This is a genomic window from Streptodolium elevatio (genome assembly GCF_053592165.1).
Genome location: NZ_JBSFVE010000005.1, coordinates 115,344 through 172,059, shown reverse-complemented (window position 1 = coordinate 172,059; position 56,716 = coordinate 115,344). Strand labels below are relative to the sequence as shown.

Genomic DNA, 56,716 nt, shown 5'->3' with positions numbered 1-56,716 from the left:
CACCCGTGCGAAGTCGTCCTCCACGGGGCGGCGGACGACGAAGCTGCCGTCGCCGATCGGTTCGGGCGACCCCGAGGGTTCGGGCGATCCCCAAAATTCGGGTGATCCCCCGGGTTCCGACGGCTCCGTGTGGTGCGCCCTGCCTGTGCTGCTCGTGGTCATGCTGTTCTCCCTTGCTTCCTGTCGCGTGCGATCCTCGCTGCCCCGGACGTCCGCGGTCTGACGCCGGGGTGTCCTGATCATTACCGCTGGGAACACGCCCGACCAGCGCATATCCGTGGACGTGTCGGGTCGGTCGGGTAGGCAGGAGACATGACGACGCCTGATAACGCCGCTCTGGCCGCGGACATCGACGCCGCCCTGGCCCGCCTTTCCGACCCCGTGCGCGCCGCGGGCGCGAAGAAGTACCTGCGCAGCGAACTCACCCACTACGGAGTCGCGGTGCCGGATGTCCGGGCGGTCGTCGGGGCGCGGCGCAAGGCGCACCCGGACCTGACGCACACCGACATCGTCGCGGTGACCCGGGACCTGTGGGCGCCGCCCGTGCACGAGTCGCGGCTCGCGGCGTGCCTGTGGCTGGAGGCGTACGCGGACCGGCTCGCCCTCGACGACACCGCGCTGCTGGCGGAACTGATCGGGGAATCGGGTACCTGGGCGCTCGTGGACGTGCTGGCGGGTTCGGTGGCCGGACGGCTGCTGCTGCGGGTTCCGCGGGCGGAGGCGGCCTACCGCGCGTGGGCGGCGCAGGACGAGATGTGGCTGCGGCGCTCCGGCGTGCTGGCGTTCCTGCTGCCGGTGCGGTCGGTCCAGGCGTACCCGCGGTGGTTCCCGGTGTTCGCCGAGGTGGCCGATCCGCTGCTGACGGACACCAGGTTCTTCGTGCGCAAGGCGATCGGGTGGGTGCTGCGGGAGGCGTCCAAGCACCATCCGGACGAGGTGGTGGCCTGGGTGGGCGCGCGGGTGGACCGGATCTCGGGGCTGACGTTGCGCGAGGGGCTGAAGCGCGTGCCGGAGGAGCAGAAGGCGGCGGTGCTGCTCGCGTACCGCGGCCCGGGTCCGCGCGACCGCGGCGATGGCGGCGATGGCGAGGGGAATGTGTCGCTGTGAAGTCCCCGATGTAGGTCCGGATGTGACGGGTCCGGACGTGAACACCCCAACACGGTGAAGAGGAGAGGAGCCCGCCATGGCGGTCGGCGTGACGGAGAAGGAACTGCGCGCGATGCTGCTCGCGCTGCCGGAGGCGGAGGAGGTCATGGTCGAGGCCTGGGGGCATCCGACGTACCGCGTGCGCGGCAAGATGTTCGCGTCGACCTCCGAGGGCTCGCCGAAGGTGTGCCTCAAGGCGACCAAGGAGACGCAGGCCGAGTTGCTCGCCGCCGATCCCGCGACGTTCACCTTCCCGGCCTACGTCGGCCGCCACGGCTGGGTCGACGTCGCCCTGGCCGGCGTCGACCGCGGCGAACTGGCCGAACTGGTCGCCGAGGCCTGGCGGTTGACCGCGCCGAAACGGCTCGTGAAGGCGTACGACGCGGAAAAGGCGTTGCCGGAGGAGTGACCCTGTCGTAGCTTCTCAAGGGCCCGAGCGTGGGCCCGAACTCGACCCCGAGTTCAAGCTTTGGTTCAAGCCCGGATTCAAGCCCGAGTTCGATCCCGAGCCCTGGCCCCACGCTCCCAGGACCTGAAGGAGAAGGCCGTTGCTCTTCTGAGGACGGAGACCCGCACCGCACCGGACACCCGTGTCGCGGTGGCGCGCGTTCTCGTCCTCGGCACGGAGCCGCCCTCCTGATCCCGGGCCTTCCTGCCTCCCCGGTCGATGTCCGCGTGCCCGCGGGTCTCCAGACGCCGCCCTGTCCGCGAGCGCCCCGGAGGCATCCACCATGTCAACCTTCACCGTGTCCATCGTCTGCACCGATCTCGGCTTCACGTGGCCGGACGGCGGCACGCTCTTCGACGACTTCCAGATGGCCGTGGGCCCGGGCCGGACCGGCCTCGTGGGCCTCAACGGCGCCGGGAAGTCCACGCTGCTGCGCCTGATGGCGGGCGACCTCGCCGCCACGCGCGGCACGATGCGCGTCACGGGCGAACTCGGCTACCTGCCGCAGAACCTCACCCTCGACGCCGACGCCCGCGTGGACGCCGTCCTCGGCATCTCCGGGCAGCGGGCCGCCCTGCACGCCATCGAGGCGGGCGACGTGGATCCCGCCCACTTCACCGCGGTCGGCGACGCCTGGGACGTGGAGGAGCGTGCGTTGGCCACACTCGACCGCCTCGGACTCGCACACCTCGACCTGGACCGTCCCACTGGGCGGCTGTCCGGCGGCGAGTCCGTGATGCTCGCTCTCGCGGGCCAGTTGATGCGCCGACCGGACGTGCTGCTGCTCGACGAGCCGACGAACAACCTCGACATCGTGGCGCGCGAGCGGCTGTACGAGGCGGTCGAGGCGTGGCCGGGCGTCCTCGTCGTGGTCAGCCACGACCGCCACCTGCTCGACCTCGTGGACCAGGTCGCCGACCTGCGCGACGGCGAAGTGCGCTGGTACGGAGGCACGTTCAGCGCGTACGAACAGGCGCTGGAGGTCGAGCAGGACGCCGCCGAGCGCATGGTGCGGGTGGCGGAGTCCGACGTACGCCGGCAGAAGCGCGAACTCGCCGAGGCGCACGACAAGCTCGCGCGCCGCAAGCGCTACGGCCAGAAGATGTGGGACAACAAGCGCGAGCCCAAGGTCATCATGGGTCAGCGCAAGCGCTCCGCCCAGGTCGCGGCCGGCAAGCACCGCACGATGCACACCGAGCGCCTGGCGGACGCCCGGGACCGGCTCACCGAGGCGGAGCGGTCGGTACGCGACGACGACGTGATCCGCGTCGACCTGCCGGCGACCGAAGTCCCGCAGGACCGCCAGGTCGTGGCCCTTCCGGGGGTCGGGCTGCGGTTCGGGGCGGGGGTCAGGGCGGGAATGGCCGGGTCGGGAGCGGCCGAGTCGGGGGCGGCCGGATCCGGGTCGGCCGGGTCGGGCGTCGGGCAACAGGCCGGGCCGCGGGTCAAGTTCGACGTACGCGGGTCCGAGCGCATCGCGCTGGTCGGCCGCAACGGCTCCGGCAAGAGCACGTTGCTGCGGACGGTGGCGGGGCTGATCGAGCCGCGTACCGGCGAGGTCCGCAGGGATGTGCCGATGCGCTACCTGCCGCAGCGCCTCGACCTGTTGTTCGACGACCTGACGGTGGCGGAGAACGTCGGCCGGTTCGCGCCGGGCTCGACCGACAACGAGATCCGGGCGCGGTTGGCGCGCTTCCTGTTCAAGGGCCGCCGGGCAGACCAGCTGGCGGGCACGCTGTCCGGCGGGGAGCGCTTCCGGGCCACGCTGGCGGCGCTGATGCTGGCGGAACCGGCCCCGCAGCTGTTGATGCTGGACGAGCCGACGAACAACCTCGACATGGCGAGCGTGCGGCAGTTGACCACGGCGCTGGAGTCGTACCGCGGGGCGCTGATCGTGGCGAGCCACGACGTGCCGTTCCTGCGCGGGCTGGGTGTGACGCGGTGGATGAACCTGGACGCGGACGGGCTGACGGAGGTGGACCCGATGTAGCGGATTGCTGCTCCGCGGGGGGCAGCGAGGGTTGGGAGGGCTACGTACGCGCGGCTGCTCAGACGTCGGACACGGCGTCGCCGCCGAACTGGCGGGCCAGGGCGGCGATGAGCAGCCACGCGTGCGTCTGCCGGTCCTCGGGGTGCCGCCGGTCCTTCAGCTCCGCCGGGGTGGTGCCGGCCAGGGTGGCATGGCTCAGCGCGAGTCCCCGCAGGGTGTGGAAGAGGAAGCCGGTGTCGGGCGGCGCGGCGCAGTCGCCGGCCACCTGTTGTTCGAGGTCGACGAAGCGCTTCCGGATGCGCTCGTCGGTCTCGACGATGGTGGCCACCGCCTCGGCGGAGACGGCCGGATCGCGGGTCAGGTTCAACGAGATCTGGAGCCGGGCCAGGTATTCGGGGCGCCCGTAGTAGGAGTCGAGCAGTTCCCAGTACCGGGTCAGCCTCTCGGTGACGTGCTCGCCGCCGACGTCGGCCTGTTCGACCAGCTGCTCCAGCAGCGCGCCGCCGTCCCGGTGCGCGGCGACCATCAGCGCTTCACGAGTGCCGAAGTGGTGCTGGATCACCCCCCAGGAGACCCCGGCCCTGCGGGCGATCTCGTTGGAGCTGGCCCGGTAGAAGCCCTTGTCGAGGATGCAGCCGAGGGTGGCCTGAATGACGCGGGCGCGGGTGGTGTCGTGGTCGTGCCCGGCGGACGGCGGCCTGCTTCGTTCCACGGTCGGCGGTGCTCCGTTCGTCGGCCTCACAGGTTCCAGATGCGGGTGGCGTTGCCCGACAGCATCAGTGCCCGCTCGTCGGCCGGCACGTCCGCGAACTGCTCCTCCACCAGCGCACGGGACCGCGGCCAACTGGACACCGGGTGAGGATAGTCGGTGGACCAGAGGATGTTCTCCACCCCGATGTCGTAGCGGAGTCTGGAGAGTGCCAGGGGCTCCTCGATGAACGTGATGTGGACCTGGCGCCGGAAGTAGAAGCTCGGCAGTTCCGGGAGGCCGAAGTCGTAGTCCTGGCGGGTGACCTGGTCGTCGACCGTGTGCAGCCACCACGGCACCCAGCCGAGCCCGGGTTCGACGAACACGAGCTTGAGGTCCGGGAAACGTGCGAGTACGCCGGTGCACACGAACATGCCGAACGCCTCGGCGGTCATCAGCGCGGTGACCGGCACCATGATTCCCTTCCCCTTGGTGGGGTCGCGGCGGGCGAGGTCGTCCAGGGCCGTGTTGAGCCCGATGTGCAGGCAGACGGGCAGCCCGAGGTCGCTGATCGCGGTCCAGAGCGGTACGTAGCGCTCGTCGTAGTAGTCGGGCAGCCCCAACTCGGAAGGATTGACCGGAAGTTGCAGGGACTTCGCACCGGCGGCGGCGACCCGCCGCACCTCCGCGACGGCGTGGTCGATGTCGTGGATCGGGATCTGGTACGACAGCACCAGGCGCGCCGGATCAGCGGCGGCGAACTCGGCCAACGCGTCGTTGAAGGCCCGGGACGCGGCCCGCCAGCCGTCCTTCATCAGATACATGTACCGGAACCCGGACACCTCGCAGTACAGGACATCGACGTCGACGCCGTCGATGTCCATGTCGGCGAGGCGGGCGTGCGGGTCGGCGTACCCGGGGCGGTTCGCCGAGGGGTACGAACGGTTCTCCAGCGACTGGGTGTTCGCCTGGCCCGCGCCCATAGAGCGGCGCATGTTCGCGGCCAGGATGCCGAGGGCCTGGTCGTACTCGTCGTGGACCGCGGCGGGCATGTGGGCTTTGATCTGCGCCTGCGACAGCCGTACGTGGGAGTCGGCGGAGATCAGCCGCTCGGGGGCGAGGGTCATGGCAGCTCCTCTTGGGTCTGCGGGTTTGGTGTGTTGGGTGGGCTAGTGCTGTGGCCGGGAAGGTCTGCCGGTTCCCGGTGTTCGGTGCCGCGCCGCCGGGCCTGGCGGCCCTCCCGAGCAAGGCGCAGGCCCGAAGCTCGTACTCGGTCGTACTCGCGAGGGTCTGCAACGCGGCGCTTGGGAGGGCCGTCAGACGCGGAGGGGTGCCGGGCGCCGGGAACCGGTGAACCTTTCCGGTCACAGCACTAGGAGTCGGCGGCCAGGATGAGGCCGCTGGCTCCGGCGGATACGAGGACGTGCTCCACCCCCGCAACCTGGTTGGCCGCGCCGCCGCGAATCTGCCGGACCGCCTCGACGATGCTGTTCATGCCGTGGATGTAGCCCTCGCCCAGCAGGCCGCCGTGCGTGTTGACCGGCAGCTTCCCGCCCGGACCGAGGTGGCCGTCGCGGACGAAGTCCGCGGACTCGCCGCGTCCGCAGAAGCCCAGCGACTCCAGGAGCATGAACACGACGGGGCTGAAGTTCTCGTACAGCATGGCCGCCTGGATGTCGCCGGGGCCGAGGCCCGCGGCGGCCCACAGGCGCCGGGCGACCGACTCGGCCTCGGGGAACGCCGCGAGGTCGTCGTGGTAGTAGTTCGTCGTCGTCACTCCGCCGAACACATCGGCCTGCGCGGCGGCGGCGATCCGGGCGACCGGGCCGTCGCGCAGGTCACGGGCGCGGTCGGCGCCGGTCACCACGAGCGCGACTCCCCCGTCGGACTCCTGGCAGCAGTCCAGGAGGCGGAGCACCGGCTCGACGATCCAGCGGGAGTTCTGGTGGTCGTCGTGGGTGATCGGACGGCCGTGGAACCAGGCGTGCGGGTTGGTCGCGGCGTACGCCCGGGCGGTGACCGTGTAGTGGCCGAGGTCGGCGTTCGACATGCCCCGCTCCAGCATCCAGCGGTGGTACCAGAGGCCGTACATCTGGGCGGGGGTGCGCAGTCCGTACGGCACGTGCCAGTTCTCGCCGCCGGAGCGCACCGGGCCGGTCTGCACGCCGAAGCGTTTGCCCGAACGCTCGTTGAACGCCCGGTAGATCAGCACGTTGCGGCACAGGCCCGCGTGGATGGCGGCGGCCGCGTGCTGGACGGTCGCGGCGGCTCCGGCGCCGCCGTTCGGGGTACGAGACATCCAGCCGACCTCGCGGATCCCGAGGCTGTTCATGACCTCGTTCTCGCTGTTGGCGTCCAGCGTGAACGTCACGGTGCCGTCGATGTCGGCCGGGGTCAGCCCGGCGTCCGCGATCGCGGCACGCGACGCCTCGCAGGCGAGCCGGAGTTCGCTGCGTCCGGAGTCCTTGGAGAACTCGGTGTGGCCGATGCCGGCGATCGCGGCTCTGGGCGCGAAGCCGGGGGGCTCGGTCATGCGGGTCGCCTTTCCGGTCGGGCCTGCGGGAGGGCGACGCCGTCGAGTGTGTCGGTGAACATCTCGACCGGCAGGTCCATGCGCAGGTCGTCCGGTCCGGCGTACCGGAGGTTGGTCACCAGGCGTGCGCCGCAAGTGAGTTCAACGAGCGCGACGACCTCCTGCTCGGGAAGGGCGGCCGGCGGGTGCCGTGGCAGGACCCAGCTGAGCAGTCGGCCGCGCGGCTCGGCGTCGAACACCTCGCGGTCGACGCCGCCGCACGACGGGCACATCGGACCGGGTGGCTGGAGTACGCGGCGGCACGTCGCGCAGCGGGCCAGGAACAGGCGGCCTTGTGCGACGCCGTCCCAGAAGAACGCGTCGTCCGGGCCGGTTTTCGGGGGCACGACCAGGGACAAGGTCCTCACCTCACGTCGTCGGTGGCCGCCCGGATATTCGGGACGGTGGTCGGGGGCGGGAGTCGGGGGCGGGAGTCAGGAGCGGAAGTTCGGCCGGGTGCCGGTTGAGATGTCGGGTCGGCTGCGGGGCAGGTGTCGGCACGGGGCAGGTGTCGGCACGGGGGCAGGTGTCGGCGCGAGAGCTGGGTCAGGTGCCTGGGAGTACTGGCGTGCCGGGTTCCCAGGCGCGGACGACACCCGCCGCGACGAGTTCGTCGACCTCGTCCGCCGCGAAGCCGTAGTCCGCCAGCACCTCCCGCGAGTGCTCGCCGACGACAGGGGTCGGCCCGCGCAGTTCGCCGGGTGTCTCGCTGAACTCGACGCCCAGCCCGGTGGTCTCCAGCCGGCCGACGTACGGGTGGTCGAAGCGCGCGACCCAGCCGCGTTCGACCATCTCCGGGTCGTCGAACACCTCGAGCGAGTAGGTCTCCGAGCTGATCTCCGCCGGTACACCGGCTTCGTCGAGGTGCCGTAGCCATGTATCGGCCGGGTCCTGGGCGAAGGTGCGCTCAAGGAAGGCGGCGAGCATCCCGTCGTCGGGGGGTGTGCGGGGGTCGTCCGCGGTGAGAGCGGCGGCTTCGGTTTCGGCGTCGGCGTCGGCGTCGGCGTCGGCGTCGGCCGGATCAATGCCGTGGGGCTGTCGTGTGAGCAGCTTGGCGAGCGCGGCGCGGTGGGCGGCGGTCACCGCGGCCAGGCACAGCCAGCGGTCGTCCGCGCAGCGGTAGAGGCGGTAGAGAGCGCCGAGTCCGTAGTGGTCGGCGTCGAGGCGCGGGCGGTCCGGTTCGGTGCCGTCGGCGCGTACGTACGCTCCGGCCGCGGCGGAGGACAGCAACTGCGCGTAGACGATGGAGGTGTCGACGCGGGCCCCCTCGCCGGTCCGGGCACGGCGCGTGAGCGCCTGCATGATGCCGATCGCCGACAGGAACCCGTTGCCGGTGTCGCCGAAGTTGGTCCGGGACCAGATCGGGCGGCCGCCGTCGTCGACGCCGCCGTCCTCCCATTCGACGCCGGCCAGTGCCGCACCGGTCTGGTCGTTGCCAGGCAGTCCGGCGCGCGGGCCGGACTCCTCGAACCCGCGGGTGTGGCAGTAGACCAGGTCCGGACGGATGGTGCGCAGTGCGTCTTCGTCGACGCCGAGGCGTACGGCCGCGTCGTAGCGCATGTTGTGTTGCACGACGTCGGCCTTCGCGACCATGCGGCGCAGGACGGCCAGCCCGCGCGGGTCCTTGAGGTTGAGTGCGAGGGACCTCTTGTTGCGGTTGGCGGTCATCGCGATGTGGTTGCACTGCCAGTAGCCGTCGTGCAGTGCGTTGATCTTGACGACGTCGGCGCCCATGTCGGCGAGCACCTGACAGCCGTACGGTCCGGCGATCGCGAGGCCGAGGTCCAGCACGCGTACGCCGGCGAGCGGCGCGGTGGGTTCGGGAGGGGGCGGGGTGGCGGTACGGGGCGGGGGTGGGGTTGCGGTATGGGACGATGATGTTGCGGTACGGGGTGGGGTTGCGGTGGCTGCGGTGTGCGTGGCTCGGGCGTGGCCGGCTTGGGCCAAGACCTGTTCGGTGTGCGTCCCGGGGCGCGGTGCGCCGATGTGCGGACGGCCTTCGCTGCCGGTCACGGTGTAGGTGCGCCCCACCATCCGGATCGGGCCTTCGTCGGGATCCTCGACCTCCGCAACGCAGCCGTCCTGGATCCACCACGGGTCGGAGAGTGCGGCATGTGGCGGGCGGACGATCTGGATCGGCGTGCCTTTGCGCGCCCCCGCCCGTTCCCATTCGGCGGCGGGGAACTTGGCGAACGCCGCGGCCATCAGCGGGTGGTAGTGGTGCAGGACGACGAGATTCTCGGGCTCGGTGCCCAGCCGGTCCGGGTCGTCCCGGTGCCGTCCGCCGCCGGCCACTTGGTCGTCGGAGGCGTCGTCCAGGGAATCGAGTTCGCCCATCGCGATGATCCATGACGGGTTCGGCACCCAGTTGTGCACCCAGGCCCCGTCCGCGCAGCGGAACACGCCCATCGGCGCGCGGCTGTCGAAGATCCAGGTCTGGAGGAACGGCCGGTCGGTGTGCTCCATACGCTGCCATCCGCCGATCACCGCGGCGAACACCCCTTGGCGCAGCGACGTTCGGACGTGTTGCCCGCGTCCGGTCCGCTCGCGGGCGTGCAGTGCGGCGTTGACGCCCACCGAGGCGAGGTAGAACGCCCCGATGCTGGGCAGCGGTACACCGGAGAACAACGGACCGTCGCGGTCCGGGCCTTCGATCACGCCGGCCGGGACCTCGATGCCCGCGAGTGGATCGGGCAGGCCTGCTTGGTGGTTGATCCCGCCGCCGGGTCGGCCGCGCTTCTCCCAGTGCAGCCCGGACCGGGCGGCGACCAGGGCGTCGTATCCGGGGCGGGCGGAGTCGCGGGTGCCCTCGCCGTACCCGGTGATCGAGCAGTGCACCAGCCGCGGGTTCAACTCCGCGAGCACGGCGTGGTCGAGGCCCAGTCGGCCGCGGGTCGCGGGTGAGTACGACTCGACGAGTACGTCGGCGTCTTGCGCGAGTGCGTACAGCGCCTCGCGGCCCGTCGCGGTTTTGAGGTCCAGCACCGCGCTGCGCTTTCCGCGGTTCCACACGCGGCGGCCGGGGAGGTCCGGCAGCGGGCCGCCGCAGGGCGCCTCGATGCGGGTGACGCTCGCGCCGTGGTCGGCGAGGAGCATCGCGGTCATGGGACCGGCCACGCCGTGGGACACGTCCAGCACCTTCAGGTCCGCGGGCACCATGCAGATCGCCTCCAGGCGGGAGTCGGTGCTTCGTCCGGCATGACGGACCATAGTGATTACTATGGGAAGAGTAAACAGGGGGTGGGAGTTGGGTGTTGGGGTGGGAGGTGGGGTGTTCGGGGTTGGTGCGGGGTTGGTCAGGTCTTGGTGGGGGTGGGCGCTTTTGTTTGAGTGCGGCCTCCGGCCGCTCTCCTCGCTGCGCTCGTCGATCACGGAGACATACCGACACCCTCCGGCGGCCTCCGGCCACGTGGGGGCGCGGCACCGACACAGACGGACCGGGCCCGTGAAGGTCTTCCGGGACGGCAACTCAACGACGCGGAACAGACCCGGGGGGAAGTCGCGCGGACCAGAACCGGCCTGGGGTAGGTGGTGCGGAGCCGTAACTCCCGGGGTGGGCGCCTGTCTCCGGGTGGGGTGGGGGCGGGGTTCCTGGGAGCGGCACGGGGCCTGGGCGTCGGTGGTGGGGAACAAAACGAGCCCGGGGGTAAGTAGGGTGGAGCGGAACGGGTCCGGGTAGGTCGCGCGGAGCGGAGCGGGCCTGGGGGTAGGTGGGGTTGGGCGGTCGCGGGGGTGGAGCCGGCCTTTGGGTGGGGTGGGCGTGGGCGGGAACTCCTGTGTTGGGGCGTGGCTTTCGGCCAGGGGGAGGTCAGGTTGTCGCTTCCGGTGCTGAACTTTGCAGCATGGTGAGGGTGTTCGCGTGGGTTCCGAGGACGTGAGTGCGGGCCAGTTCGGATGCCTTTGCTGCGTCTCGGGCGGCGATGGCGGCGTAGAGCTTTTCGTGTTCGCCGCACATTGCCGCGCCGTCCTCGGGGGTCGAGGTGAGCCGGAAGAGGCGGCGCAGGCGGCCGTCGAGCGGGGTCATCAGATCCTTGAGCAACGGGTTCCCCGACATGTCCACGATCTGCTGGTGGAAGTCGGCGTTCAGGGCCACCGCCTCGCGCAGGCGGCCGGCCTCGGCGGCGCGGCGTGAGCGGTCGAGGATGCGTTCCAGTGCACGCAGTTCGGCGTCCGTGCCGTGTTCGGCGGCGAGACCGGCGGCGAGCGCCTCGAGCGATTCGCGTACCGCGAAGAAGTGCCGGGCGTCCTCGGGGCCGAAGTCCGCGACGACGGCGCCCTTGCGCGGCTGGATGCTGATGAACCCCTCGGTCTCCAGCCGCTGCATCGCCTCGCGGACCGGGATGCGGGAGACGCCGAGCTCCTCGGCGATCTCGCGTTCGACGAGGCGGTGGCCGGCGGCGTACTGGCCCTCGATGATGCGCTCGCGCAGTTCGACGTAAGCCTGGTCCCGGAGCGACCGGTGCGCGTCGCCCATGCTCGGACGGTCGGCGGTGGCACGGGGACTCATGGGCGTACTCCAGACGTGGCTGCGGGCGCCGGCGCGGTCGGTGACCCGATCATTCCAGATCGGTTCCGGACCGGAGAATTTTCCCCCGAGGGGCGTTGCTTGGTATTCGGTATACCAGTTACGGTGGCCGCCGCCCACCTAGTTCAGGAGTGCCATGCCCCCCGCCGCCAACGCCGTGCCGTCCGTGCTCCGCCGCGCGACGCTGCCCGACGGCCGACTCGCCGACGTCCACCTGGGCGGCGGCCTGGTGACCGAGATCCGCGACCACGTCCCGGGTCCGGCCGGCCCGGGTGTCGTGGACCTGGGCGGTGCGCTGCTCATGCCGGCTTTCGTGGACGGGCATGCGCACCTGGACAAGACCTTTCTCGGCTCACCCTGGCGCCCGCACGTGCCGGCCGGTGATCTCCGGTCGCAGATCGCCGCGGAACGCGAGATCCGGCGCCGGATCGCCGTACCGGTCGAGGAGCGGGCGACCGCGCTGGCGCACCGGATGGCCGCCCTGGGCACCGGGTACGTACGCTCCCACGTCGACATCGACCCGGACATCGGACTCGACGGCCTGCACGCGCTGCTCGCGGTCCGCGAGGCGTGCCGCGACATCATCGGCATCCAGCTGGTCGCGTTCCCGCAGAGTGGCGTCGTCACCGCTCCGGGCACCGCCGACCTGCTCGACGCCGCGCTGCGCGAGGGCGCCGACCTGATCGGCGGGCTCGACCCGGTCGGCTTCGACGGCGACCTGGCCGGTCAGCTCGACGTCGTGTTCGGCCTCGCCGAGCGGCACGGCGCCGGCATCGACATCCACCTGCACGACGGCGGCATGAACGGGATCGCGCAGTTGCGCGAGATCGCCCGGCGTACCGCCGTGCTCGGACTGGGCGGGCGGGTCGCGGTCAGCCACGCGTACGCGCTCGGCCAGGTCGACGCGGGCGAGGTCGGCCGCACGGCTGAGGCGACGGCCGCGGCGGGTGTCGCCGTCATGACCAACGGCCCGGCCGGCACCACTCCCCCGGTCTCGCGGCTCCGCGACCTCGGCGTGCGGGTGTTCGCGGGATCGGACAACATCCGCGACGCGTGGTGGCCGTACGGCACCGGCGACATGCTGGAGCGCGCCACCATCGTCGGTTTGCAGTGCGATTTGATGACGGACGCCGACCTGCACCGCGCCGCCGATCTGGCCACACACGAGGCCGCCGCGGCACTCGGGCTGACCGGGTACGGCCTCACCCCCGGCGGCCGCGCCGACCTCGTCGTCGTCGACGCGGCGTCCGTCCCCGAAGCCGTCGCCGCCCACCCCGCGCGGCTGCTGGTCCTGCACGGCGGGCGGATCACCGCCGACCACCGGGACCGTTCAGGCCTTTCCGACGGCAACTGACCCCCTTTCCCTTCTGGTCCCACCCGCGCCGCAGCGCGCCCCTGCCCCCGGAGGAATCCGCTGTGACCACGCATGCCCCTGTGTCCGCGCCCGCGGACGAGCTTGCCGAAAGACCCGGCACCAAGCTCGCCGGCGGTCAGATAGGCACTTCCGACCTGGTCTTCTTCGTCGTCGCGGCGGCCGCGCCGCTGACCGTGCTGGCCGGCGTCGCCCCGTTCGCGATCGGTGTCGGCGGTCCCGGCACGCCGCTGGGCTATCTCATGTCCGGTGTGCTGCTCGCGCTGTTCGCGGCCGGGTTCACCGCGATGAGCCGGTACGTGCGCAACGCCGGCGCGTTCTACGCGTACGTCGCCCGCGGCCTCGGCCGTACGCTCGGCGTGGCCACCGCCTACGTCGCCGTCGTCGCGTACAACCTCATCACCCCCGGCGTGGCCGCCGCGTTCGGCTACTTCGGTGCCAACTACCTCAACGACCGGGCGGGCACCGACATCCCGTGGTGGGTGCTCGCCGGCATCTGCATCGCGGCCACCGGCGTCCTCGGCTGGCTGCGCGTCACGCTCAGCGCCAAGGTGCTCGGGGTCGCGCTGGTGCTGGAGGTGCTGTCGCTGCTGCTGATGGAGTTCGGCATCCTCAAGGACCGCGGCGGCGACGCGCTCGACCTGGGCTCGTTCAACCCCGAGACGCTCACCCACGGCGGTATCGCGGGCATGTTCGTGCTGGTCATCGGTGCCTTCACCGGCTTCGAGGCGACGGCCATCTACGCCGAGGAGGCGCGCGACCCGCAACGTACCGTGCCGCGCGCCACGTTCATCGCGATCGGGTTCCTCGCCGTGTTCTACGCCGCCGGGGTGTGGCTGGTCATGGGGGCGTACGGCACCGACGAGTCGGTGGCACTCGCGCAGGCCGCCAACGGCCCGGACCTGACCTTCAACGCGGCGGGTGCGCACGTCGGCACGTGGCTCGCGGACAGCATGGAAGTCCTCATCATCGTGAGCGCGTTCGCCTCCGCCCTGGCCTTCCACAACGCCGCGGCCCGCTACCTGTACGCGCTGGGCCGCGAGGGCCTGCTGCCGCGCTCGCTGGGCCGGGTATCGCAGAAGCACGGGTCGCCGAGCGGCGCCGTGGTCGCGCAGAGCGTGTTCAACGTGCTGCTCGTCGGTGTCGGCGTCGTACTCGCCGCCGATCCGTACGCCGAGGTGTTCCTGTGGAGCAACAGCGTGGGCGTGCTCGGGGTGATGGCGATGCAGGCCCTTGCCGCGCTGGCCGTCTGGGCGTTCTTCCGCCGGGACCGGCGCGGGCTGTCCGCCTTCCGGGTGGTGTGGGCGCCGCTCGTCTCGTGCGCCGGGCTGGTGGTGCTGACCGTGTTGGCGGTGGTGCACTTCGACCTGCTCACCGGGAAGACCGGCGTGGTCAACGCGGTGCTGCTGGTTCCGCTGCCGGTGATCGCGGTCGCGGGTGCGGCTGTCGCCCTGCGCATCCGGCGGCGCGACCCCGAGCGGTACGCGCGGCTCACCGAGGTCGACGTCGAGCGCGACTGACCGGCCTCGGTGGCCTCCGGCTCAGGCCGGCACACCGCCGCGGGCCACGATCCTGCCGCCGCGCACGACCATCGCGCGCGGCGGCAGGTCCACGACGACCTGCGGCACGCACTCCCCCTCGACGAGCATGAAGTCGGCCGGAGAGCCCGGGGTGAAGTCGACCGCGGGAAGGCCGAGGAGTGCCGCGCCGCCGTCCGCGGCCAGGGCGAGGCACGCGTCCAGTTCCTCGTCCAGCCGGGCGTCCACGCACCGGCCGAGCAGGTGGGCGCGGTGCAGCATGTCGGCGTCGCCGAACGGGCTCCACGCGTCGCGCACGCCGTCCGAGCCGAGCCCCACGAGCACGCCGCGCTCGCCCAGTTCGCGGAACGGCAGTACGGTCGCCTCGCCGAGTGCGGCGGTGGTCAGCGCGACGCCCGAATCCGCCAGCAGCCTTGCCACTTCGTCGAGTTCGCGCTCGGCGAGGCCGGCGAGGCAGAAGGCGTGGCTGATCGTGACGCGTCCGGCCAGGCCGAGGGCGCGGGTGCGCGCGCAGATGTCGCGCAGCGGTCCCATGCCGGTCTCGCCCGTGTCGTGCAGGTGGATGTCGACGGCGGCTCCGTAGCGTTCGGCGAGTCCGAACACCGCGTCGAGCTGGCCCTGCCGGTCGCCGTCGAAACCCGCCGGGTCCAGGCCGCCGACGACGTCGGCCACGCCCACGCGTACGGCCTCCTCCAGCAGTTCCACCACGCCGGGCAGCCGCCGCACGCCGTGCTGCGGGAACGCGACGATCTGCACGTCGAGCACGCCGAGCAGTGCCTCGCGGGCCGCCGCGACGCCGTCGAGCGGGTCGAGGCCGTATGCGGGTGCCACATCGACGTGGGCCCGCACCGCCCGCGTCCCCCGGGCGGCGGCGTGCGACAGCAGCCGGAGCGCGCGGTCGCCGACCGGGGTCGGCTGGGCCTCGTACAGTTCCACGTCGCCGCGGACGTAGTCGGCGAGCCCTGCCGCGGGGCGACGGCTATACCAGGGTTCGCCGAACGCCGTCTTGTCCGGGTGGATGTGCGCGTCGACCAGCGTGGGCAGGGCGATGCGCCCGAGGCCGTCGACCACTTCGGCGATCGCGCCGTCGGGCACGCACGCGGCGAACACCCCGTCGACGACGACCAGTTCTACCGGCCGCGCGCCCATCGGACGGACGTCGCGGTAGACGGTGACGTTGCTCGGGCGGTGCATGTCGGCCTGCTCTCGGTCTGCTCGGGGTCCTGCCTCTGGTATACCAAACGACGGCGGGTTCGCCGTCCCCGGCCCGCGGCACCGCGCGGCCCCGCTGGATGGCGTATTGGTGCTAGATGTTGCTTTGGCCCCGTTTTATTCGATCCTGTCGTAATAACCCGGTGCGGCGCGCACGATGGAAGTGACCTGAAGGAGGTGATCGAGATGCTCACCGTGCGTTCGATCAACCAGGCGGACGAAAGCCGCGACATGCCGCACGGCCACCTCGACGTGGTGAGCCTGGAGGGCATGGACTTCGGCGTCGCGCGGTTCGAGCCGGGTTGGCGCTGGTCGCAGGACGTCGGGCCCATCGCCGGCACCGCGAGCTGCCAGTTCCACCACAACGGGTACGTCGCCCAGGGGCGCCTGCACATCCGCATGGACGACGGCGAGGAGAAGGACCTGTCCGCGGGCGACGTCTTCGTCTGTGACCCGGGCCACGACGCGTGGGTGCTGGGTGACGAGACCGCCGTCGTGTTCGACTTCGGCGGCAACATGCACGAGTACGCGAAGCCCACGTAAGCGCCGCGGTCAGAACGCCGAACCGGCTCGGCGGAGAACACGTCGAGCCCGTGGCATACCCGTGCCTCCGGCACTGGGACGAGGTCCCCGTGCGGGGTCGGGTCGCCCGCCACGGGATTCGGTGGTTCGTACACCCGGTCCCTGACCTGCCCGACCGAGTGATCGGCCCACAGAGGCGCGAAATCCGCGCTGTGGTCCCGCATGTCGTCGACGTGCGCGGCCGACGCGGCATCCACCCGAGCCACCCGAGCAGGACGCGCAGGTGTGCGGCGTGCCCCCGGGCCGCCCGGGATTCGCTTCCCGGCGTCCCGCGTCGCGCAGTTGGTCGGGAGCGCGGTGCGGGCGCGGGTCGGCGCGGGTCGGCGCGGGTCGGCGCGATCTTCGACGGTGGCGTGCCCTACGGTGCTGTGGTGTCGGTGGCCGCGGCCGGATGCGGGCGCCGCGAGGGGAGGCGCTGTGACGCACGCGGTCGGAATCGACCTGGGATCGACCGAGGCGGTCCTCGCCGCGGCGAGCGGCGACCGGAGCGCCGAGCTCGTCCCGGCCGGGAAGAAGGAGCGCACGACGCCGTCCTTCGTGTCCTTCGACGGGCGCAAGGTGCTGGTCGGCACCGCCGCGCGGCGCCAGATCGGCACGAACCCGGGTGCCACGTTCCGGCTCCCGCCCGGGCTGGTGCCGGAACCGGGCACCGCGGCACTCGGCCCGTCCCCGTACGAGCTGGCCCGGCACGTGGCGGCCGGCGTCAAGGCCGCCACCGAGAAGCGGCTGCGGTCGAGGTCGCCGGTGCCCGTCGTCGTCGCGGTGCCGACTCATGCGGACGAGGCGCAGCGGGCCGTCTACCACGACGCGGTACGCGACGCGGGTTTCGACGTACGCGGCACGCTCGGTGCCGCGCAGGCCGCGGTCGCGGCGTACGGGCTGGACCAGGAGGCGCGCGCCCGGATTCTGGTCGTGGTCCTCGGCGGGCTCACGCTGGAGGTCAGCATCCTTGACCTCGTCGACGGGGAGGCCAACGTGCTCGGCGGCGGCACGCACCCGCTGGGCGGTGAGAACTGGACGCAAGCGGTCGCCGACCACGTCGGATCCTCGTTCTGGCAGGCGCACGGCGTGGACCTGCGCAACGAACCCCTGTCGTGGCAGCGGGTGTTCGAGGCCGCCGAGACCGCGAAGGTTCAACTGTCCACGCAGGACCGCGCGGCCATCGACATCCCGTACGTCGTCAACGACCGCCGCGACCCCAAGCACATCGACCTCGTGGTCACCCGCCCGCAGTTCGAGGCGATGACCGCCCACCTGGTGGACCACTGCGTCACGCAGCTGGCTCCCGCTCTGCGGCAGGCGGCGGTTGCGCCGGCTCTGCTCGACCACGTGCTCCTGGTCGGCGGCGGCAGCCAACTGCCCGCGGTGGCGTACGCCGTGCAGGCCCATCTCGGTCGGCCGGTGACACCGGGGCCGCACCCGCAAGAGGCGGTCGCGCTCGGCGCGGCGCTGCGGGCTTGGTCCTTGCACTGACCGGGCGCCTGCCGCTCCCCCGCACGCGCCGTCGGCGCGAAGCTGCCGCGTACGTTGCCGGAAACCGGCAATGACCCGGCGGGTTCCCCCTGGTCATGATGGCCGTGCCGGCACACTGCCCGTGCCTTGCGTCAGGGGGATACACGCCATGACCGACAAATTCCCGGGGTTCGACATCGTGCGCCGCGGCTACGACCGCACCCAGGTCGACCGGTTCCTGGAGGGCGGCGACGGCGGCCCGCTGGGCGACGCGCCGCAATTCACCATCACTCGGCGCGGCTACGACCGTTCCCAGGTCGAGGACTTCCTCGCCGCGCTGCGCTCGGGCGGCAAGCAGTAGGACGCCGGTCCGCGCCCCGCATCGGACTGCGGCGATACGGCGCGCGGCCCCAGCTGAACAGCACCACCCGTAGTTGGTACGGACCGTGGACCGCGCACGGCCCGGGCTGCGACGTGCCGAGCCCGAAGGGGTCGGTTCCCCCGCTCACGCCCGGGCAGCGTTCGGCCCCGGCACCCCGTTGTCCGTCGCGCCGTCGCGCCGTCGCACCTCGCGGGGATTCACCGCACCCCGAACCCGACATGCCCCTGGAGCGCCCATCCACCCCACCCCCGCTGTCCCCGGAAAGGGAGTGAACGCATGCACGGAGCCGTCTTCCTGATCGAATTCGGCGGCATCCTCTTCGCCCTCGGCCTGCTCGGCCGATTCGCGGGCCGCCTGCGCTTCTCCCCCATCCCCCTCTACCTGTTGGCCGGCCTCGCCTTCGGCGAAGGCGGACTGCTCCCGCTCGGGGCCAGCGAGGAGTTCGTCGCCGTCGGCGCCGAGATCGGCGTCGTCCTCCTGCTCCTGATGCTCGGCCTCGAATACACCGCAAGCGATCTGGTCGCCAATCTGAAGACGCAATACCCGGCCGGGGCGGTCGACTTCGCACTCAACGCGCCGCCCGGCGCGGCGATGGCGCTGCTGCTGGGCTGGGGGCCGGTCGCGGCCGTGGTCCTGGCCGGGGTCACCTGGATCTCGTCGTCCGGCGTCATCGCGAAGGTGCTCGGCGATCTCGGGCGGGTCGGCAATCGCGAGACACCGGTGATCCTCGGCATCCTGGTGCTCGAGGACCTCGCGATGGCTGTCTACCTGCCGGTCGTCACCGCGCTGCTCGCCGGTGCGGGCCTCGCGGCGGGCAGTGTCACGCTGGCCGTCTCGCTGTCGGTCGCCGGTCTGGTGCTGTTCGTCGCGGTGCGGTTCGGGCGTACGGTTTCCCGCTTCGTCTCCAGCGACGACCCCGAGAAGCTGCTGCTGGTCGTGCTCGGCCTCACGCTGCTGGTCGCCGGCATCGCGCAGCAACTGCAAGTGTCCGCCGCCGTCGGGGCGTTCCTGGTCGGCATCGCGCTGTCCGGCGAGGTCGCCGAGGGGGCGCATGCGCTGCTGAGCCCGCTGCGGGACCTGTTCGCGGCCGTGTTCTTCGTGTTCTTCGGCCTGCACACCAACCCGGCCGACATTCCCCCGGTGCTGGTACCCGCCCTGATCCTCGCGGTCGTCACCGCCGCCACGAAGATCGCCACCGGCTACTGGGCGGCTCGCCGCGCGGGGGTCTCCGCACGCGGTCGGTGGCGTACCGGCGGGGCGCTCGTGGCCCGCGGCGAGTTCTCCATCGTCATCGCCGGTCTCGCCGTCACCGCGGGCGTCCAGCCTGACCTGGGTCCGCTCGCGACCGCGTACGTCCTGATCCTGGTCGTCGTCGGGCCGCTCACCGCGCGCTTCACGGAACCGCTCGGGGTCGCGTTCGCGGCGCTGCGCGCGGGTTCACGACCGCGAAAGGCGGAGCTCGCGCGCGAGCCGTGACGGGCGCGATCGGCGCCGCCCGGCAGACCGGTCTGTGAGGTTCTGCGAACTCGGTGGTAACAAAAGCCGTTTGGCTCCTTCTATGGATCTCGGCGCACTGCTACATATGTGACGTCCGTCCCCAAAAGCGGAGGTCGCACATGCGCCCAGAATCTGCCTTACGCTCGGCACCGGCCCTTTGGTCCGCCGTCCTCGCGTTCCTCCTCGCCGTCGTCGGCGTCCTGTTCGCGGCACCGAACGCCCATGCGGCGACCGGCCGCTACGTCGCCCTCGGCGACTCCTACTCGGCCGGGCTGGGGGCCGGCAGCTATGACAGCTCCAGCGGCAACTGCAAGCGCAGCACGCGGGCCTATCCGGCGTTGTGGGCCGCCGCGAACGCCCCGTCCTCGTTCGCCTTCGTGGCCTGCTCCGGGGCCAAGACCGGCGACGTGCTCGCCAACCAGATCAACGCGGTGAACGCGTCCACCGAACTGGTGTCGATCACGATCGGCGGAAACGACGCCGGGTTCGCGGGCATCATGACCACGTGCGTCCTGCAGTCCGAGAGCGCGTGCCTCAACGCCGTCGCGCAGGCCCGCACGTTCGCCGAGAACCAGCTACCCGCCCTGCTGGACCAGGTGTACGCGGCCATCGAAGCCCGCGCGCCCAACGCACACGTCGTCGTGCTCGGGTACTCGCGCCTGTACAAGATCGGCGGCGGCTGCCTGTTCGGTATCGGCGACACCAAGCGCAGGGCGCTCAACGGCGCGGCCGACACGCTGAACACGGTCATGGCCAAGCGGGCCGCCGACGCGGGGTTCACCTTCGCGGACATCCGTCCGGCGTTCACCGGCCACGAGATCTGCTCCGGCTCGCCGTGGCTGCACAGCACGACATGGCCGATCGAGGAGTCGTACCACCCCAACGCGAACGGCCAGCGGCTGGGCTACCTGCCGGTCCTCACGGCCGCCGCATGAGCGCTTGAGCGCTGGACGTAAGCCGCACGCACGCGCGCCCCGGGACACCCCCGGGGCGCGCGTGCGTCGCGGCCCACGTTTCCCGTGCCGTCGCGGCCGCCACCCGTCCGCGAAGGCCTCGACGGCCCGTCGATAGGGTGACCCGGCACCGACGGCTGCCAGGTCGGCCGCGCTATCCGGGAAAGGCCGTGACGACCGTGTACCGCTGGCAACACCTCGAACTGATCGCCCGTCAGAAGGTCGTCGGCATCATCCGCGCGACCGGTGCCGCCGAGGCCGCGCGCATGGCCCGCGCCTGTCTGGCGGGCGGCCTGAAGGTCGTGGAGATCTCCCTGACCACGCCGGACGCACTCGACGCGATCCGCACGACGGTCCGCACCCACCCTGACGCCCTGATCGGTGCGGGCACCGTCCTCGACGCCGCCTCGGCGCGCGCCGCGACATCGGCGGGCGCGCGCTTCCTGGTCTCCCCCTCCCTGCACCGCGACGTCATCGAGACCGCGCACCGCCACGGCGCGAGCGTGATCCCCGGCGCGTGCACCCCGACCGAGGCGGTGGCGGCCGTCGCCGCCGGTGCGGACGCCGTCAAGCTCTTCCCCGCAAGCCAGTGGACGCCGGGCTCCTTCCGCGACATGCGCGGGGCGCTGCCGCAGATACCGTTCATCCCCACCGGCAGCATCGCCGTCGCCGACGCCCCCGCGTGGATCGCCGCCGGCGCCGTCGCGGTGGGCATGGGCGCCAAGCTGGCCGCCGGCACCCCTGAAGAATCGGCCGCCCGCATCAAGGACCTTCTGGCCTCGTTGCGCTCACCGGCACCCTTGACCCTCACGCGGCGTGATGCCGCATCGTCGCAGGCGTGGAAGATCACCTGACCGTAGGACGCGTGGCCGACTTGGCCGACGACCCGGACACCGACGCGGTCGCGCACCTGCACCGCTGCGCGGCCTGCTCCTGGAACAGCGCGACCGTGCCGACGCCATGGTGGCGGCCATAGACAGGGCGTTGGAGGCACGGGCGATGGGATCGACTCGACGCCGAAGGAACAGCTGAAGGCCTTCGGCGCGCAGTTGTACGAATCCATCGGCTCCGCCTACCCGGCGACGCGGCGTACCGAGCCGCGGATCGCCGCGCGCGTCTGGGATGCGCTCGGGACGCCCGTACCGTCCTGAATGTAGGGGCCGGCGACCCGATCGCCGGGCTGCGGGAGATGCGACGCGTGGCCCGCCGGGTCGTGGTGTTCACGCACGACGCCAGTGCCGCCGGTTGGCTCAACCGGTTCTGGCTCACCCGCGACCACCTGCCCGAGGTGGCCGGGCTGGTCGCCGGCCGGCCTTCGGTGGAGCAGTTGGCGGACGCGGTCGGGGCCCGCATCGAGCCGCTGCTCGTGCCGTGGGACTGCGCCGACGGGTTCTTCGAGGCTTACTGGCGTCGGCCCGACGCGTACCTGGAGGAACACGTTCGCCGCGCGGTCTCGGTGTGGACCCGGGTCGAACCGGAGGCCGAGCGGCGGGCGGTGCGCGGCCTCCGCCTCCTCGTCGCCTGAACCGCCGCACGGGGAGCCTGCACGAGCCGTTCAGGCCTCGGCGCGGTCGACCAGGCGGGCCAGTTCGACGCGGGAGCGTACGCCGAGCGTGGCGAAGACGTTGCGCAGGTGGTGGTCGACGGTGCGGATGCTCACCGACAGGCGGGTGGCGATCTCGCGGTTGGTCGCGCCGTCGGCGACCGAGCGGGCGATGCGCAGTTGCTGCGGGGTCAACTCGCCCAGGTCCCCGGGCGGTTGCGCGGATGCCGGGGGTGCGCCGGTGGCGCGGAGTTCGGCGACCGCGTGGGCCGACCAGACCCGCGCGCCGTGGCGGTCGAAGGTGACCTGGGCCTCGCGCAGGAGGTCCCGGGCCTGGGCCGGGCGGCGCGAGCGGCGCAGCCATCGGCCGTAGGCCAGCAGGGTACGGGCGCGCTCGAAACCGTTGTCGGGTTGCGGGTGGCGGGCGAGCGCCGCGGCGTACCCGGCCTCGACCTCGCCGGAAGGACGGCCGTCGGCGGCCGCCAACAGCGCCTGGCAGCGCGCGAGTTGGGCGGGTGCCTCGGGGTCGACGGCCAGTTCCGCCCAGATCGCGAACTCGGCGAGCGGGAGGCGTGCCGGTTCGGGTGCGCCGGACAGTGCGGCGGCTTCCACGAAGCACGGCACGGTCAGCATGCGCAGGGCGAAGTGGGCCTGCTCGGAGCCCGTGCGCAGGAGCGGAGCGAGGCGCGACGCCGCCTCGTGCGGGCGGCCCCGGGCCAGGTCCGCGCGGGCCAGTGCCCAGGAGGTCAGGGTGGACGGCTGTCGCAGGCCGTGGGCGCCGGCGACCGTTTCGACGGTGTCGGCGTGGCCGCGTACGGTCGTCGCGTCGTCGTCGAGGGACGCCACCAGGGCCAAAATCGCGTGGTGGTGGGCGATCAGATTGCGTCGGCCGGTCTGCCGCGCGGCGAGCGCGCCCTCTTCGGCGTGGGCCCTCGCCTGCATGTGCCGCCCTGAGCGCAGTTCCGCGTACGCGAGGTGTTCGAGGATCCGCGGAACTGCCGTGAGCGGCCCGGAGACACGGGCCATGGCCAGTGCTCGGCCGTTGAGCCGGCCGGCGGCCGCCAGATCGCCGACGACCAGCGCCGCCGCCCCGGCCCGCAGCAACTGGTCCATGTCATCGGCTCGTTCGGCCCGGGCCACGACGTCGCGCAGGACGGCAGACCCGGTGATGATGCCGGCCACGTCGGCTTGCAGCACGGCTCTCATGCCGATGCCGTAGGCGATCGCGTCGCCCGGCCCGGGGAAGCTCTCGTCGGCGAGTGGCTCCACGGCGTCGCGGAACGCGGCGGCGTCGCCGAGTGCCCAGGCCGCCTCCGCCGCGTCGAGACGGCATCGGACCGCCAGGGCGTGGGAGTTGCCGGCGAGGAGTCGGGCGGCGAGCAGGAAGGACTGGTGGGCGTCGGCGACGGGCCCGTCGTGCAGGGCGATGAGCCCGTGCACGCGTGCCGCCGTGCCGCGGCCGACCGCGTCCGCGGGAAGGGCGCGGGCCTCCGAGGTCCACTGCCGGGCCCAGTCGGCGCGGCCGACGAGATGGGCGTGTTCCGCCGCTTCGGCGAGGAGCGCGGCGCGTGTCGAGATGTCGGGCACGAGGGTGGCCGCGCGACGCAGTCCGACGGCTCGCGTGGCGTCGACGGACGCGCGGGCACGCGCGGTGGCGGCCAGCTCCCGGGCGAGGTCGGGGTCCGGTTCCGAGGTCGCCGACGCAAGGTGCAGCAGGTGCGCGAGCCGGTCGTGGCGGGTGTCGAGCAGAGCGGCGAGGAGCCGGTGCGCGGCCTGCCGGGCGAGGAGCGGTGCGGCGCCGTACACCGCCGCGGTGCTCAGCGGCGGTCCGACGAACAGGTGTTCCGCGTCGGCGTGGACGAGGCCCGCCCGTTCCGCGGACTCCAGCGTGTCGGGGGCGAGTGCGGCCGCGTGCACGGCCCGCAGGACCAGCGCGACGGAAGCGCCGGGCGCGTCGGGGTCGTTGTGGTGGGCCGCGGCGATCAGCAGGAGCAACGCCTTGGCGTCCGGGGTCGGGTGGACCGGCCACGGCAGCAGGTGGCCGGCGAACGGCCTGGGGTGCCAGGCGCCGAGGCGCTGCAGGGCGGCGCGTTGGGCGGTGGGACGCGGTCCGGCGCGGCGTGGTGCGGGACGGCGCGGCGGCGCGCGGCGGTCGGGCTCGTCGTCGGCGCGGCCGGTCGCGGCTGCCCGTTCGGTCGCCCTCACGCGGCGGCGCGGTTCCTCCGGCACGGGCGGGCCCACCTCCCGGCGGCGTCGGGCCGAGCGACGACGGACGCCTCTGGGTTCCCGCGGGTGTTCGGGTCCGCGGGACGGGCGCGGCGCCCACGTTACCGTCGTGTCAACGCGGGCGAAAGGCCGCCGCACGGCTGCGGCCGGTGGCCGCGGACCGCCCCGAAATGCCGCCTGACCTGGCCGGACGCTCCCGCGTACGGCGTGCTCACGGGCGGTACGCGCACAATGCTGTGGGCCCCCACAACAACAACGCCGGGACGGTGGCGGCCGCTGGTGTCGCGGCCGCCACCGTCCCGGGTCGGGGGGCGGGAAGGTCAGGAGTTGTGCGGGCAGTTGCCCCGGTACTCCTCGATGGTCAGGCTCGGTCGAGGCAGCGGGCACAGGAACTGCTCGTAGCGGGTGTCGTTGTCGATGAACCGCTTGAGCCAGGAGATGCTGTACTTCGCGATCGTCGTGTTCGACGAGTTCGGCGTGAAGTGGGTGGCGCTGTTGAGTTCGAGGTACGCCCGGTCCAGCGACGACGGCAGGGACGTGTAGAACGGCTCGGAGTGCGAGGACACCGGCGCGATCGTGTCACCGTCCGCGCCGACGACCAGGGTCGGCGTCCGCACCTCCGGCCAGCTCGTGTCGAGGTTCCAGCCGGTGAGCGGGATGGCCGCCTGGAGCGAGGGGCGGCTCTTCGCGGCCTCCAGCGTTCCGCCGCCGCCCATCGAGTGGCCCATCACGCCGAGCCGGCTGCTGTCGATCCGGTCCCGGACCGAGCTGCGCTGCGTCAAATAGTCGAGTGCCTCCAGGAGTTGGCGGCCCCGGCTGGCGGGCTGGTCGAGGGTGGTGTTGGTGTCGATCGTGAACACGACGAAGCCCTGCGAGGCCAGGCGCGGCCCGAGCCAGGCGATGGACGACTGGTAGGCGGTGAACCCCGGGGAGATGGCGATCGCACCGAAGGTGCCGTCGGCGCGGGAGGTGGGGTAGTAGATCGTCCCGCCCCCGAAGCCGGTGACCAGCAGCGAGGACACACTGGTCTCCGACACGGCGTACGGGCCGCGTGCGGCCTCGATGCTCGACTGCGTGGGGGCGGGGCCGCGCTCGTAGGGGTTCTCGGCGGCCTGCGCTCCGCCGGGGAGTTGGGTGACGAGCAGGGCTCCGCAGGCGAGGACGCCGGCGATGGCCGATCTCACCAGGCGGCGCCGGGGTCCCGCGACGACCGCCGGCCGTTCGGCCGAGGCGGCGTGCCGCCTTTTGCGCATGAGGTACACGATGATGCGTTCCTCTCGCTCAAGGGTGGCGGATCCCGGGCGGGGCCGGCGGTTCGCTGCTCCCGCACGGACCGTGGAACGGTCCGCCCCGCCGGGATCCGCCACCGGTCGGTGTGTGGGGTCCACGCTCCCGGCGCGTCCGCGCGGCGGCATCGGTGAAATCACCAGTGCTGCGCGGGCGCGGTCGGCACACACCGGTTCGCCCGCACCCCTTGGCCCACACCCGTTCGAGCACGCCGGGTCCGTCACGCCGCCTCGATCCGACCGTTCCGATCCCGCCGCCTCGACCCGGCCGCCTCGATCCGATGCCGCGGTCAGATGTTTCGGTCAGATGCTTCGGTCAGATCGCTTCGACCACGCGCGTCGCGAGGCGGTGCGCCCGGTCCAACTCGGCCGCGTCGCCGAAGAGTTGGAACCTCGTGTTGGCGGCGCGCAGGTACGCGTCGATGCGGAAGCCGTCCTCGGCGGGGTCGGTGCTGCCCGCGGCCGCCAGTTCGGCCTCCAGCAGGCGCAGCCAGTCGCGGGCGAGTTCGCGGACGGCGTCGGCCACCGGCCCCTCCCGGTGCCCGTACTCGACCGATGTCGTGGTGATGAAGCATCCGCCGGGGAAAACGCCGGCGCGGAGGTACGCGACCCAGTTGTCGAGCAGCGCCCGGAGGCGCGCCCCGCCGGTGCCGACGTCGCGGCTGGGGTCGACGACGTGCTCCGCGTACAGCTTCCGGGCCTCGGCCACCGCGGCGAGCTGAATCGCCTCGCGGTTGGCGAAGACCGTCAGAATGCCGCTCTTGCTGTGCCCCGTCTGTGCGGCGAGCGAGCCGACGGTGATGGTGTCCAGGCCGTGCACGGTCGCGGTCATCGCCGCCTGCCGCGCGACGTCGTGCCGGGTCCGGTCGCCGCGGGCACGGCGGCCGTCGGAACCGGGCGAGGGCGTACGGGCGTTCGTCACCGCGCCATTGTAAGCGACCGATCGGACGTGTAATCTCGCGGCATACCCGGATTCACGACCGATCGATCGCATACTTGGGAGGCTCCTGGTGGACGTCGGCAAAACTCAGGTGCAGGCCCAGGAGCCGGGGCACAAGCACGTGTTGGACGGGTTCACCCGACGCACGTTCGCCCTGCCCGGGGAGGCGTCCGCCCGCGACGAGAAGACCGTCCACGTGGCCGGCGCCGGTCCCGCGGTGATCGTGATGCCGGAGATGCCCGGCATCAGCCCCGACGTCGTGCGCTTCGCCCGGTGGGTGCGGGACGCGGGCTTCACCGTCTACCTGCCCTCGCTCTTCGGCGTCGACGGCGCCTACCCCACCGTCGACCTGGGCGCCGACGTGCTCCGGCGGGCGTGTGTGAGCCGGGAGTTCCGTGCCTTCGCCGGCGGCGGCACCAGCCCGGTCGTCACCTGGCTGCGGGCCCTCGCCCGCACCGCCCACGAGGAGTGCGGCGGCCCGGGGGTCGGCGCGGTGGGCATGTGCTTCACCGGCAACTTCGCCTTGACCATGACCCTTGAGCCGGCCGTCGTCGCGCCGGTGCTCGGGCAGCCCTCGCTGCCACTGGACGACCCGGCCGCGCTGGAGCTGTCCCCTGACGACGCGGACACGATCCGGCGGCGATTCGAGCACGACGGCCTCACCGCACTCGCCTACCGCTTCGACGACGACAAGTGGTGCACAGGGCAGCGCTTCGCCGCGTACGTGCGGCTCCTCGGCGACCGCTTCGACGGCCGTGTGCTGCCCGGCGATTGCGCGAACCCGGCGCCGCCGCCCTTTTTCCGCGAGTCGGTCGGCACCCCGCACAGTGTGGTGACCGCCCACCTCGTCGACGAGGAAGGCCACCCGACCGTGCGCGCCCGCGACGAGATCCTCGCGTTCCTCCGCAGCCGACTGCACACGGCCTGAAGCACCGCCTGCCTGCATACGGCCAGAATGCGCCGTGCGCTGAATGCGCCGTGCCCTGATGTGCCAGGGCTGGAAACACGGCGGCCGCGGCCCGGCGGAGTCCGCCGTGGCCGCGGCCGCCGAGGGCCGGTCCTGTGTGTCAGCCGTTCATCGGCGCGGTCAGCCCGGGCTCGCCGCCGTCGAAGTTGCCGCCCGCGTAGATCGCGAAGAACGAGACCACGACGAGCACGATGATCAGCACGGTGAGCGTCACGAACGCCGCGGGCTTGATCGTGCTTTCGACGGGCTCGGCACGCGTGTAGACGGCCCGCTCGACCGCGTTGCCGGTGTCGGCCGTGTCGACCGCCGCGGTGGATTCGGTCCCCTGGCTCAATGTGCTCATGTGTGCTTCGCCTCTCTTGTCATCCCGAATGGATCTACCACCTCGGGAGGGGCGACGTCCAGCGAGCGCTACCGGACGGGTGCCGCGGCTCCCGTCCGGCGCGCCCCCGGCCCGCCGCCTCAGGAGACGAGCGGAGCGTCCTCCGACTCGGCCAGCTTGACGGTGCACAGACCGCCGCGCTCGGTGGTCACGTCGGTCACCTTCAGCTGCGTGCCGGGCAGCAGGATGTACTCCTCCTCCTCGGTGAACGCGGAGAAGCTGCGGATGCCGACGGCCCGGGCGGGCCGCACCTCGAACAGCGTGCGCTTGCCCCTGCTGCCGAGGAACGCGCGAGCCACGCCGAGCTTGGACGTGCACGAGGACACGCCCCACCACGTCACGGTCCGGCCGAGCGGGTACTGCGCGCGCAGGTCCAGCGACACCCCGCGCCACAGCGGCTCCGTACGCGTCGGGAGCGCCGCCACCGCGTCGAACAGCAGGCGCAGGTACGGCAGGTACGGCACGACCCGGGCGCGGTCCGGCGCCCGCAGAATGGCGTTGATCTCGCGATAGAACGCGGACTCGCAGGTATAGAGGTACAGCGCGGCGATCGCGTCGGCCGACAGGCCTCCGTCGGCCGCCGCCTCGACTCGCCGCATCCCGAATTCGTGGGACATCTTGACGTGCCGGTCGAGGCCGGCGAGCAATTCGGCGACCGGCGACACCGCGTCGCGGAAGTCCATCGCCGGGGTGTCGAACACGCCGGTGATCGCCGGGAGGACGAGGCCCTCGTCCTTGACGCCCGCGAGCCGCTCCAGGTAGAGCTGATGCAGTTCCATCGTCGAGGCGATGAACGCGCCCATGCGTTCGGCGGTGTCGTCGTTGCGGCCGTCCGCGTCGTCCGCGGCCGTGTTCCAGCCGGTGCTGGGCAGCCAGTCGACCGGGTCGGCGCCCACCGCCGCGAGGGCGTCGTTGACCATGGCGAAGTGCTCGCCGTCGCAGAAGATGTCGCCTTGCGCCGCGGGGTTGGCGTGGTCGATGTGCCGGACGTCGACGCCCGGGTACTTCTTCTGGAGTTCGAGGACGATCTTCTTCAGGTTGCGGGCGTGCGCTCCCCACCACGCGAAGACGACGCCGCGGTCCTCCTCGTCGGCGTCCTGCTTGGCCTTGAGGATCTCCTCGACGATGCGCTCGACGACCGGGCGCCAGAACGCGGTGTGCCGGTCGGTGCCCCGGGACGCGTCGCTGTTGGCGGTCAGTGCCGCGTTCAGCAGCAGGACGCCCTGTGTCAGCATCGCCTGGAACCATTCCGGCGGCTGTACCGTCTCCTGCTTTTCGAGGAGGCCGCGGATTTCGGCGATCGGCGTCTTCTTGGGAATTCCGTACTTCCACATCGCCGCTGCCTTGATGATGCAGCGAATACTGACGACGCGGCCGAACTGGCTGTCCTTCCAGTCGTGGAAGGTGTTGTCGAACATCGCGATTCCGGTGGCGCTCTCCGGACGCGGGTAGGGATTCTGCCCGAATACCACCACCTTCCACTTGTGCGGCGGATTCGGCTTGAGCGCCTGGAAGGTCAATTCGCGGACCGGCACGACCTCGGGGCTGCGGCCCGGACCGATGAACGCGGCGGCGTCCCGCTGGGCCTCGATGACCGGCTTCAGCAGCGGGAGCCACGGTTCGCCGCCGCCCTTGAACAGGTCGGCGAGGGCCAGCGGGTCGTTCGCGTCGGGCAGGGCGGGGGCGTTGTCGTCGCTCATCGTGGGGTGCTCCGAATAGTCGACCGAGTTCGGCAGGGGCGACCGGCGAGGCGGGTGATATTCGCGGAACATCCCGGTTGCGCGGACATAAGTCCGGAACGCCCACTTTTTTCGGACCTGGTGGTCCGTCCGTGGGCGGCGTCGGGCGACAATTCCTGTCTCGCGATGGTCTGGCCGCAGGCTAGCAGTGGGCCCGGACACCGGCAATCGAGCCGAAAAAGCGCCGGCCCGGCACCCGTCGACCAATTGTCGGGGCGCCACGATAATGTCGTTGGCGGTGGGTAGGCAGTGCTTTTGGAACGGAGTGGAATATGACGGTCAATCGCGTGGAAACGCCGCTCAGGGTGGTGCTGACGGACATCAACCCGGAGGTGGTGGCGGCCTGGCGGGCGGCGTTCGCGGACACCCCCGGCATCGAGATCCGCAACGGGTCCATCCTCGACGAGAAGGTCGACGCCTGGGTCAGCCCGACCAACTCGCGGGGCCGCATGGACGGCGGCGTGGACGCGGTGGTGAAGCGCCACCTCGGAGCGGGCATCCAACTGCGCGTGCAGCGCGCGATCCGCGACGGGTTCGCCGGGAACCTCCCGGTCGGCAGCGCGGTCTGCGTACCGTCCGGGGCCGTCAACCCGAAGTTCCTGATCTCCACGCCGACGATGGTGACGTCGTCGCAGAACGTCAGCGAGACCCTGAACGTGGCGCTCGCCTGCGCCGCCGCCTTCCAGGCGATCCACCGGCAGAACGACGCCGAGCCGGGCAGTATCCGGTCGGTGGCCCTGGTCGGCATGGGCGCGCAGACCGGCCGGGTGCCGGCGCGGGTGTGCGCCAACCTCATGTGGTCGGGCCACACCCTCTTCCACGACCACCAGTTCGCGGACTACGACGACCTGCGCGCCACGATCACCGCGCAACTCGACGACCTGGAGCAGGCGCCGGCCGAACGGCGGGTGCGCATCCACCCGCCCGAGCGCGGTACGTCCCGCGGCTGACCCGGCGGCATGGACCCCCTCAGGCCATGTCCCAAGTGCGGCGGGGCTTGTCGTGCATCCGCCCCGGGATCCCGGGGCGGCGCTGCCAGGGATGCGGGCCGGTCGGCGGCCGGTACGCGACCCCCAGTGCGTCGAGCCGGGCATAGTGCGCCGCGTCCATCCGCCGCTCGAAGTCGCCGAAGTCCCGTGCCTCCGGCCGCGGCAGCGCGGACCAGGCGACTTCGGCGAACGCGGCGAGGCGCGGGAACACCTGGTAGTCGACGCGGGCGCGGCTCTCGGTGACCTCGCTCCACAGGTTGGCCTGCGTGCCGATGACGTGTACCGCGTGCGGGGTGCCGCTCAGGCTGGGCGGCACCGGCTCGAACCGGTACACGTCCTCCAGGGTGTGCACCCATCCGAAGGGCACGGGCTCGCCCGGGTCCGCGGACTGCACATGGTCGAGGTAGACCTCCTGCTGCGGGCACATCACCACGTCGTGGCCTGCCTTGGCGGCCGCGACACCGCCGGTGTACCAGCGCCAGCACATCACCGCCGCGCCGGGCGCCAGGCCGCCCTGCAGGATCTCGTCCCAACCCACGAGGCGCCTTCCCCGGGCCGCCAGCCAGCGCGCGAAGTGGCCGATCATCCAGGCCTGGAGCTCGTCCTCGCCGCCGAGGCCGAGCTCGCGGATCCGGCCTTGCGCGATGGGCGACCGGCGCCATTCGTCCTTGAGGCATTCGTCGCCTCCGATGTGCACGAAGCGGCCGGGGAAGATCTCCAGGAGTTCGGTGAACACGCCCTCGTAGAAGGCGAGTACGGCGTCGGTGGGGGCGAGCACGTGAGGACTTATGCCCCACTCGGTCTTCACCCGGAGCGCGCCCGTGTCGACGACGTCGACGTTGCCCAGTTCCGGGTACGCCGCGATCGCCGCCTGCGAATGCCCCGGCAGGTCGATCTCGGGGACGACCCGCACGTGGCGCTCGGCGGCGTACGCGACGATCTCGCGCAGGTCGTCCTGGGTGTAGAAGCCGCCGTGCGGGCGCTCGTCCCAGACCTCCGGCTCCCGGCCCCACCCCAGGCGGGTACGCGGCCGCCACGCCCCCACCTCGGTCAGCCGCGGGTACCGCTCGATCTGCACCCGCCACCCCTGATCGTCCGTCAGATGGAGGTGCAGGACGTTCAGTTTGTGCGCCGCGAGCAGGTCCACGTACCGCAGCACATCGTCCTTGGCCAGGAAGTGCCGTGCGACGTCCAGCATCAGGCCCCGCCAGGCGAACCGCGGGGCATCCTCGACGAGCACGTGCGGCAGGACGGCCGGTCCGTGGTCCACCGGTGCCCGTCGGAAGCCGTCCGCGCGGCCGAGTTGGCGCAGCGTCTGGCGCCCCCAGAAAACACCGGCCTCGTCGCCGCCGACGATCTCCACGCCGTCGGCCGAGACCGTGAGCCGGTACGCCTCGGGCCCGAGCGCCGGATCGACCCGGCAGGCCGGCACGCCGTCGACCGGACCCGAGCCTCCCGTCAGCTCCAGTCGGCGCGGTGCGGGAATCAGGTTCGGTCCTCCGGTCACGCGTCCTCCCTGACTGGCCCGACGGTGAAGTCGCCTGCATGACAGGGCGATTCCTCCCCCGATGGCAGCACCCGCAACCCGAACGGCCACCCAAGGGGCACCAACCGTGCCCCCATCGGATCGCCACCGTGCCCCCACCGGGCCGTCGGCCGGAAACTCCGGAGCGGCCGTTCAGAAAGCCGGGCAAGGCTGATTTACTGCCCCCATGGCCGATCCGATCAAGGACCGCGACGAAGCCGTCGACGCACTGGAGCGGGTCTTCCGCGCCGCCGGCCCCTACCTCGACGGATTGCCCGAACTCCCGGTGCACGATCGGGCCGCGGACGCCCTCGCGGACGACCTCGGCGGGCCCCTCCCGGAGAAGGGCGACGGCACCCTCGCGGCCGTGGAGCACCTGCTGCGGGTGGGCACGAAGGCCTCGACCCGGACCACGGGCCCCCGCTTCTTCCACCTCGTTGTCGGCGGCGCGACGCCCGCCGCGATGGCCGGGGACTGGATCACCTCGCTGCTCGACCAGGCCTCCGGTCTGCACATCGCGTCCCCGCTGGCGTCGCGTGCCGAATCGGTCGTCCTCGACTGGCTGAAGGACCTGTTCGGCATCCCCGCCTCGTACGGCGGGGTGCTGACCCCGAGCGCAACCCTCGCGCATGTCACCGGTCTTGCCTGCGCGCGGACCTGGTGGGCGGAAGGGCACGGCGTCGACGTCGCGTCGCAGGGCCTCGCGGAGCTTCCGGTCATGCCGGTGTTGACCAGTGGCCTCGTCCACCCGAGCACACGCAAGGCGTTGCAGATACTCGGCTGCGGGCGCGACACGCTGCGCACGTTCGCCCGCGACGACGCGGGACGCATCGATCTTCCCGCGCTCGAAGCGGCTCTCGTGGAGTTGGAGGGCGCGCCCGCGGTGCTCGTCGGCAACCTCGGGGACGTGCACTCGGGCGACTCGGACCCGCTGGACGCCATGGCCGACCTGGCCGAGCGCCACAACGCCTGGCTGCACGTGGACGGCGCGTTCGGACTGTTCGCGGCCGTGTCGCCGCGCACCGTCGGGCTCGCCTCCGGCGTGGAGCGCGCCGACTCGATCACCTCGGACGGGCACAAGTGGCTGAACGTGCCCTACGAGAGCGGCTTTTCGTTCGTCCGCGATCCCGCGCTCCAGGTGCGGGCGTTCGGCGCGTGGGGTGCCTCGTACCTGCCCGAAGCCGAGGGCGGGCACGTCGACTTCAATACCGTGGGCCCCGAATCGTCGCGCCGCGCCAGGGCGTTCCCGATCTGGGCGACGCTGCGTGCGTACGGCCGCGACGGCTACCGGGAGATGGTCGAGCGCCATCTCGACGTCGCCGAACACCTGGGCCGACTGGTAGACGAATCACCCGACTTCGAACTCCTCGCCCCCGTGCGGATGTCCATCGTCTGCTTCCGTCACCGCCCGCCCGGGGTGCCGGACGACCGGCTCGACGAGCTGAACGGCCGGTTGGGCGACGCCCTGCTGCGCGACGGGCGGGTGTACGCCGGGACGGCCACGTACCGCGGCATGAAGGTGCTCCGCTGCGCACTCGTCAACTGGCGGACCACCGCCCCCGACGTCGAACTGCTACTCACGGTGCTGCGCGAGGTCGCCGCCGACCTCGAACCCTGACCGGGCGCGACGGCGCAGCACCCGACCGGCCGCCGGACACCGACCGGCTCACAGCTCCCGGTGCTGGTGCTGCTCCGGCAGGCTGCTGTCCGGATGCGCCCACAGCACGATGTTTCCCGGCATCCCGCCCTCCGCCTCCTCGAACTGCCGCCGGAAGAAGGCCAATACCTCGCGATCCGAGTAGCGCAGGCTGAAGTGCGTCAGCACGAACACCGTCTCCGGGTGCGCCTCGACCACCGGCCTGAGCCTGCTCCACACGGTGTGCCCGATCCGCTCCGCCCGGTCCAGCTCGGCGTCGTCGAGGAAGGTGCACTCGGTGATGACGACCGGGTACGCGAAGAGCCACGGGTTCCGCTCGAACACCGACACGTGTGTGTCGCCGAGGAACGCGAACAACGGTCGGCGGACCGATTCGTCGACTTCGACGCCCTGCTTGCGCCGCTCGGCCATCATCCTGCCGAATTCCGCACCGCGCCCCTCGCCGACCAGCGAGCGCCGCAGTTCCTCGAACTCGGGCCGCAGTGCCTTGCGGCGCTCCGAGAACGCGTACCCCACGCACGGCACTTTGTGCTCGCACTCGACGACCCGCACGTGGTGCCCGGCCCGCCCGAACTCGAACTCGTCGTCCTGGCGCACCCCGTGCAGCCGGTGGCCCACCAGGCCCGGATCGAAGGCGGTGCCGTGGTTCAACTCGGCGCTCGCCCGCAGGTACGCCTCCACGTACGGCACCGCGTCGGCGGGCAGGTGGATGTCCGCACCTCCGGCCTTGGCGGCCAGGAAGTCGAGGTCCTTGGCGTGGTCGTGATGGGTGTGGGTCAGGAACACCGTGTCCACCTGCCGCCCTTCGCACAGCCCGGCGTCCAGGCTGCAGCGCAGTTCGGGGATGTGGAAGAACGTCTTGTCGTTGGCGCGGGAGTAGCCGGTGAGCGTCAGCTCGGTCCCCGGGATCCGCCAGGTCTTCCACTGGCGGAACGGGTGCCCCCGGTCCAGGAGTCCGGGGTGCGCGGGCACCACCGGGGAACCGGCGTTCGTCGCGGTAGGCATCGGGAACGCCCTCCAATCTGCGGCCGCTGCGCATCCTCGCAGGCCGGGGGCGCCCGGGGGGAACGGTTTTCCGCGCGGCGCCCGCGCCCGGCCGCCGTGAGGCCAGCTTGACGTCAGGCTGTCTTGACGACGAGTCGGCCGCGGTGGCACGGTGGCCTCATGGCCACACCCGACGAGCTCGAACTTCACTACACGCTGCTGTCCGCCGCGGCGCGCCTGGACGTGCTTCGTACGCAGGAAGCACTCGCGTCGTCGTTCGGTATGCCGGACGCGGAGGCACCGGACGACGTGAGCGGCGCCCGCCCCCTCACCCGCGAAGAAGCTCTGGAACTCCTGGCCTTGGGCGAAGTGCTCGCCCGCAAGGCCGCATACGGCCGACAGCTCTCGGTACGCTCCGCCCGGCGCGCGGGCGCATCCTGGACCCAGATCGGCGCGGCCGTCGGCACGAGCAAGCAGGCCGCGTGGGAAGCCCACAACCGCTGGATCGACGAACAGGCCAGGCGGGACCGGGACCCAGGGCACTGGGGCATGGACGCCGACGAGGTCGACGCGGCCCGCTTCCTGGCCGGCGAACCGGACTGACGGGTCTCACCGGCGAGGCAGTCCGGGTCGTCAGCTGCCGGCACGGTGCGTCACGCGACGTACGCGGCGGAACAGGGGCGCGAACAGCCAGGCGAGCAGAAGCACGCCGACCGCGGCCAGGCCCCACGGGGTGGTCGTGGTGCGCAGCTCGAAGACCGCCGCCGGGGAACGGGTTTCCCGGGGTGTCGTAGGTGGGTTGCACGTCCTGGATCTGCAAGGCGGGCCGCAGCGATCCGGCGACGCGGATGTACGCCCGCGCCGCGATCCGCCTGTCCGCCTGCACGAGGCGGCCCGACGCATCGGCCTGCACCGTGGCCACGGACGCGATGACGCCCGCCGCATGGTCGCCGGGTTCGGCGTCGGCGGGCACCGCGATGGTCACCGGCACGTCGACGCCCGCGCCCGGGGCGACCGTGACGCTGGTCTGCCCGGGCGTGATCCAGGTGCCGGCGTCGGAGGTGCCGCGTTCGGCGGGCAGCAGGCTGAAGGAGCCGTCGTTCGTGGTGAAGGCGTCGGTGCCGTAGACCGTGAACGTCATCGGCTGGTCGGAGTAGTTGGTGATGCGTACGCCGTCGTGAGCTTCTGCCCGGGCACGAGGTCGTGCACCAGGTAGGTCCGACCCGAGGGCGATCAGAAGCGGACGTCGGCGCAGGCGCGTCCGCGGGACTGCAGGCCGCCGCCGGTGTGCTCCCAGCCTTCGGCGCACAGGACCGCGCGGTTGGCCAGGTCGCGGCGCACAGGCACGGTGAACTCCTGGTGGTAGCCCCAGAATCCGGTGGCGCTGTCGCGGTCGATGCCGCCGCCCCAGATGTGGGATGTGGCCCGTGGAGTCGCCGTTCCAGGTGGTGGAGGCGGAGATGGTCTCGACGCGGAGACCGCTGCCGACGACGGAGATGCACGTAGGGCCGTTGCACCCGCGGGCGCCCGCCTCCGCCGTCGGCGCACCGACGGCCACCAGGGCGACCGCGCTCACCGCACACAGCCCCGCGTGCAACATCCGGCAGCCGGCCGGCACCGCCCGGCCCATTGCTCCGCCTCCGCTTCCCTACCACCACCCGAACGGCACCGATCCTGGCAGCGGGCCGCCGCGGGACCCGCACCGCGGAGCGGGATTCCACCCGGACGGCCCACCCGGCCCACTCGGGAGGCGCACACCGAGGCACCGGCCGCCGCCCGGTTCCGCCGGCGGGAGCTACCGGCGGGAGCTACCGGCGGGAACCGAGTGCAATCGGGCGGTCGGTCACTGGGAGGTAGTGCGGCTGGGGCGTACGACCAGCACGACGCGGCGTTCGGCGTCACCGACGGGCTTGTCGTACGCCAGTCCGTAGCGCACCGCCAGCACGTCGAAGAAGTCGCCCTTCGGGTCCGGGTCGATGCGCTCGACGACGCCGCGCACCTCGAGGTAGCGGTAGGGCCGCTCGGGGTCGTTGAGCGAGATCGAGACCCGGGGGTCGGCCAGCACGTTCTTGTGCTTGCGCCGGTCGGTCGTCGTGGTGAAGCGCAGGAACTCGCCGTCCCACACCGTCCATACGGGGTTGACGTGCGGCGCGCCGTCGGGACCGAGGGTCGCGAGATGGCAGAACAGCGGGCGGTCGAGCAGGTCGGCATGCGTCTCCGGGATCATGGGAGGCAGAGTATCAAAGCCTTGATGGTCGTCAATCTTTGAATGCCTGCGTAGGCTGAGCGCATGAGCATGCCCGCGGATGAGCGCCTCGGACTCGACGTCAAGCGCGCCGAGCAGACACTGCTCGCCGCGAAGAGTTCGGCCGTACGTGCCGCGGGCCTCACCGTCCCGCAGTACGCCGCACTGCTCCTGCTCTCCGACAATCCGGGCATGTCCGCCGCCGCCCTGGCCCGCGGCTGCATGGTCACCCCGCAGGCCATGACCGCCCTGCTCAAGACCCTCGACGAACGCGGGCTGGTCACCCGCACCCCGCACCCCTGGCACCGGGCCATCCTGGAGACCCGGCTCACCCCCGAGGGTACGAAGGCGCTCGGCACGGCCGACAGGCGCGCGGTCGCGATCGAGCGGCGGATCTCCGACGCCTTCACGCCCGACGAGCGCGAGACCCTGCGCTCGCTCCTGGCCCGGTTCCGCGAAGCCGTCCAAGGCGGCGGCGCGTCGTAACCGTTTCGGCGCGTTCCGGCGGAACAGCCGGCAACTCGCTTTCCGGCGAAGGCTGTTCGTCGGTTTCGGCAGGCACGCAAGAGCCGGGGCGGGCGCGTACCGCGCGAATGCCGCGCCGGCGGCGGCCGAGCCGTACGGGTGAAGGCGACCGGACATCCGGGCGACGACCCGGGCACGCCCGATGCCTCATGTATGTAATGGTGATACTTCGGCAGGTTTTGTCGGCCAGCCTGATGGATCTGGAGGGCAGCTTGGCACGCGGAACGCCTCCGCCGGACCGGACGGACCCCGACGGGCCCGACGGCGGGGACGACGCCGCGCCCTCCGCCGACGGAGACAGCACCGGCACCGGCACCGCGGACGCGCTTAGATGGGCCGTCCTCGCCGGGACCGACGACCTCAGCGAGGCCGAGGTGCTGCGCCTGGCCGCGCAGCAGGCCGCCGCCGCGAGCGGCGCGGCCGTGGGCTTGGTCCACCTCCGGGGCGCCGCGCCCGGCACCCTGCGCCTGGCGGCGGTGGCCGGCCTGCCCACCCGGATGGCCAGGTCGTGGGAACTGCTGGACGCCGCACCCGAGGCGCCGTACGGCGTGGCGCTCGACCGGCGCCGGGCCGCGTGGGGCGACACCCTTCCCACCGCCGTCGCGGCCGATCCGCAGTGGGAGCGCTGGGCGCGGACGGGCATGTTCACGGTGCCCGTCGAAGTGCACGGAGAGCCGGTCGGCGTGCTGTCGGTGCTGCTGCCGGAACGGCCCCGCCCCGACCGCGAGGCGTTTCTCGTCCACCTCGCCGCGCTGGTCGGACGGCTCCTGCGCGACGCCCGCCGCTGGCAGACCGGAACCACGCCGTGGTGGCAGGAACCGCTCACCGAACGCCGGGAGGTGATGAAGCAGGTCGCCGTCGGCACCTGGAGCTGGGACCTGGGCACCGGTCTGCTGGACATCGACGGCGCGACCCGCCACATGCTGGTGGCCGCGGGCCTGGACCCGGAGTCGTGGGACCGCCGGATCGAGACGTGGATGGCCCGCATCCACCCGGACGACCGGCCGGGCGTCCAGGAGGCGATCGACCACTCGATGCGGACCGGCGAGACGTACGCGGTCGAGTACCGGGTCCTCGGCGGCGCGGACCGGGTCAGCTGGTTGGAACTGCGCGGCACGTTCGAGTACGACGAAACCGGCGCCCCCGTCAGGATGCTGGGCACCGCGTGGGACGTCACCGCCCGCCGCGACCAATTGGACTGGCTGGTCGGGGTCCTGGAACTGCACCCGGACCCGGTCCACGTGGTCGACGCCGACGACCGGGTGCAGTGGGCCAACAAGACCGCCCGCGAGATGGCCGCCGGCGGCAGCGTCGACCTGATCGGGGCGGCGCTCTGGGACGCCGTGGAGACGCTGCGCGACCAGGGTTTGAAGGAGTTGTTCGCCCGGGCCCGCGCGACCCCCGGAGCGCCGATGAGCCTGGAGGTCGAGGCGCGCCCGCGGGCCGGCCAAGGCTCGCGGAGCGCCTTCCTGGTGGTGCGGGCCGTCCAGATCGGCGGGCTGGTCGCCGTGCAGATGGCGGACATCACCGACGCGCGCCGTGCCGAACGGGAGGCCGCCGAGCGGGTCCGGAAGGTCCTGGAGCTGAACGCCGCGCTCGTACGGGCGCTGCACACCGGCGACGTGGTCGACGTGGTGACCAGCCACCTGCTCCCACTGTTCGAGGCGCAGGGCTTCCTGCTCCACGACCTGACGGGTCCGCGACCGCGCCTCATCGCGACGAGCGGCTACCCCTCCGCCTTCACCGCGCCCCGACGGGAGAACCCCGGCGCCTGGCAGGGCGGCCACGAACTGATCGCCACCGACACGGCGCGGCTGGTGCCCTCGGCCGCCGACGCCACCGGCCCCCACGCCGCCGGGATCCGGGAACTCGCCCGCGCCACCGGCAAGCAGGCCTGGGTGGTGCTGCCGCTGCGGGCCGCCGGCCGACTGGTCGGGTCCTGCGCCGTCGCCTGGTCGCGGCCCCACCCGTTCACCGCGGACGACGAACCGGTGATGGCCAACCTGGCCACGCTGATCGCCCAGGCCCTGGAGAACGCGCGCCTGTACGAGCAGGCGCGGCACCAGGCCGAGCGCCTGCAACAGGAGCTGCTGCCAGGCGAGTTGCCCACGGCCTTCGGGGTGCGGACCGCGGCACGCTACCGGACCGCCCCCGGCCACGAGTTCGGCGGCGACTGGTACGACATCGTGCCGCTGCCCGGCGGACGGGTCCTCGCGGTCATCGGCGACGTGCTGGGCCACGGGCTCGAACAGGCGATCACCATGGGCATCATCCGCCACGCGGTGCTGGCCATCGCGGCCCTGGACATGCCCGTCGACGAACTCATGGCGCGGCTCAACGACGTCGTGGTCCGGCTGAGTTCCGATGCGGACGGCCAACCCGTTTACGCCACAAGCCTGTTCGCCGTCCACGATGCCACCACCGGAGTCTGCCGCATCGCGAGCGCCGGCCACCCGCCGCCGATCGTCCTGCGCCCGGGCTCGGACCCGGTCTCCCTCGACGTGCCGGCCGGGCCGCCGCTGGGACTCGCGCAGGTCCCCGCCGAGGTCGTGGAGACGACCCTCGAACCCGACTCCCTCCTGGTCTTCTACACCAACGGGCTGCTGGGGGCGGGAGCGTCGGACGCGGCCACCCTGGGGGCCCGCGTCGCCCGGCACCGCGATTCCGCCGGGCCGCTGACCGCACGGACCGACCGGTCGGCTTGGCTGGAGGCGCTGTGCGACAGCCTCGCCGACGAGCCGCTCCGGAACACCAGGCCGGACGACGCGGCGCTGCTCCTCCTGGCAACCGAACCCTTCGCCGGCGGCCGGGCCGCCTCGTGGGACCTGCCGTGGTCGGCGGAATCAGCGGGCAAGGCACGGGAGTTGACGACCGAATCCCTGAACTCCTGGGGGCTCGGAGAACTCGACGAAGCGGCGACGCTGGTGGTGAGCGAACTTGTCGGCAACACCGTGCGGCATGCCGTCGGACTGGGCTCCGACGCCGCGGACAACGGCTCGGGAGTGATCCGCCTCAGGCTGCTGAACCTGTCCGACCCCACCTCGGACTCGGCGGCAGCCATGGTCGTCTGCGAGGTCTACGACGGCTCGGAGGCCACACCTCGGGTACGCCACCCCAGCCTCGACGACGAGTTCGGCCGAGGCCTGCAACTGGTCGCGATGATGTCCGACCAATGGGGCGCCCGCTTCACCGAGTCCGGAAAATGCATCTGGGCCTCCCTCAGCGTACCGGCCGCACCCGCCGCACCGGCGGTCTCGCCGGGCTCGCCGGGCTCGCCGGGCTCGTCCGGCTCACCCGTCGAATCCGGCTCGGCCGGCTGACCGCGAGACGGCCCGGGCCGGCGTACCCGCGCCGATGCGTCACGCGGGGGCGCGGCGGCCCTCGTCGACGACCCGCTCGGCGAGTTCGCGGGCGGCCGCGGCCGGGCCGGACCCGGGGCGGGTCGCCGCGACGACGAGCAACCCGTCGATCAGCAGCTGGAGTTGGTCGGCGGCGTGACCCGGTCGCGGGTGTTCCAGTCTGACCAGTTCGTGTTCCAGGATCTGGTGCACGTCTTCGCGGTACTCGCGGGTAACGGCGTGCCCCGGGTGGTCCGGGTCCGCGAGGGCGAGATCCGCGGCGAGGTAGCGGCAGCCGCGGAAGGCGGGGGTGTCGGCGACCTCGCCGAGGCGATCGAACACCGCGAGCAGGCGCGCACGCGGATGGTCGCCCGCGGCATCCATGGTGGTGCGGTACGCGGCCACGTCCACCACGGCGGTACGCCGCAGCACCTCGGTGATCAGGCCGTCCTTGCCCCCGAAGTGCTCGTACAGCGAACGCCTCGCCACGTTCGCGGACTTCAGGATCGCGTCGATGCCGACGCCCATGCCCTGGGTGTACGTGAGCTGCCGAGCCGCGTCCAGAAGGCGTTCGCGGGGGCCGGGTGTGGTGCGCGCTGTCATGGCCCCAGCCTGCCACCCGTTGACAGGTAGATCAACCGGTCTATATGTTCTTGCTAGACCGATCGGTCTATCTACCCCATTGGGAGGGCCCCCATGTCCGTACGCACCACCGCCGAGGTCATCGACCGCTTCAATCACGCGTTCGTCAACCGCGACGCCGCCGCACTCGGCGATCTGGTCGGCGAGAACTGCGTGATGGAGTCCGTGCAGCCGGCCCCGCGCGGGGAACGCGTCGAGGGCCGGGAGGCCTGCGTGGCGCGGTGGCAGGCCCTGGTCGACGACCACACGACGCAGTTCACCCCGGTGGACGTGTTCGTCACCGGCGAACGCGCCGCCATCAGCTGGGAGTACCGCTACGGCGAAGGCCCCGCCGACTGGGTCGCGGGCGTCAACATCATGCGCGTACAGGACGGCGTGATCGTCGAGGCGCTGGGCTACAGCAAGACCGCGGGCGAGGTCCCCCTCGCGACGGATGCCGAGGCGGACGCGCCCGCGGGAGCCACCCGCTGAGCCGTGTCGGCGCCTCCGATCGCACGTCGGGACCACACCCGAACCCCGAGCACGACAACGACAACGAGTACGACGACAAGTACGACGACGAGCGCGTCGACGACGTACTCCACCGAGCACGACAACCAACACCACGGCAAGAGGGGGCACTTCCATGCGCAGCTACCACTTGGACAGCGGAGCCGGGCTCAGCGGTCTCACGGTGCGGGAACACGACACGCCGGCGCCCGGTCCCGGGCAGGTGGCGGTCGCCGTCCGCGCGACCTCGCTCAGCTTCCGCGAACTCCTGGTTCTCCGCGGCGACTATATTCTCCCGGTGAAGCCCGACGTCGTCCCGATATCGGACGGGGCCGGCGACGTCGTCGCGGTCGGGGCGGGCGTGACGGCGGTGGGCGTCGGCGACCGGGTCGCGGCGACGCTGTTCCCGAGTTGGCAGGACGGCCCGTTCGGCCTGGAGCACCTGCCGCAACTGGGCGGCTCGCTCGACGGGATGCTCACCGAGATCGCGTTGGTCGACGCGGCCGGGCTCGTCCCCGTCCCCGACCATCTCTCGTACGAGGAGGCCGCGACACTCCCCTGCGCCGCGGTCACCGCCTGGAACGCGCTGACCGGCGACGGCGCCGGTCTGCGGCCCGGGCAGACCCTGGTGGTGCAAGGCTCGGGCGGTGTCTCGCTGTTCGCGCTGCAGTTCGGCAAGGCGCTGGGCGCACGCGTCATCGCGACGACCAGCAGCCCCGAGAAGGCGGCACGCCTGGTCGAGCTGGGGGCCGACGACGTCGTCGACTACCGGGCCACGCCCGACTGGCCCGGCCGGGTACGCGAACTCACGGGCGGCCGCGGCGCCGATCGTGTCGTCGACATCGCGGGCCTGCTCGAACAGTCCCTGCGCGCGGTGGCGATGGCGGGCCATGTCGCCTGCGTCGGGTTCGCGTCGGAGACCGCGCCGCCGGTCGACCCCCGCATCCTGTTCGGCTCCGGCGCGAGCGTACGCGCCGTCGCGGTCGGCAGCCGCGCCCAGTTCCTCGACATGAACCGCATGATCGCCGTCAACCGGCTGCGCCCGGTCATCGACCGCACGTTCGCGTTCGACGACGCGGCGGCCGCGTACGACTACTACGCCTCGGGCAAATCCTTCGGCAAGGTCGTCATCACCGTCTGAACGGGCGGTCGGCTCCCCCGCTCGGACGGTGTCGGGCCGACGTCAAAGCAGGTCGCCCGCCACCTTCATGGCGACGATGTCGTCCCAGGCGCGCCCGAGTCCGCTGACTATCTCGTCGCCGTGCTCGCCGTGCTCGGGTGCCCGTCGGAGGCGCTGCGGCGCGTCGTCGAACTGCGCCGGGCTGGCGACCAGGGGGAACTTCCCTGTGGGGCTTTCGACTTCGACGAGATAGTCGTTGGCCTGGACCTGCGGATCGGCCCCGGTCTCCCCGGCGGAGCGTACGACGGTCCAGGGGATCGGCAGGTCGGCCAGCACGGTCGACCACTCGTCGAGGGGCCGGGCGGCGAAGACCGCGTCCAACTCGGCGATGCACGCCGCGGCGTTGGCGGCGAGTGCAGTGCTGTCCTGGAAGCGCGGATCGGCGCCGAGGTCGTCGCGGCCGACTGCGGCGCACAGTTTGGCGAAGGAGCCCTCGGTGAGCACCCCGGAGAGGTAGATGTACCGGTCGTCGGCGGTGCGGTAGGCGTTGACCAGGGGGTTGCGCGCGTCGGAGTGCCGGAACCGCGGGATGGCCTCGATGCCGTACAGCTGCGCGGCCACCGCGTTCGGCGACATCACCCACATCGCCGACGAGAGCAGGGAGACGTCGACCACGGCCCCGGCGCCGGTGCGTTCGCGGCGGAACAGCGCCGCGGCGATCGCGCCGGCGAGGAAGCCGCCGGAGGTGAGGTCGCCGAAGGCCGGGGACACCAGCGGCACGAACTCGTCGGCGACCTGGCTGGCGGCGTGGCCGACGCCGGCGCGGCTCCAGAAGTCGGTGATGTCGTAGCCGCCGCGGTCGCGTTCGGGTCCGCGGTCGCCGTGGCCGGTGGCCCGGGCGTAGACCAGGGCGGCGTTGAGGGCGTGCAGGTCGGGCACGTCCAGGCCGAAGCGGCGGCGGGCACTTGGGAGGAGGTTGGTAACGAACACGTCGGCCTCGCGTACGAGATCGTGCAGGACGTCGCGGCCGGCCTCGGTCGAGACGTCGAGCGCGATGCAGCGCTTGCCGCGGTTGAGGATCTGCCACATGAACCGGACGCCGACGTCCTTGTCCGGCAGCGCGGCCACCGGATTGCCGTTCATCGGGTCCGCCGTGTGCGGCGGGACGACCTTCACGACGTCCGCGCCCCAGTCCGCCAGGATGGCCCCGGCGGAGGGGGCGAAGGCGTACATCGCCACCTCGACGACCTTGACGCCTTGGAGCAGGTCGTACGTCATACGCCCAGCAGCTTCCGCATGTTGGTCTCCGCGATCTTGAGGGCGTCCTCGTCGGGGACGTCCGCGAGCGCCGCGGCGAGTTCCTTGCGGTTGTCCGGCCAGCGCCCGTCGCCGTGCGGGAAGTCGCCTTCCCAGAGCAGGTTGTCGACCGGGACGTCGCCCAACGACTTGAGCGCGAACCGCTCGTCGACCAGGCAGACGAACAGGTGCTCCGCGAACCGCTCGCGGGGCGGCCTACTGCCCATGCCCGCCTGGCCGATCGCCAGGTCGCGGCCCAACCGACCGTCGTGGAAGGTCTTTTCGGCGCGTTCCAGCAGGTACGGGATCCACCCGGCGCCACCCTCGGACAGGATCACCCGCAGCCCGGGGAAGCGGTCCAACACGTCCGACATGAGCCAATCGGCCGCCGCCATCATCGAGTTGACGCCGTTGAGGGTCACCAGGACACCGGGCGGCGCATCGTCGGACGTGGTGACAAGCCGCGACGAACTGCCGATGTGCTGGCACACCGGCAGCCGCGCCTCGTGCAGGAACGCCCAGAGCGGGTCCCAGTGCCGGGTGTGCAGCGACGGCAGGCCCAGCACGGTGGGGTTCTCCGAGAATGCGATCGCCTTCGCGCCCTTGGCGGCGACGCGCTCGGCCTCGGCCACGGCCAGATCGATGTCGTACAGCGGCAGGATCGCCGCGCCGTAGAGCCGTTGGGGGTCGACCGAGCACCATTCGTCGAGCAGATAGTCGTTGTACGTGCGCAGGAACACCAGCCCGGCGTCGAGGTCCTTGACCCCGAGGAAGAAGCGGTGCCCCGCAAACCGCGCGAAGTTGGGGAACGTGAGCTGCCCCCACACACCGTCGATGTCCATGTCGGCCAGGCGGTGCACGGGGTCGTGGCACCCGGGGCGGATCTCGTCGAAGTTGGCGGTGCCCGGCGCCGGCGGGTAGCCGCTCTCGGGGTGCCCCGGGAGCGGGCGGCAACTGCCCATGGGGATGTAGGTGAGCTGATCGTCGTACAGCCAGGCGTCGCGGCCGTCGGTTCGGACAACGCGCGGGGCGCGGTCCAGGTACGCGGCGGGTACGCGGTCGACCCACAGGTGCGGGGGCTCGATCATGTGGTCGTCCGCGGAGATGAGTTTGGCACCGTCGGGAAGCACGATGAGGCCTTGCCTTTCTCTCTGTGGGGACAGGGCGTTGCGCGTGCGTTGCGCGTCACCGGGCCAGCAGCAGGCTGGACGTGAAGTCCTCCGCCCCACTGGTCACGACCGCGACCCGCGGCCGCGGCGTGACCTGCCGCCCGTCGGCGTCGCCGCGCAGTTGGCGGCACGCCTCGTACAGGCCGCCGAAGCCGTGCATCCGGCCGCCGGAGAGCTGCCCGCCGCCGGTGTTGAGCGGCAACTCGCCGTCCAGGGCGATGCGGTGACCGCCGTCGACGAAGCGGCCGCCTTCGTTGCGCGGGCACAGGCGCAGAGCCTCGAGCCAGCGTAGGGCGAGGACGGAGAACCCGTCGTACAGCTGTGCCACGTCGACGTCGTCCGGCTTCAGGGTGGTGCGCGACCACATCATGTCGGCGGCCCGGTCGAAGCCGGACGCGGATCCCATCGCCTGGATGGTGACCGCACGTGCGGATTCGGGGCCGGGGGCGCGCGAGACGACGAAGGCGAGCGAACCGTCCACGGGGACGTCGCAGTCGTAGAGGCAGAGCGGATCGGAGATCATCCGGGCGCCGAGGTAGTCGTCGAGGGTCATGGGGGTCCGGTAGACGGCGTCGGGGTTCCGCGCGGCGTTGGCCCTCGCGGTGACGGCGATCTGGCCGAGCTGTTCGCGCGTGGAGCCGCTGTCGTGCAGGTAGCGCTGGGTGAGCAGGCCGCCGTACGTCGGGTATCCGGCCCCGTACGGCGCCGTCCACTGGGTGCGTTCGCGGGCCGCGCTCGCGGCCACGGTCTCGGACCTTCCGCCGCGCTCGACCTGGGCGGTGGACTCCCAGACCGTGCGGAAGCACAGGACGTGCTCGGCCAGTCCGGCCGCGACGGCGAGCACCGCATTGACCACCGCGCCCAACTGGCCCGGGAGTTCGCTGCCACCGGTGTACCACCGCAGGCGCAGGCCGAGCATGGCGCGTACGTCGTCCACGCCCGCACCGGTGATGCCGGGCGTGGATCCGACCGCGCCGGGGTACGTCGACAGGCCATCGACGTCGGCGGGGGTGAGCCCGGCGTCCGCGATCGCGGCCAGGGCGGCGTCGGCGGTCAGCCGCCACGGGTCGGTCCCGAGGCGCCGACCGGTCCGCGAGGCGCCGATGCCGCTGATGACGACCTGGTCCTCGGGCTTGGGCGCGGGTGCTCTTGGGGTTGGGGTCGGGGTTGGGGCTGGGGGCGGAGTCGGGATGAGGGTTGGGGTCGGAGGCGGGACCGGAGGCGGGGTCGGCGTCGGGGTCATGGGCGGAACACGGGTATCCACGCGTCGCCGGCGGATTCGAAGGCCACCGATACCGGCATGCCGATGCGTACCGCTTCCACCGGGCACCCGACGATGGTGCTCAGCAGTCGCAGTCCGGGCTGTTCGGCCAGTTCGACTTCGGCGAGGACGTACGGGGGTTCCAGTTCCGGCGTCCACTGATAGCGGTTGACGGTGAACGAGTACACGGTGCCCTTGCCGCTCACCGGGGCGAAGGCGAGGTCGGCGCTGTGGCATTGCGGGCAGACAGGCCGTGGCGGGTGCAGGTAGGTTCCGCACGAGCCGCACCGGGCGATGCGCAGGACACCGTCGGCGCCCGACTTCCAGTATTCGGCGGTGCGTTCGGTCAGCGGGGGTGCGGGGCGGTGCATATCTCTCCTCCCTGCGGAATGATGGTATTGCATCATGGTGATGGTATTTACTCAATCACCTTGTTCGAGCACGCAGACCAGAGGAGGGGCATGAACGACCCCGCACCGGGCGACGCGGCCTACCGCGCGCCGGATCTGACGCTGGTGGGAGCCGAGCACGTACGCCGCTACCGCGAGACGGGCGGCGAAGTCGGCTACGAGTGGAACGGCGTCACCGCGCTGCTCCTGACCACGACCGGGCGCACGTCCGGCGAACCGCGGACATCGGCGCTGATCTTCGGCGCCGACGGCGACCGGCTGGTGGTCGTCGCCTCGCAGGGCGGCGCTCCCACGCATCCGCAGTGGTACCGGAACCTGCTCGCGCAGCCGCGCGTACAGGTCCAGGTCAAGGACCGGCAGTTCGCCGCGGTCGCGCGGACCGCCGACAGCCCCGAGCGCGAGCGGCTCTGGGGGCTGATGACCGGGCTGTGGCCCAATTACGACGCGTACCAGGAGCGCACGGACCGCCAAATCCCCGTGGTCGTCCTGGAACCGGTCGCGGACGCGTAGCGGCAGGGGTCCACCACGCCGGCGTGGCCGTCACACCTGTGCGCGGTCACGACGGCGCAGCGGTCACGACGGCGGGACAGTCGTGCCCATGGGGCCGACACGGTCGGCATGGGCGCGGGACCCTCGCAGACGAACCGCGGCGGCGACGCATCCGTCACGGCGGTGGGGCGGGTGCGGACAAGTGCCCGTCCCACAGCGGCGCAACGCGGCGGCCGGAACTGCCGGGCGGTCGCGTACGGGTGGCGGAGAGGCACGGCGCGGCGAGGGCCGACGCAGGTGCCGGGACGGTCGCGGGCGGGTAGCCGTCCGCCGCGGTGGCGGCGCGGGGGTGACAACTAGCCGGCGGTCGCGCGCGGGCGGTGGTGCGGGGCGCGGCGGCGGCTCGGGGGTCACAGCTGGGGGGCGACTTCCTTCAGCAGCCGCAGGGCGGTGGCGTGGGGGCCGGGGCCGCACGGGCACAGGATAAGGTGTCCGGCCCCGGCCTCCGCGAACGCCCGCAACCGCGCCGCCACTTCGTCCGGTGTTCCGGCGGCGGCTACCCGGTCCAGGACGGCGTCCGCGTCCTGCCGGAAAGTCCCGGCGAGAAATTCGAGCATGTGCCGGCGCGCCTCTGCCGTGGAGTCGGCGACGCTGGTGAATACGTACGCGTACCAGGCGAACCCGGCCAGGTCCCGCTCGGCCCGCTCCGCCTCGTCGTGGATGTCGCGCGCCGCGCGGGCGTAGCGCTCGGGCGAGTAGAGGTACGGCATCCAGCCGTCGCCGAGCCGGGCCGCGCGACGTATCGCGGGCGCGCGGCGGCCGGTCACCACGATGGGCGGCCCGCCCGCGCGGGCCGGGGCCGGGTGGATGCGCACGTCGCGGAAGTTGTGGTGGGGCCCGTCGTGGGTGACCGGCCGGGCGGTCCAAAATCGGCGCAGCAGCGGGATCATCTCGTCGGCGCGGGCGCCGCGCTGGGCGAGCGGGACCTCGCAGGCGTCGAAGTCCGCGGGGTACTCGCCGCCGACCCCGGCGCCGACGGTGATCCGGCCGCCGGACGCCCGGTCGAGGTCGGCGAGTTGCTTGGCGAGCAAGCCCGGCGGATACAGCGGGAGCGCGAGTGTGGCGGTGCCCACCACCGCGGTCGCCGTCTGCTCGATGAGGCGCGCGAGCCAGACCAAGGGCTCGGGGCTGGGATTCACCGAGGCCACGTGTCCGCCGACCCAGAAGGACGCCGCGCCGGCCGCCTCCAGCTCGGCGACTTCGGCGCCGGACGCCGGCGCCACGAAGCCCACGCGGGGAGACTCGACCGCAGGCTTGCGAGCCGCGCTCCCCGCACCCGGCGCCGTTTCGGAAGCGCAGTCGCCTGACGCTGCTAGCACGCTGTCCCCTGACCCTGCGACCTGGAGGTCCCGGCCCGAACTCACCCTCCCACCCGCCTCTTCCATACCTCGGGAACGTCCGCCGCCACCGCGGGGTGCCGGTCAGCGCCCCCGACCATCCCGGAGAGATGCCTCAGACACGGCCTAGTCCAACGGCGAAGACCGCATCGGCCGCCGGTCGCGACTCGCCACCGGCTCGCAGGCCGCGATCTTCGCCTCCCCCGGGGCGGGCAGCCGTCGCCGGAGGAGCGCCCGGTGACGCGGCAAGGTAGAGCCACAATCCGAGGTGAATCCAGGCCCAACTGACGTCCGCCTTGCGGCGCGTGAGCCATCGGGCCGGGGCGGCGCGAGCGCGAGGTACGCGCCCATGGGCGTCGTACCGGACCCACCACCTCAACCCCCGCCACGCGGACGGCCCCCGATGTTGCGGGTCGCGCGCTCGGTCGCGGCACGCAACTGCTCCCCGAGAGCCTCGACTTCCTCGGCCGTCAGGTCGTAGGCGGGCCCGAACACCATGATCTTGGCGACCACCTTGCCCAGCACGTCGAAGACCGGCGCGGAGCACTGCAACATGCGCACCGGGCGGTCGGCGTCCAGGTCGGTGGGCAGGTACTCGCTGTGCGTGAGTTCGACGACGACCTCGTCCCGGACCCGCCGGGCCTCTTCCGCGTCGGGGGTGTTGGCGAGCGTTGCCAGCGCATCATGGAGTTCGGGGCTGCGCGGGGTCGCCACGGTGACGCTGTACCCGCGGGTGCGGATCGCGTCCAGCGCGGCTCGGTAGCGGGCGCGGGCGGCGCGGTTGAGCGGCGCGGACGCGGCGTCGAGCCACGCCTCGACCCCCGCCTCGTCGGCCCAGGCCACGAACCCGGCGCCGAACGGCGGCGCCAGCCTGATGGCCTGGCCCAGGTGGCCCCGCACCACGAATGGGGGGCCGTGGTCGAACACCTCCACGACGCGGATCTCGTCGCCGGCGCGCACCGACACCCCGACACAGGTGCCCGTCTCCTTGGCCAGCGCCTCGGCCTCGTGTCCGGTCACGGCGAGGGCGGAGTTGATGCTGCGGGCCGCGTCGCCGACCGCGATGCACGCGGGGCCGAGGCGGTAGCGCAGGTCGCCGTCGCCGCGTACCGCGTAACCCCGTTCGGCCAGCGCGAGCAGCACGGTGTGGCAACTGGCGCGTGGCATGTCGAGGATGCGCGCGACCTCGCTGACCGTCATCGCCTCACTGGGTTCGGCGGCCAGGGTTTCCAGGATGTCGACGGCGCGGAGCACCGCGGGCGAGGCAACCAGTGGCATGAAGGCTCCTTGACAAGCGATGTCAGCTCGACGCTAGTATCGCAGCAGTCTCGCTAATATACTATTAGCCGCCGCCCGAGTTGGGCAATTCGCAAGCGTTCGCCCAGGGCACGCACTGCACGCACCGCACGGCGGCTCACGACAGCTCCCGAAGACCCATCGGCTCCCGAAGACCCGACAACCCCGGCGGCCGAAGCACGGAAGCACCAACACACGAAAGCACCGAAGCACCGACACACCGGCGCCATCGACGACTCGACCGACGACCGACACCGGAGACCGACCGTGGCGGACCATCTCGAAGTCGCACAACTGTACGTGGACGGCAAGTTCGTGGACGGCCGCGCCCCGGCCTTCGCCGTGGAGGACCCGGCAACCGCGGAGTGGTTCGCGCACTGCCCCGCGGCGAGCCCCGACCAGTTCGACGAGGCGGTGGCCGCCGCGCGGCGCAGCTTCGACGCGGGCGTCTGGGCGTCCGTCCCCGTTCCCGAACGGGTGAAGGTGCTCGCCGCCATGGCGGACGAACTGGACGGCATGCGCGACGACCTGCTCCGCACCGTCGTACGCGAAACCGGTACCCCGGTACGCATCGCCGGCCTCATGCAGGTCGACATGGCGCTCGAGCAGGCGCGCCAACTCCCCGCGCTGCTGGCCACGTTGCCGGAGTGGGAGCACAACGAACTCCCCCTCGAAGCGCACATCGCCGGACCGACCGGCCGCGACGTGCTCACCAGCGTCCGCCGCTACGAACCCTGCGGCGTGGTGGCCGCGATCACCCCGTACAACTTCCCGCTGCAACCGGCGGTGTGGAAGGTGTTCGCGGCGCTGGCCGCCGGCTGCTCGGTGATCCTGCGTCCGAGTCCGCTCACCCCCTTGTCCGTCCTCGCCTTCGGGGTGGCCGCCGACCGCGCGGGCCTGCCGCCGGGCGTGCTCGCGGTCGTCCCGGAGCCCGGTGCCGAGGGCGCCGAACTGCTCACGTCGGACCCGCGCGTCGACTGCGTGTCGTTCACGGGCTCCACCGCGGTCGGACGCCGCATCGCCGCCCAGGCCGCCCCGACCGTCAAGCGGCTGGTCCTCGAACTCGGCGGCAAGTCGGTGCAGTTGTACCTGCCGGACGCGGTACGCAACGTCGCCGCCGGGGTCGGGACCGTCTTCGCCTCGCACGCCGGACAGGCCTGCTCGGCGCAGTCCCGCGTCCTCGTACCCGCCGACGCCCTCGACGCCGCGGTGGAGCAGGCCTGCGCCGTCGCCCGCGCCATGCCGGTCGGTGACCCCCAGGACCCCGCGACAGTCGTCGGCCCCCTCATCTCGGCGGCGCAGCACGACCGTGTCACCGGCCTGGTCGACGATGCGGTACGCGCGGGCGCGCGCCTCGCCGCCGGCGGCCGCCGCCCGGCCCACCTGCCGCGCGGCCACTACCTCGAACCCACGGTGCTCGTGGTCGACGACAACGCCAACCCGATCGCGCAGCAGGAGGCGTTCGGGCCGGTGGTCAGCATCCAGGGCTACCGCGACCTCGACGAGGCGGTGGCGATCGCCAACGACAGCCAGTACGGCCTGTCCGGCGGCGTCTACAGCGCGGACGTCCGGGCCGGCCTCGACGTCGCCCGGCGCATCCGCTCCGGGACGGTGCTGGTGAACCGGCCGTCGGCCAACGCATACACGCCGATGGGCGGCATCAAGCAGTCCGGCATCGGCCGCGAGCGCGGCGTCGCGGGACTGCGCGAGTACCAGGAAGTCCAACATCTGGTCCTCGGCCCGCTCGACTCCGCGGGATAGCCGGCGCGCAACCGTGCGTCGAGCCCCGACCTCACACCGGGCCGACCACCCGCCGCGCCCCGACCGACCGCCGGCCCGCGACCGACCCGACAACGCCGCGCACCCCACCCGAGCTACCGGACCGCCCGCGCTGCCCGCACCGCCATATCACCCGCACCGCCGTACCACCCGCACCGCCGACCAATGTTGGGAGAAGACCGTGCTGCTGGACGGCAGATCCGTCGTCATCACCGGAGCCGGCTCGGGCGTCGGACGCGCCTCGGCGCTCCTGTTCGCCGCCGAGGGCGCCCAGGTCGTGTGCGCCGACGTCCGCGAGGACTGGGCCGCGGAAACGGTACGCCTGATCGCGGAGCGGCCCGGCGCCAAGGGCACCGGGGTCGCGCAACGCTGCGACGTCACGGTGCCCGCCGAGGTCGACGCCGCCGTCGCGACGGCGGTCGGGCGCTTCGGCCGTCTGGACGTGATGTTCAACAACGCGGGCATCGCCACGCCCGTCTTCGGCATGCGTACCGAGGACCACACGCTCGACCAGATCGAGGCGCTGATGGCGGTCAACATCCGCGGCGTGCTCCTCGGCTGCCAGGCGGCAGTACGGCAGTTCCGCGCGCAGGGCGGCGGCGGGGTGATCGTGAACACCGGCTCGGTGGCCGGTCTGGTCGGCTGGGGCGGCACCGTCTACGGAGCCACCAAGGGCGCGGTCAACCAGCTCACGCGTGGCGTCGCCGTCGAATGCGCGGCCGACGACATCCGCGTCAACGCCATCTGCCCCGCCGCGATGCCCGCCACGAACTTCATGGTGCCCGGCGCCGAGGCGGGCTCGCAGGGCATCGGCGAGGAGGAGGCCCGCGCGGTCGGCGCGTCGCATCCGCTCGGCCGGCCCATCACCGCCGAGGACTGCGCCGCGGCGGCGCTCTTCCTCGCTTCGGACGCGGCCCGCAATATCACCGGAGTCCTCCTTCCCGTGGACGGCGGATTCGTCGCGCAGTAGCCCGCCGTGTCCCGCGGACCCGGTCGGCCGACACGCCACCGGCGGGCGAACTGCCGCTCGCCGTCGGCCCCCGTACCCCCGCCGCCGTAGCCCGACGCCGGGCAGCGCCACCAGGCAGCGCCACCACGACGACAAGGACGACAACGACCATGGGCACAGACGTCGACGACCTCGACCCGGTACGCATCAGGGAACTCTTCGACCTGCGCAGCGGCATGAACGAGCACAGCGGCGCCGGCTACCGGGACGACCCTTATCCCACCTGGCACCGCCTCCGCGAGACCGGCCCCGTCCACCGCGGCACGGTCCACGAACTCACCGGCTACCAGGGCCCCGCGTTCTTCCAGGGCCTGCCGCACCCGGAGCGCGAGCACTTCTCGGTGTTCGACTACGCCGGGTGCGACGCCGCGTTCCGCGACGAGACGTTGTTCGTGTCGTCCGAACGCACCGCGGACGGCCTCGACTTCGAGCACGGCGGCCGGGGAGCCGACAGCAGCATCCTCTACATGAACGGCAAGCGGCACCGGACGTACCGGGGTCTGGTGCAGCCTTCGTTCGTACCGCCGCGGGCCGTCTGGTGGATCGACAACTGGATCAAGCAGACCGTCGACGCGCTGATCGACACGTTCATCGGGAACGGCCACGCCGACCTGAACACCGAGTTCTGCGCCGCGATCCCGACGCTGACCATCACCGGCAGCCTCGGCATCCCGGCGTCCCAGGCACTCGACCTGCGCGCCTCGATGCTCCCCGGCCGGATCGACACGGCGGCGTTCGGGCGCATCGTCGGACCGGCGGTCGCGGCGCGGCACGAGAACCCGACGGACGACCTGCTCAGCGTGCTGGTCGAGGCGGAGTTCACCGACGAGGACGGCGTACGCCACAAGCTGTCCGACGACGAGATCATGTCGTTCGCGTACCTGCTGCTCGTCGCCGGCTCGGGCACGACGTGGAAGCAGATGGGCATCACCCTCGCCGCGCTCCTGGCCCGCCCGCACGTCCTGGACGCCGTACGCGACGACCGGAGCCTGATGCGCGGCGCCGTCGAGGAGTCGCTGCGCTGGATGCCGACCGACCCGATGTTCTCCCGGTTCCTCGCGCGCGACACGGAGTTCCGGGGCACGTTCATGCCGCGGGGCTCGGTCATCCACATGTGCATCGGCGCGGCCAACCGCGATCCGCTGCGCTGGGACTCGCCGGACGAGTACGACCCGACCCGACCCGGCCGCTCGCACCTGGGCTTCGGACGCGGGCCGCACGTCTGCCTCGGCACGCACGTGGCGCGGGCCGAGATGGCGGTGGGGATCGGCGCGCTGCTCGACCGGCTTCCGAACCTGCGGCTCGACCCGGACGTCGAGCCGCCGACGTTCATCGGCATGTACGAGCGCGGCGCGACCGAGATCCCCGTCGTATTCGGCTGAACAGCGCACTCGGAACGAGCACGCGGAACGGGCACGCGGAACGCGCCCCCGGACCGCGCCCCGCTCAGGCGGTCTGGTCGCGCGCGGTCTCGTCGTGGATGCGCCGGATGCCGGTGCGCCAGTCGACCGCGCAGGGCCCGGTGAAGGAGCGCCGCCGCGTGGCGTCGAGGACCTGGCCGCGCAGTGTGCCGGGCTGCTCGCGTACCTCGACGGTGGCGCCCTTGCCGGTCAGTTCGCCCATGTAGGCGACCCATTCCTGGACGCTGACCGGCTCGTCGCCGCCCCAGTTGACGATGGTGGCCGGAACCGACGCGGCGGCGAGCAGCGCCTCGGTCTGGGTGTTGATGTCGTCCTGGTGGATGGGGCTGTACATGCACGGGTCCCAGCGGGTGACGACGGGTTCCCCGGCACGCACTGCCGCCAGATGGATGCCGGGCAGGCCTCCGTTGCCGTACGAGCCGTACGACGCGTTCATGCGCGCGATGACGACCGGCAGGTCGAATGCCCGCGCGCAATAGCGGGCGACCGCCTCCTCGGCGGTCTTGGAGACGGAGTACGTCTGCGCGTACGCGATGTTCGCGTCGCCGAGCGGCGCGTCCTCCCGGTATACGTGGTGCGGGTCCTCGTGCGGCTTCAGCACGGACGCCGTGGACATCACCAGCGCCGCCTTGGCTTTGCGGCAGTGCTGGAGCAGCAGCCCGGTTCCCTCCGCGTTGACCCGGAGGGCGTGGTCGTAGTCCAGGCCCTCGCCGAGGAACGCGGCCAGGTGCAGCACGTATGTGAAGTCGTCGGGGATCTCGTCGAACTGCCCGGCGCCCAGATCGGCGCGGCGCGTGGTGACACCGAGGGCATCGACGCGCTCACGCTCGCCGGCGGTGCCGAAGCGCGCGATTCCCCACACCTCGTTGTCCCGGGCCAGGTACTCCGTCAGGGGGAAGGCGATCTGCCCCGCCGGGCCGGTGATGAGGATCTTCTCGCCGGACAACATGTGTTCCTCCTCGGGACGGGGCCGCCCGGTCGGACCGCCTCGCGGTGAATGCCGACCCGATCATGAACCGGTCGCCCGAAGAAGTACACGCCCGCGGCTCGGCCAGGACGCGTCAGCCGGCCTTCACGCCCAGTGCGCCGAAGGTGTCGAGGTCGTCCGCGGCGGCGGAGAAGCGGGTGATGTTGGGGATGTTGACTTCGTCCGGCTGCGCCTCGACCGGGTTGATCAGCCAGATGAACAGCCCGTACGCGACATAGCGCCGGTAGTCGTCCCACGCCTCGTCGAAGCCCGGCGCCGCCGCCCCGGCGGCCGCCAGGACGGCCAGGTAGTGCCGCAGCAGGTCCCCCTCGTGGCGCCGCCGGTCCTCGACGGTGAGGGCGGAGGTGATGAAGTACGCCACGTCGTGCGCCCAGTTCCCCCGCCAGGCGGTCTGCCAGTCGAGCAGTCCCGGGCTGCCGTCGCGGCGCAGGTACGTGTTCCCGAGGTGCGTGTCGCCGTGCAGCAGGCACTGGGGCTGGAGGGTGACGCGGTCCTGGAGGGCGTGGAGGGCGTCCACGACGCCCTGCCCGGTGATGCCGGCAGGCACCACGTCGGCGCGCGGCATCGCGACGAACGCGTCGAGGTCGGCGGCGGAGAACCGGCTCACGTAGCGGTCCGAGGGCGTGCCGCGCTCCAGCGGGCTGCGCAGCCACGGGATGGCGTCGAGTTCCGCGCTCTGCCACCAGAACGCGTGCAGCGGCACCAGGAGTTCGAGGAACGACGCGACCTGATCAACCGTCAGGGGCCGTGCGGCGTTGCAGAATTCGACGCCGTCCTGCGCCAGGTCCGCGAGCAGCACCACGCCTTGCTGGGTTGTCTCGTCGCAGTCGGCGAAGTAGCACGTGGGCACGACGACCGGGATGCGCGGGCTCAGGTCCCGGTAGAAGCGCGCCTCCACCGCGTAGGCGCCGGTGGGCATGACCTTCGCGCTTTCCCGGCCGTAGCCGCCCTTGATCCACAGGCGGGTGGGAAGGCCGTCCGCGCCGGGGCCGGCGTACGTGATCCGCAGGCGCGCTTTGGTGGCGGTCCCGTCGATGACCCGGTCGACCCGGACCTCGTCGACGGTCACGTTCCGGTCTCCGGAGGAAAGCACCGAGGACAGCCACGCGGGCGTGACCTCGGCGAGGGTGCCAGGCAGGTTCGTCATGTCTCGCCGTCGCTTCCCGTGTGGAGGGTCAGTAGTCGTCGGTCGATTCGTACAGCCCGGCGAATTCCAGCACCCCGTCCCGGATGCGGCCGTAGTGCAG

The 56,716-nt window shown here is 72.2% G+C and carries 50 protein-coding genes and 1 pseudogene (2 of these 51 only partly in view); 25 read left to right on the top strand and 26 right to left on the bottom strand.

What is annotated here, in order from left to right:
- Positions 1-24 carry the 5' end (the start) of a GNAT family N-acetyltransferase gene (locus tag ACWD12_RS12440; RefSeq protein ID WP_450099505.1) on the bottom strand. The gene continues 468 nt to the left of window position 1, outside the view, so the window shows 24 of its 492 coding nt (coding positions 1-24); it begins with the start codon at positions 22-24; its stop codon lies beyond the left edge, outside the window.
- A gap of 288 nt (positions 25-312) precedes the next feature.
- On the opposite strand from ACWD12_RS12440, the gene ACWD12_RS12435 reads away from it, so the two are divergent.
- The 3 genes from ACWD12_RS12435 to ACWD12_RS12425 all read left to right on the top strand — a co-directional run bounded on the left by ACWD12_RS12435 (position 313) and on the right by ACWD12_RS12425 (position 3,584).
- Positions 313-1,107 carry a DNA alkylation repair protein gene (locus ACWD12_RS12435; RefSeq protein ID WP_450099504.1) on the top strand — a complete coding sequence of 265 codons (795 nt, stop codon included), beginning with the start codon at positions 313-315 and terminating at the stop codon, positions 1,105-1,107.
- Positions 1,108-1,183: 76 nt separating this feature from the next.
- Complete coding sequence (locus tag ACWD12_RS12430; RefSeq protein ID WP_358362273.1) at positions 1,184-1,555, top strand: MmcQ/YjbR family DNA-binding protein; 372 nt, start codon at positions 1,184-1,186, stop codon at positions 1,553-1,555.
- A gap of 322 nt (positions 1,556-1,877) precedes the next feature.
- The gene (locus ACWD12_RS12425) at positions 1,878-3,584 is read left to right on the top strand and encodes an ABC-F family ATP-binding cassette domain-containing protein (protein ID WP_450099503.1); all 1,707 of its coding nucleotides are present in this window, start codon (positions 1,878-1,880) and stop codon (positions 3,582-3,584) included.
- 58 nt (positions 3,585-3,642) lie between these two features.
- On the opposite strand, the gene ACWD12_RS12420 is transcribed toward ACWD12_RS12425, so the two are convergent.
- The 6 genes from ACWD12_RS12420 to ACWD12_RS12395 form a co-directional block, all read right to left on the bottom strand.
- Positions 3,643-4,296 carry a TetR/AcrR family transcriptional regulator gene (locus tag ACWD12_RS12420; RefSeq protein WP_450099502.1) on the bottom strand — a complete coding sequence of 218 codons (654 nt, stop codon included), beginning with the start codon at positions 4,294-4,296 and terminating at the stop codon, positions 3,643-3,645.
- A gap of 26 nt (positions 4,297-4,322) precedes the next feature.
- Entirely contained in the window at positions 4,323-5,399 is a 1,077-nt protein-coding gene (locus ACWD12_RS12415; RefSeq protein ID WP_450099501.1) for an amidohydrolase family protein, read from the bottom strand.
- 245 nt (positions 5,400-5,644) lie between these two features.
- Entirely contained in the window at positions 5,645-6,805 is a 1,161-nt protein-coding gene (locus tag ACWD12_RS12410; protein WP_450099500.1) for a thiolase C-terminal domain-containing protein, read from the bottom strand.
- Positions 6,802-7,203 carry a Zn-ribbon domain-containing OB-fold protein gene (locus ACWD12_RS12405; RefSeq protein ID WP_450099499.1) on the bottom strand — a complete coding sequence of 134 codons (402 nt, stop codon included), beginning with the start codon at positions 7,201-7,203 and terminating at the stop codon, positions 6,802-6,804. The genes ACWD12_RS12410 and ACWD12_RS12405 overlap by 4 nt, the downstream gene beginning before the upstream one ends.
- A gap of 187 nt (positions 7,204-7,390) precedes the next feature.
- Complete coding sequence (locus ACWD12_RS12400) at positions 7,391-10,054, bottom strand: CaiB/BaiF CoA transferase family protein (RefSeq protein WP_450099498.1); 2,664 nt, start codon at positions 10,052-10,054, stop codon at positions 7,391-7,393.
- A gap of 598 nt (positions 10,055-10,652) precedes the next feature.
- Positions 10,653-11,351, bottom strand: coding sequence for a GntR family transcriptional regulator (locus ACWD12_RS12395; protein ID WP_358364501.1), 699 nt, complete (start codon positions 11,349-11,351; stop codon positions 10,653-10,655).
- 154 nt (positions 11,352-11,505) lie between these two features.
- Here ACWD12_RS12395 and ACWD12_RS12390 point away from each other — a divergent pair, with 154 nt between their 5' ends.
- Together ACWD12_RS12390 and ACWD12_RS12385 are read left to right on the top strand one after the other, a co-directional pair.
- Positions 11,506-12,723 carry an amidohydrolase family protein gene (locus ACWD12_RS12390; protein WP_450099497.1) on the top strand — a complete coding sequence of 406 codons (1,218 nt, stop codon included), beginning with the start codon at positions 11,506-11,508 and terminating at the stop codon, positions 12,721-12,723.
- Between the two features lie 62 nt (positions 12,724-12,785).
- Complete coding sequence (locus ACWD12_RS12385; RefSeq protein ID WP_450099496.1) at positions 12,786-14,261, top strand: APC family permease; 1,476 nt, start codon at positions 12,786-12,788, stop codon at positions 14,259-14,261.
- 21 nt (positions 14,262-14,282) lie between these two features.
- Here the strand turns inward: ACWD12_RS12385 and ACWD12_RS12380 are convergent, their stop codons facing one another.
- Complete coding sequence (locus ACWD12_RS12380) at positions 14,283-15,473, bottom strand: amidohydrolase (RefSeq protein WP_450099495.1); 1,191 nt, start codon at positions 15,471-15,473, stop codon at positions 14,283-14,285.
- Between the two features lie 204 nt (positions 15,474-15,677).
- Here ACWD12_RS12380 and ACWD12_RS12375 point away from each other — a divergent pair, with 204 nt between their 5' ends.
- The 7 genes and pseudogenes from ACWD12_RS12375 to ACWD12_RS12345 all read left to right on the top strand — a co-directional run.
- Entirely contained in the window at positions 15,678-16,034 is a 357-nt protein-coding gene (locus ACWD12_RS12375; RefSeq protein WP_358364510.1) for a cupin domain-containing protein, read from the top strand.
- Between the two features lie 456 nt (positions 16,035-16,490).
- The gene (locus ACWD12_RS12370) at positions 16,491-17,546 is read left to right on the top strand and encodes an Hsp70 family protein (RefSeq protein WP_450099494.1); all 1,056 of its coding nucleotides are present in this window, start codon (positions 16,491-16,493) and stop codon (positions 17,544-17,546) included.
- A gap of 148 nt (positions 17,547-17,694) precedes the next feature.
- A complete protein-coding gene (locus ACWD12_RS12365) occupies positions 17,695-17,886 on the top strand; it encodes a hypothetical protein (RefSeq protein WP_358364514.1) in 192 nt (63 codons plus the stop codon).
- 297 nt (positions 17,887-18,183) lie between these two features.
- Entirely contained in the window at positions 18,184-19,383 is a 1,200-nt protein-coding gene (locus ACWD12_RS12360) for a cation:proton antiporter (protein WP_450099493.1), read from the top strand.
- 140 nt (positions 19,384-19,523) lie between these two features.
- On the top strand, positions 19,524-20,339 hold the full coding sequence (locus ACWD12_RS12355; RefSeq protein ID WP_358364519.1) for an SGNH/GDSL hydrolase family protein: 816 nt from the start codon (positions 19,524-19,526) through the stop codon (positions 20,337-20,339).
- A gap of 188 nt (positions 20,340-20,527) precedes the next feature.
- The gene (locus tag ACWD12_RS12350; protein WP_450099492.1) at positions 20,528-21,211 is read left to right on the top strand and encodes a bifunctional 4-hydroxy-2-oxoglutarate aldolase/2-dehydro-3-deoxy-phosphogluconate aldolase; all 684 of its coding nucleotides are present in this window, start codon (positions 20,528-20,530) and stop codon (positions 21,209-21,211) included.
- 11 nt (positions 21,212-21,222) lie between these two features.
- Positions 21,223-21,864, top strand: a pseudogene (locus tag ACWD12_RS12345) (MerR family transcriptional regulator); the annotation flags it as partial.
- A 48-nt stretch (positions 21,865-21,912) separates the two neighbouring features.
- On the opposite strand, the gene ACWD12_RS12340 reads toward ACWD12_RS12345, so the two are convergent.
- From ACWD12_RS12340 to ACWD12_RS12330, 3 genes are all read right to left on the bottom strand, one after another.
- Positions 21,913-24,105: a LuxR C-terminal-related transcriptional regulator gene (locus tag ACWD12_RS12340; RefSeq protein ID WP_450099491.1), complete on the bottom strand. Its 2,193-nt coding sequence runs from the start codon at positions 24,103-24,105 to the stop codon at positions 21,913-21,915.
- 341 nt (positions 24,106-24,446) lie between these two features.
- Complete coding sequence (bdeA, locus tag ACWD12_RS12335) at positions 24,447-25,379, bottom strand: bis(hydroxyethyl) terephthalate hydrolase (protein WP_450099490.1); 933 nt, start codon at positions 25,377-25,379, stop codon at positions 24,447-24,449.
- A 349-nt stretch (positions 25,380-25,728) separates the two neighbouring features.
- Positions 25,729-26,334, bottom strand: coding sequence for a TetR/AcrR family transcriptional regulator (locus tag ACWD12_RS12330; RefSeq protein ID WP_450099489.1), 606 nt, complete (start codon positions 26,332-26,334; stop codon positions 25,729-25,731).
- An 88-nt stretch (positions 26,335-26,422) separates the two neighbouring features.
- On the opposite strand from ACWD12_RS12330, the gene ACWD12_RS12325 reads away from it, so the two are divergent.
- Positions 26,423-27,280: a dienelactone hydrolase family protein gene (locus tag ACWD12_RS12325; RefSeq protein WP_450099488.1), complete on the top strand. Its 858-nt coding sequence runs from the start codon at positions 26,423-26,425 to the stop codon at positions 27,278-27,280.
- A 139-nt stretch (positions 27,281-27,419) separates the two neighbouring features.
- On the opposite strand, the gene ACWD12_RS12320 is transcribed toward ACWD12_RS12325, so the two are convergent.
- Together ACWD12_RS12320 and ACWD12_RS12315 are read right to left on the bottom strand one after the other, a co-directional pair.
- Positions 27,420-27,662 carry a hypothetical protein gene (locus tag ACWD12_RS12320; RefSeq protein ID WP_358363259.1) on the bottom strand — a complete coding sequence of 81 codons (243 nt, stop codon included), beginning with the start codon at positions 27,660-27,662 and terminating at the stop codon, positions 27,420-27,422.
- Positions 27,663-27,781: 119 nt separating this feature from the next.
- Complete coding sequence (locus ACWD12_RS12315) at positions 27,782-29,401, bottom strand: ADP-ribosyltransferase domain-containing protein (protein ID WP_450099487.1); 1,620 nt, start codon at positions 29,399-29,401, stop codon at positions 27,782-27,784.
- Between the two features lie 311 nt (positions 29,402-29,712).
- On the opposite strand from ACWD12_RS12315, the gene ACWD12_RS12310 reads away from it, so the two are divergent.
- A complete protein-coding gene (locus ACWD12_RS12310) occupies positions 29,713-30,390 on the top strand; it encodes a macro domain-containing protein (protein ID WP_450099486.1) in 678 nt (225 codons plus the stop codon).
- A gap of 19 nt (positions 30,391-30,409) precedes the next feature.
- Here ACWD12_RS12310 and ACWD12_RS12305 read toward each other — a convergent pair whose 3' ends face one another.
- A complete protein-coding gene (locus ACWD12_RS12305) occupies positions 30,410-31,936 on the bottom strand; it encodes a beta-N-acetylhexosaminidase (protein WP_450099485.1) in 1,527 nt (508 codons plus the stop codon).
- A 205-nt stretch (positions 31,937-32,141) separates the two neighbouring features.
- On the opposite strand from ACWD12_RS12305, the gene ACWD12_RS12300 reads away from it, so the two are divergent.
- Positions 32,142-33,572 (top strand): pyridoxal phosphate-dependent decarboxylase family protein, encoded by a 1,431-nt coding sequence (locus ACWD12_RS12300; RefSeq protein ID WP_450099484.1) that lies wholly within the window; start codon positions 32,142-32,144, stop codon positions 33,570-33,572.
- 48 nt (positions 33,573-33,620) lie between these two features.
- Here the strand turns inward: ACWD12_RS12300 and ACWD12_RS12295 are convergent, their stop codons facing one another.
- Entirely contained in the window at positions 33,621-34,616 is a 996-nt protein-coding gene (locus ACWD12_RS12295; RefSeq protein ID WP_450099483.1) for an MBL fold metallo-hydrolase, read from the bottom strand.
- Positions 34,617-34,775: 159 nt separating this feature from the next.
- Here ACWD12_RS12295 and ACWD12_RS12290 point away from each other — a divergent pair, with 159 nt between their 5' ends.
- Together ACWD12_RS12290 and ACWD12_RS12285 are read left to right on the top strand one after the other, a co-directional pair.
- On the top strand, positions 34,776-35,198 hold the full coding sequence (locus ACWD12_RS12290; RefSeq protein ID WP_450099482.1) for a hypothetical protein: 423 nt from the start codon (positions 34,776-34,778) through the stop codon (positions 35,196-35,198).
- A 191-nt stretch (positions 35,199-35,389) separates the two neighbouring features.
- The gene (locus ACWD12_RS12285; protein ID WP_450099481.1) at positions 35,390-35,722 is read left to right on the top strand and encodes a hypothetical protein; all 333 of its coding nucleotides are present in this window, start codon (positions 35,390-35,392) and stop codon (positions 35,720-35,722) included.
- A 716-nt stretch (positions 35,723-36,438) separates the two neighbouring features.
- Here the strand turns inward: ACWD12_RS12285 and ACWD12_RS12280 are convergent.
- On the bottom strand, positions 36,439-36,822 hold the full coding sequence (locus ACWD12_RS12280; RefSeq protein ID WP_450099480.1) for a PPOX class F420-dependent oxidoreductase: 384 nt from the start codon (positions 36,820-36,822) through the stop codon (positions 36,439-36,441).
- Between the two features lie 63 nt (positions 36,823-36,885).
- On the opposite strand from ACWD12_RS12280, the gene ACWD12_RS12275 reads away from it, so the two are divergent.
- Positions 36,886-37,326, top strand: a complete 441-nt coding sequence (locus ACWD12_RS12275) for a MarR family winged helix-turn-helix transcriptional regulator (RefSeq protein ID WP_450099479.1) — start codon at positions 36,886-36,888, stop codon at positions 37,324-37,326.
- 251 nt (positions 37,327-37,577) lie between these two features.
- A complete protein-coding gene (locus ACWD12_RS12270) occupies positions 37,578-40,685 on the top strand; it encodes a SpoIIE family protein phosphatase (protein ID WP_450099478.1) in 3,108 nt (1,035 codons plus the stop codon).
- A 39-nt stretch (positions 40,686-40,724) separates the two neighbouring features.
- Here ACWD12_RS12270 and ACWD12_RS12265 read toward each other — a convergent pair whose 3' ends face one another.
- Positions 40,725-41,306 (bottom strand): TetR/AcrR family transcriptional regulator, encoded by a 582-nt coding sequence (locus tag ACWD12_RS12265; protein WP_450099477.1) that lies wholly within the window; start codon positions 41,304-41,306, stop codon positions 40,725-40,727.
- A gap of 93 nt (positions 41,307-41,399) precedes the next feature.
- Between ACWD12_RS12265 and ACWD12_RS12260 the strand changes: the two genes are divergently transcribed.
- Both ACWD12_RS12260 and ACWD12_RS12255 read left to right on the top strand, forming a co-directional pair.
- Entirely contained in the window at positions 41,400-41,816 is a 417-nt protein-coding gene (locus ACWD12_RS12260) for a nuclear transport factor 2 family protein (RefSeq protein WP_450099476.1), read from the top strand.
- A gap of 154 nt (positions 41,817-41,970) precedes the next feature.
- Positions 41,971-42,975 carry a zinc-dependent alcohol dehydrogenase family protein gene (locus tag ACWD12_RS12255; RefSeq protein WP_450099475.1) on the top strand — a complete coding sequence of 335 codons (1,005 nt, stop codon included), beginning with the start codon at positions 41,971-41,973 and terminating at the stop codon, positions 42,973-42,975.
- 42 nt (positions 42,976-43,017) lie between these two features.
- Here ACWD12_RS12255 and ACWD12_RS12250 read toward each other — a convergent pair whose 3' ends face one another.
- The 4 genes from ACWD12_RS12250 to ACWD12_RS12235 are packed head-to-tail and all read right to left on the bottom strand — an operon-like array spanning position 43,018 to position 47,051.
- Positions 43,018-44,232 carry a CaiB/BaiF CoA transferase family protein gene (locus ACWD12_RS12250; RefSeq protein ID WP_450099474.1) on the bottom strand — a complete coding sequence of 405 codons (1,215 nt, stop codon included), beginning with the start codon at positions 44,230-44,232 and terminating at the stop codon, positions 43,018-43,020.
- A complete protein-coding gene (locus tag ACWD12_RS12245) occupies positions 44,229-45,380 on the bottom strand; it encodes an amidohydrolase family protein (RefSeq protein ID WP_358363082.1) in 1,152 nt (383 codons plus the stop codon). The genes ACWD12_RS12250 and ACWD12_RS12245 overlap by 4 nt, the downstream gene beginning before the upstream one ends.
- 55 nt (positions 45,381-45,435) lie before the next feature.
- Complete coding sequence (locus ACWD12_RS12240; protein ID WP_450099473.1) at positions 45,436-46,662, bottom strand: thiolase family protein; 1,227 nt, start codon at positions 46,660-46,662, stop codon at positions 45,436-45,438.
- Entirely contained in the window at positions 46,659-47,051 is a 393-nt protein-coding gene (locus ACWD12_RS12235) for a Zn-ribbon domain-containing OB-fold protein (RefSeq protein ID WP_450099472.1), read from the bottom strand. The genes ACWD12_RS12240 and ACWD12_RS12235 overlap by 4 nt, the downstream gene beginning before the upstream one ends.
- Positions 47,052-47,141: 90 nt before the next feature.
- Here ACWD12_RS12235 and ACWD12_RS12230 point away from each other — a divergent pair, with 90 nt between their 5' ends.
- The gene (locus ACWD12_RS12230) at positions 47,142-47,600 is read left to right on the top strand and encodes a nitroreductase family deazaflavin-dependent oxidoreductase (RefSeq protein WP_450099471.1); all 459 of its coding nucleotides are present in this window, start codon (positions 47,142-47,144) and stop codon (positions 47,598-47,600) included.
- A gap of 389 nt (positions 47,601-47,989) precedes the next feature.
- Here ACWD12_RS12230 and ACWD12_RS12225 read toward each other — a convergent pair whose 3' ends face one another.
- A complete protein-coding gene (locus ACWD12_RS12225) occupies positions 47,990-48,871 on the bottom strand; it encodes an LLM class flavin-dependent oxidoreductase (RefSeq protein WP_450099470.1) in 882 nt (293 codons plus the stop codon).
- 480 nt (positions 48,872-49,351) lie between these two features.
- A complete protein-coding gene (locus ACWD12_RS12220) occupies positions 49,352-50,254 on the bottom strand; it encodes an IclR family transcriptional regulator (protein ID WP_450099469.1) in 903 nt (300 codons plus the stop codon).
- Positions 50,255-50,539: 285 nt separating this feature from the next.
- On the opposite strand from ACWD12_RS12220, the gene ACWD12_RS12215 reads away from it, so the two are divergent.
- From ACWD12_RS12215 to ACWD12_RS12205, 3 genes are all read left to right on the top strand, one after another.
- Positions 50,540-52,033 (top strand): aldehyde dehydrogenase family protein, encoded by a 1,494-nt coding sequence (locus tag ACWD12_RS12215; protein WP_450099468.1) that lies wholly within the window; start codon positions 50,540-50,542, stop codon positions 52,031-52,033.
- 13 nt (positions 52,034-52,046) lie between these two features.
- Positions 52,047-53,021 carry an SDR family NAD(P)-dependent oxidoreductase gene (locus ACWD12_RS12210; RefSeq protein ID WP_450099467.1) on the top strand — a complete coding sequence of 325 codons (975 nt, stop codon included), beginning with the start codon at positions 52,047-52,049 and terminating at the stop codon, positions 53,019-53,021.
- A 149-nt stretch (positions 53,022-53,170) separates the two neighbouring features.
- Positions 53,171-54,442, top strand: coding sequence for a cytochrome P450 (locus tag ACWD12_RS12205; RefSeq protein ID WP_450099466.1), 1,272 nt, complete (start codon positions 53,171-53,173; stop codon positions 54,440-54,442).
- A gap of 64 nt (positions 54,443-54,506) precedes the next feature.
- Here the strand turns inward: ACWD12_RS12205 and ACWD12_RS12200 are convergent, their stop codons facing one another.
- The 3 genes from ACWD12_RS12200 to ACWD12_RS12190 all read right to left on the bottom strand — a co-directional run.
- The gene (locus ACWD12_RS12200) at positions 54,507-55,430 is read right to left on the bottom strand and encodes an NAD-dependent epimerase/dehydratase family protein (protein WP_450099465.1); all 924 of its coding nucleotides are present in this window, start codon (positions 55,428-55,430) and stop codon (positions 54,507-54,509) included.
- 112 nt (positions 55,431-55,542) lie between these two features.
- A complete protein-coding gene (locus ACWD12_RS12195; protein ID WP_450099464.1) occupies positions 55,543-56,616 on the bottom strand; it encodes a phosphotransferase in 1,074 nt (357 codons plus the stop codon).
- A gap of 28 nt (positions 56,617-56,644) precedes the next feature.
- Positions 56,645-56,716, bottom strand: partial view of an ABC transporter substrate-binding protein gene (locus tag ACWD12_RS12190; protein ID WP_358359239.1) — the final stretch only. Its footprint extends 1,032 nt past the window's final position; only the last 72 of its 1,104 coding nucleotides appear in the window; the start codon falls outside the window, past its right edge; it ends in the stop codon at positions 56,645-56,647.

Excerpts from the sequence above, each read along its gene's own strand:
- ACWD12_RS12435 (WP_450099504.1), top strand. The coding sequence starts at position 313 with ATGACGACGCCTGATAACGCCGCTCTGGCCGCGGACATCGACGCCGCC.
- ACWD12_RS12430 (WP_358362273.1), top strand. The coding sequence starts at position 1,184 with ATGGCGGTCGGCGTGACGGAGAAGGAACTGCGCGCGATGCTGCTCGCG.
- ACWD12_RS12425 (WP_450099503.1), top strand. The coding sequence starts at position 1,878 with ATGTCAACCTTCACCGTGTCCATCGTCTGCACCGATCTCGGCTTCACG.
- ACWD12_RS12415 (WP_450099501.1), bottom strand. The coding sequence starts at position 5,399 with ATGACCCTCGCCCCCGAGCGGCTGATCTCCGCCGACTCCCACGTACGG.
- ACWD12_RS12410 (WP_450099500.1), bottom strand. The coding sequence starts at position 6,805 with ATGACCGAGCCCCCCGGCTTCGCGCCCAGAGCCGCGATCGCCGGCATC.
- ACWD12_RS12400 (WP_450099498.1), bottom strand. The coding sequence starts at position 10,054 with ATGGTCCGTCATGCCGGACGAAGCACCGACTCCCGCCTGGAGGCGATC.
- ACWD12_RS12395 (WP_358364501.1), bottom strand. The coding sequence starts at position 11,351 with ATGAGTCCCCGTGCCACCGCCGACCGTCCGAGCATGGGCGACGCGCAC.
- ACWD12_RS12390 (WP_450099497.1), top strand. The coding sequence starts at position 11,506 with ATGCCCCCCGCCGCCAACGCCGTGCCGTCCGTGCTCCGCCGCGCGACG.
- ACWD12_RS12380 (WP_450099495.1), bottom strand. The coding sequence starts at position 15,473 with ATGCACCGCCCGAGCAACGTCACCGTCTACCGCGACGTCCGTCCGATG.
- ACWD12_RS12375 (WP_358364510.1), top strand. The coding sequence starts at position 15,678 with ATGCTCACCGTGCGTTCGATCAACCAGGCGGACGAAAGCCGCGACATG.
- ACWD12_RS12365 (WP_358364514.1), top strand. The coding sequence starts at position 17,695 with ATGACCGACAAATTCCCGGGGTTCGACATCGTGCGCCGCGGCTACGAC.
- ACWD12_RS12360 (WP_450099493.1), top strand. The coding sequence starts at position 18,184 with ATGCACGGAGCCGTCTTCCTGATCGAATTCGGCGGCATCCTCTTCGCC.
- ACWD12_RS12355 (WP_358364519.1), top strand. The coding sequence starts at position 19,524 with ATGCGCCCAGAATCTGCCTTACGCTCGGCACCGGCCCTTTGGTCCGCC.
- bdeA (WP_450099490.1), bottom strand. The coding sequence starts at position 25,379 with ATGCGCAAAAGGCGGCACGCCGCCTCGGCCGAACGGCCGGCGGTCGTC.
- ACWD12_RS12320 (WP_358363259.1), bottom strand. The coding sequence starts at position 27,662 with ATGAGCACATTGAGCCAGGGGACCGAATCCACCGCGGCGGTCGACACG.
- ACWD12_RS12315 (WP_450099487.1), bottom strand. The coding sequence starts at position 29,401 with ATGAGCGACGACAACGCCCCCGCCCTGCCCGACGCGAACGACCCGCTG.
- ACWD12_RS12310 (WP_450099486.1), top strand. The coding sequence starts at position 29,713 with ATGACGGTCAATCGCGTGGAAACGCCGCTCAGGGTGGTGCTGACGGAC.
- ACWD12_RS12300 (WP_450099484.1), top strand. The coding sequence starts at position 32,142 with ATGGCCGATCCGATCAAGGACCGCGACGAAGCCGTCGACGCACTGGAG.
- ACWD12_RS12295 (WP_450099483.1), bottom strand. The coding sequence starts at position 34,616 with ATGCCTACCGCGACGAACGCCGGTTCCCCGGTGGTGCCCGCGCACCCC.
- ACWD12_RS12290 (WP_450099482.1), top strand. The coding sequence starts at position 34,776 with ATGGCCACACCCGACGAGCTCGAACTTCACTACACGCTGCTGTCCGCC.
- ACWD12_RS12280 (WP_450099480.1), bottom strand. The coding sequence starts at position 36,822 with ATGATCCCGGAGACGCATGCCGACCTGCTCGACCGCCCGCTGTTCTGC.
- ACWD12_RS12275 (WP_450099479.1), top strand. The coding sequence starts at position 36,886 with ATGAGCATGCCCGCGGATGAGCGCCTCGGACTCGACGTCAAGCGCGCC.
- ACWD12_RS12265 (WP_450099477.1), bottom strand. The coding sequence starts at position 41,306 with ATGACAGCGCGCACCACACCCGGCCCCCGCGAACGCCTTCTGGACGCG.
- ACWD12_RS12260 (WP_450099476.1), top strand. The coding sequence starts at position 41,400 with ATGTCCGTACGCACCACCGCCGAGGTCATCGACCGCTTCAATCACGCG.
- ACWD12_RS12255 (WP_450099475.1), top strand. The coding sequence starts at position 41,971 with ATGCGCAGCTACCACTTGGACAGCGGAGCCGGGCTCAGCGGTCTCACG.
- ACWD12_RS12250 (WP_450099474.1), bottom strand. The coding sequence starts at position 44,232 with ATGACGTACGACCTGCTCCAAGGCGTCAAGGTCGTCGAGGTGGCGATG.
- ACWD12_RS12240 (WP_450099473.1), bottom strand. The coding sequence starts at position 46,662 with ATGACCCCGACGCCGACCCCGCCTCCGGTCCCGCCTCCGACCCCAACC.
- ACWD12_RS12235 (WP_450099472.1), bottom strand. The coding sequence starts at position 47,051 with ATGCACCGCCCCGCACCCCCGCTGACCGAACGCACCGCCGAATACTGG.
- ACWD12_RS12230 (WP_450099471.1), top strand. The coding sequence starts at position 47,142 with ATGAACGACCCCGCACCGGGCGACGCGGCCTACCGCGCGCCGGATCTG.
- ACWD12_RS12220 (WP_450099469.1), bottom strand. The coding sequence starts at position 50,254 with ATGCCACTGGTTGCCTCGCCCGCGGTGCTCCGCGCCGTCGACATCCTG.
- ACWD12_RS12205 (WP_450099466.1), top strand. The coding sequence starts at position 53,171 with ATGGGCACAGACGTCGACGACCTCGACCCGGTACGCATCAGGGAACTC.
- ACWD12_RS12200 (WP_450099465.1), bottom strand. The coding sequence starts at position 55,430 with ATGTTGTCCGGCGAGAAGATCCTCATCACCGGCCCGGCGGGGCAGATC.
- ACWD12_RS12195 (WP_450099464.1), bottom strand. The coding sequence starts at position 56,616 with ATGACGAACCTGCCTGGCACCCTCGCCGAGGTCACGCCCGCGTGGCTG.